This window comes from Pseudomonas sp. MWU13-3659, from assembly GCF_023757525.1.
Taxonomy (GTDB): Bacteria; Pseudomonadota; Gammaproteobacteria; order Pseudomonadales; family Pseudomonadaceae; genus Aquipseudomonas; species Aquipseudomonas entomophila_E.
This window is the reverse complement of record NZ_JAMSHW010000001.1, coordinates 111,618-167,741: the sequence shown is the minus strand read 5'-3', so window position 1 is coordinate 167,741 and position 56,124 is coordinate 111,618. Positions and strand designations below refer to the sequence as shown.

Annotated in this window: 48 protein-coding genes (2 of these 48 running past the window's edge); 15 read left to right on the top strand and 33 right to left on the bottom strand. The window is 65.6% G+C overall.

The features are described from left to right. From cycA to cbiE, 12 genes are all read right to left on the bottom strand, one after another. Positions 1-1,347, bottom strand: partial view of a D-serine/D-alanine/glycine transporter gene (gene cycA, locus NGM28_RS00765; protein ID WP_252088410.1) — the 5' portion only. Its footprint begins 69 nt before the window's first position; 1,347 of the gene's 1,416 nt are visible here — the first part of the coding sequence; the start codon lies at positions 1,345-1,347; the stop codon falls past the left edge of the window. Positions 1,348-1,564: 217 nt separating this feature from the next. Beyond that, a complete protein-coding gene (locus NGM28_RS00760) occupies positions 1,565-2,929 on the bottom strand; it encodes a PepSY-associated TM helix domain-containing protein (protein WP_252088409.1) in 1,365 nt (454 codons plus the stop codon). Positions 2,930-2,987: 58 nt separating this feature from the next. Continuing rightward, positions 2,988-5,054, bottom strand: a complete 2,067-nt coding sequence (locus NGM28_RS00755; RefSeq protein WP_252088408.1) for a TonB-dependent copper receptor — start codon at positions 5,052-5,054, stop codon at positions 2,988-2,990. A 69-nt stretch (positions 5,055-5,123) separates the two neighbouring features. Further along, positions 5,124-5,555, bottom strand: coding sequence for a DUF2946 domain-containing protein (locus NGM28_RS00750; RefSeq protein WP_252088407.1), 432 nt, complete (start codon positions 5,553-5,555; stop codon positions 5,124-5,126). Positions 5,556-5,580: 25 nt separating this feature from the next. Continuing rightward, positions 5,581-6,063, bottom strand: coding sequence for a copper chaperone PCu(A)C (locus tag NGM28_RS00745; protein ID WP_252088406.1), 483 nt, complete (start codon positions 6,061-6,063; stop codon positions 5,581-5,583). Between the two features lie 47 nt (positions 6,064-6,110). Further along, a complete protein-coding gene (locus NGM28_RS00740; RefSeq protein WP_240066336.1) occupies positions 6,111-6,500 on the bottom strand; it encodes a DUF2946 domain-containing protein in 390 nt (129 codons plus the stop codon). 163 nt (positions 6,501-6,663) lie between these two features. Next, on the bottom strand, positions 6,664-7,518 hold the full coding sequence (locus NGM28_RS00735) for an SPFH domain-containing protein (protein WP_240066335.1): 855 nt from the start codon (positions 7,516-7,518) through the stop codon (positions 6,664-6,666). A gap of 26 nt (positions 7,519-7,544) precedes the next feature. Continuing rightward, positions 7,545-7,982, bottom strand: coding sequence for an NfeD family protein (locus NGM28_RS00730; RefSeq protein ID WP_240066334.1), 438 nt, complete (start codon positions 7,980-7,982; stop codon positions 7,545-7,547). 62 nt (positions 7,983-8,044) lie between these two features. Next, positions 8,045-8,227, bottom strand: coding sequence for an AbrB/MazE/SpoVT family DNA-binding domain-containing protein (locus NGM28_RS00725; RefSeq protein ID WP_240066333.1), 183 nt, complete (start codon positions 8,225-8,227; stop codon positions 8,045-8,047). Between the two features lie 93 nt (positions 8,228-8,320). After that, the gene (locus NGM28_RS00720; RefSeq protein WP_240066332.1) at positions 8,321-9,049 is read right to left on the bottom strand and encodes a cobalt-precorrin-6A reductase; all 729 of its coding nucleotides are present in this window, start codon (positions 9,047-9,049) and stop codon (positions 8,321-8,323) included. After that, a complete protein-coding gene (locus tag NGM28_RS00715) occupies positions 9,046-10,140 on the bottom strand; it encodes a cobalt-precorrin-5B (C(1))-methyltransferase (protein ID WP_252088405.1) in 1,095 nt (364 codons plus the stop codon). The genes NGM28_RS00720 and NGM28_RS00715 overlap by 4 nt, the downstream gene beginning before the upstream one ends. Continuing rightward, positions 10,133-11,344, bottom strand: coding sequence for a precorrin-6y C5,15-methyltransferase (decarboxylating) subunit CbiE (gene cbiE, locus NGM28_RS00710; protein WP_252088404.1), 1,212 nt, complete (start codon positions 11,342-11,344; stop codon positions 10,133-10,135). The genes NGM28_RS00715 and cbiE overlap by 8 nt, the downstream gene beginning before the upstream one ends. A gap of 214 nt (positions 11,345-11,558) precedes the next feature. Here cbiE and cobG point away from each other — a divergent pair, with 214 nt between their 5' ends. The 5 genes from cobG (at position 11,559) to NGM28_RS00685 (ending at position 16,164) form a co-directional block, all read left to right on the top strand. Beyond that, positions 11,559-12,884: a precorrin-3B synthase gene (gene cobG / locus NGM28_RS00705; protein WP_252088403.1), complete on the top strand. Its 1,326-nt coding sequence runs from the start codon at positions 11,559-11,561 to the stop codon at positions 12,882-12,884. Beyond that, entirely contained in the window at positions 12,877-13,503 is a 627-nt protein-coding gene (locus tag NGM28_RS00700) for a precorrin-8X methylmutase (RefSeq protein WP_011535884.1), read from the top strand. Before cobG ends, NGM28_RS00700 begins: the two co-directional genes overlap by 8 nt. Further along, positions 13,503-14,234, top strand: a complete 732-nt coding sequence (locus NGM28_RS00695) for a precorrin-2 C(20)-methyltransferase (protein WP_252088555.1) — start codon at positions 13,503-13,505, stop codon at positions 14,232-14,234. Before NGM28_RS00700 ends, NGM28_RS00695 begins: the two co-directional genes overlap by 1 nt. Next, positions 14,231-15,922 (top strand): precorrin-3B C(17)-methyltransferase, encoded by a 1,692-nt coding sequence (gene cobJ, locus NGM28_RS00690; protein ID WP_252088402.1) that lies wholly within the window; start codon positions 14,231-14,233, stop codon positions 15,920-15,922. The genes NGM28_RS00695 and cobJ overlap by 4 nt, the downstream gene beginning before the upstream one ends. A 98-nt stretch (positions 15,923-16,020) precedes the next feature. Continuing rightward, complete coding sequence (locus NGM28_RS00685; protein ID WP_252088401.1) at positions 16,021-16,164, top strand: hypothetical protein; 144 nt, start codon at positions 16,021-16,023, stop codon at positions 16,162-16,164. A gap of 10 nt (positions 16,165-16,174) precedes the next feature. Here the strand turns inward: NGM28_RS00685 and tspR are convergent, their stop codons facing one another. The 14 genes from tspR to NGM28_RS00615 form a co-directional block, all read right to left on the bottom strand. Then, positions 16,175-16,771 carry a type III secretion system genes modulator TspR gene (tspR, locus tag NGM28_RS00680; protein ID WP_011535880.1) on the bottom strand — a complete coding sequence of 199 codons (597 nt, stop codon included), beginning with the start codon at positions 16,769-16,771 and terminating at the stop codon, positions 16,175-16,177. A 129-nt stretch (positions 16,772-16,900) separates the two neighbouring features. After that, positions 16,901-19,675, bottom strand: a complete 2,775-nt coding sequence (locus NGM28_RS00675) for a hybrid sensor histidine kinase/response regulator (protein WP_252088400.1) — start codon at positions 19,673-19,675, stop codon at positions 16,901-16,903. A gap of 135 nt (positions 19,676-19,810) precedes the next feature. Then, positions 19,811-21,106 (bottom strand): phosphoribosylamine--glycine ligase, encoded by a 1,296-nt coding sequence (gene purD, locus NGM28_RS00670; RefSeq protein WP_252088399.1) that lies wholly within the window; start codon positions 21,104-21,106, stop codon positions 19,811-19,813. A 183-nt stretch (positions 21,107-21,289) separates the two neighbouring features. Further along, a complete protein-coding gene (purH, locus tag NGM28_RS00665; protein WP_252088398.1) occupies positions 21,290-22,897 on the bottom strand; it encodes a bifunctional phosphoribosylaminoimidazolecarboxamide formyltransferase/IMP cyclohydrolase in 1,608 nt (535 codons plus the stop codon). A gap of 79 nt (positions 22,898-22,976) precedes the next feature. Continuing rightward, entirely contained in the window at positions 22,977-23,297 is a 321-nt protein-coding gene (gene fis / locus NGM28_RS00660) for a DNA-binding transcriptional regulator Fis (protein WP_011535876.1), read from the bottom strand. Then, positions 23,294-24,307 (bottom strand): tRNA dihydrouridine synthase DusB, encoded by a 1,014-nt coding sequence (dusB, locus tag NGM28_RS00655; RefSeq protein WP_011535875.1) that lies wholly within the window; start codon positions 24,305-24,307, stop codon positions 23,294-23,296. Before dusB ends, fis begins: the two co-directional genes overlap by 4 nt. A gap of 205 nt (positions 24,308-24,512) precedes the next feature. After that, positions 24,513-25,841, bottom strand: a complete 1,329-nt coding sequence (locus NGM28_RS00650; protein WP_252088397.1) for a DUF3426 domain-containing protein — start codon at positions 25,839-25,841, stop codon at positions 24,513-24,515. A gap of 43 nt (positions 25,842-25,884) precedes the next feature. Beyond that, the gene (prmA, locus tag NGM28_RS00645; protein ID WP_240064893.1) at positions 25,885-26,763 is read right to left on the bottom strand and encodes a 50S ribosomal protein L11 methyltransferase; all 879 of its coding nucleotides are present in this window, start codon (positions 26,761-26,763) and stop codon (positions 25,885-25,887) included. 298 nt (positions 26,764-27,061) lie between these two features. Next, entirely contained in the window at positions 27,062-28,417 is a 1,356-nt protein-coding gene (gene accC / locus NGM28_RS00640; RefSeq protein WP_046854114.1) for an acetyl-CoA carboxylase biotin carboxylase subunit, read from the bottom strand. A gap of 17 nt (positions 28,418-28,434) precedes the next feature. Then, the gene (gene accB, locus NGM28_RS00635; protein ID WP_240064892.1) at positions 28,435-28,908 is read right to left on the bottom strand and encodes an acetyl-CoA carboxylase biotin carboxyl carrier protein; all 474 of its coding nucleotides are present in this window, start codon (positions 28,906-28,908) and stop codon (positions 28,435-28,437) included. Positions 28,909-29,009: 101 nt separating this feature from the next. Continuing rightward, complete coding sequence (gene aroQ, locus NGM28_RS00630; RefSeq protein ID WP_011535870.1) at positions 29,010-29,462, bottom strand: type II 3-dehydroquinate dehydratase; 453 nt, start codon at positions 29,460-29,462, stop codon at positions 29,010-29,012. Between the two features lie 177 nt (positions 29,463-29,639). Next, positions 29,640-31,397: a protein-disulfide reductase DsbD gene (locus NGM28_RS00625; protein ID WP_252088396.1), complete on the bottom strand. Its 1,758-nt coding sequence runs from the start codon at positions 31,395-31,397 to the stop codon at positions 29,640-29,642. A gap of 226 nt (positions 31,398-31,623) precedes the next feature. Beyond that, positions 31,624-33,369, bottom strand: coding sequence for a methyl-accepting chemotaxis protein (locus NGM28_RS00620; RefSeq protein ID WP_502943815.1), 1,746 nt, complete (start codon positions 33,367-33,369; stop codon positions 31,624-31,626). Positions 33,370-33,802: 433 nt separating this feature from the next. Beyond that, positions 33,803-35,419 (bottom strand): response regulator, encoded by a 1,617-nt coding sequence (locus NGM28_RS00615; RefSeq protein ID WP_240064889.1) that lies wholly within the window; start codon positions 35,417-35,419, stop codon positions 33,803-33,805. A 248-nt stretch (positions 35,420-35,667) separates the two neighbouring features. On the opposite strand from NGM28_RS00615, the gene NGM28_RS00610 reads away from it, so the two are divergent. Further along, on the top strand, positions 35,668-36,735 hold the full coding sequence (locus tag NGM28_RS00610) for a DUF2333 family protein (RefSeq protein ID WP_252088394.1): 1,068 nt from the start codon (positions 35,668-35,670) through the stop codon (positions 36,733-36,735). A gap of 1 nt (position 36,736) precedes the next feature. Then, the gene (locus tag NGM28_RS00605) at positions 36,737-37,276 is read left to right on the top strand and encodes an NUDIX hydrolase (RefSeq protein WP_252088393.1); all 540 of its coding nucleotides are present in this window, start codon (positions 36,737-36,739) and stop codon (positions 37,274-37,276) included. Here NGM28_RS00605 and NGM28_RS00600 read toward each other — a convergent pair. Further along, positions 37,267-37,878, bottom strand: a complete 612-nt coding sequence (locus tag NGM28_RS00600) for an LbetaH domain-containing protein (RefSeq protein WP_240064886.1) — start codon at positions 37,876-37,878, stop codon at positions 37,267-37,269. The genes NGM28_RS00605 and NGM28_RS00600 overlap by 10 nt on opposite strands. Positions 37,879-38,204: 326 nt before the next feature. On the opposite strand from NGM28_RS00600, the gene NGM28_RS00595 reads away from it, so the two are divergent. The 3 genes from NGM28_RS00595 to NGM28_RS00585 all read left to right on the top strand — a co-directional run bounded on the left by NGM28_RS00595 (position 38,205) and on the right by NGM28_RS00585 (position 41,282). Further along, complete coding sequence (locus tag NGM28_RS00595) at positions 38,205-38,576, top strand: translation initiation factor Sui1 (protein ID WP_011535863.1); 372 nt, start codon at positions 38,205-38,207, stop codon at positions 38,574-38,576. Between the two features lie 152 nt (positions 38,577-38,728). Beyond that, positions 38,729-40,642 (top strand): arginine decarboxylase, encoded by a 1,914-nt coding sequence (gene speA / locus NGM28_RS00590; RefSeq protein WP_252088392.1) that lies wholly within the window; start codon positions 38,729-38,731, stop codon positions 40,640-40,642. Positions 40,643-40,826: 184 nt separating this feature from the next. Continuing rightward, positions 40,827-41,282, top strand: coding sequence for an REP-associated tyrosine transposase (locus tag NGM28_RS00585; RefSeq protein WP_252088391.1), 456 nt, complete (start codon positions 40,827-40,829; stop codon positions 41,280-41,282). Positions 41,283-41,401: 119 nt separating this feature from the next. Here NGM28_RS00585 and NGM28_RS00580 read toward each other — a convergent pair whose 3' ends face one another. After that, positions 41,402-42,736 (bottom strand): MATE family efflux transporter, encoded by a 1,335-nt coding sequence (locus NGM28_RS00580; RefSeq protein WP_252088390.1) that lies wholly within the window; start codon positions 42,734-42,736, stop codon positions 41,402-41,404. Between the two features lie 265 nt (positions 42,737-43,001). On the opposite strand from NGM28_RS00580, the gene NGM28_RS00575 reads away from it, so the two are divergent. After that, complete coding sequence (locus NGM28_RS00575) at positions 43,002-47,906, top strand: alpha-2-macroglobulin (RefSeq protein WP_252088389.1); 4,905 nt, start codon at positions 43,002-43,004, stop codon at positions 47,904-47,906. A 150-nt stretch (positions 47,907-48,056) separates the two neighbouring features. Here the strand turns inward: NGM28_RS00575 and NGM28_RS00570 are convergent, their stop codons facing one another. Next, positions 48,057-48,350: a hypothetical protein gene (locus tag NGM28_RS00570; RefSeq protein WP_240064882.1), complete on the bottom strand. Its 294-nt coding sequence runs from the start codon at positions 48,348-48,350 to the stop codon at positions 48,057-48,059. A 68-nt stretch (positions 48,351-48,418) separates the two neighbouring features. On the opposite strand from NGM28_RS00570, the gene pbpC reads away from it, so the two are divergent. Continuing rightward, entirely contained in the window at positions 48,419-50,767 is a 2,349-nt protein-coding gene (gene pbpC / locus NGM28_RS00565; RefSeq protein ID WP_240064881.1) for a peptidoglycan glycosyltransferase PbpC, read from the top strand. A gap of 122 nt (positions 50,768-50,889) precedes the next feature. Here the strand turns inward: pbpC and NGM28_RS00560 are convergent, their stop codons facing one another. The 3 genes from NGM28_RS00560 to NGM28_RS00550 all read right to left on the bottom strand — a co-directional run bounded on the left by NGM28_RS00560 (position 50,890) and on the right by NGM28_RS00550 (position 53,926). Then, positions 50,890-51,534, bottom strand: a complete 645-nt coding sequence (locus NGM28_RS00560) for an oxidoreductase (protein ID WP_240064880.1) — start codon at positions 51,532-51,534, stop codon at positions 50,890-50,892. Between the two features lie 27 nt (positions 51,535-51,561). Continuing rightward, a complete protein-coding gene (locus NGM28_RS00555) occupies positions 51,562-53,295 on the bottom strand; it encodes a C13 family peptidase (protein WP_240064879.1) in 1,734 nt (577 codons plus the stop codon). Positions 53,296-53,470: 175 nt separating this feature from the next. Further along, positions 53,471-53,926, bottom strand: coding sequence for a MaoC family dehydratase (locus NGM28_RS00550; RefSeq protein ID WP_240064878.1), 456 nt, complete (start codon positions 53,924-53,926; stop codon positions 53,471-53,473). 149 nt (positions 53,927-54,075) lie between these two features. On the opposite strand from NGM28_RS00550, the gene NGM28_RS00545 reads away from it, so the two are divergent. The 3 genes from NGM28_RS00545 to NGM28_RS00535 are packed head-to-tail and all read left to right on the top strand — an operon-like array spanning position 54,076 to position 55,751. Then, positions 54,076-54,438 carry a CidA/LrgA family protein gene (locus NGM28_RS00545; protein ID WP_240064877.1) on the top strand — a complete coding sequence of 121 codons (363 nt, stop codon included), beginning with the start codon at positions 54,076-54,078 and terminating at the stop codon, positions 54,436-54,438. Further along, positions 54,435-55,151, top strand: coding sequence for an LrgB family protein (locus NGM28_RS00540; RefSeq protein WP_252088388.1), 717 nt, complete (start codon positions 54,435-54,437; stop codon positions 55,149-55,151). Before NGM28_RS00545 ends, NGM28_RS00540 begins: the two co-directional genes overlap by 4 nt. Positions 55,152-55,160: 9 nt before the next feature. Then, positions 55,161-55,751: an LON peptidase substrate-binding domain-containing protein gene (locus NGM28_RS00535; RefSeq protein ID WP_240064875.1), complete on the top strand. Its 591-nt coding sequence runs from the start codon at positions 55,161-55,163 to the stop codon at positions 55,749-55,751. A gap of 82 nt (positions 55,752-55,833) precedes the next feature. Here the strand turns inward: NGM28_RS00535 and NGM28_RS00530 are convergent, their stop codons facing one another. Continuing rightward, positions 55,834-56,124, bottom strand: partial view of a bifunctional DedA family/phosphatase PAP2 family protein gene (locus tag NGM28_RS00530; RefSeq protein WP_252088387.1) — the 3' end only. It continues 1,026 nt past the right edge of the window; only the last 291 of its 1,317 coding nucleotides appear in the window; the start codon falls outside the window, past its right edge; it ends in the stop codon at positions 55,834-55,836.

Here is a 56,124-nt window from a genome sequence, read left to right as displayed (position 1 = left end):
CGCCAGGATCACAAACCAGATCGGCGTCACCACCAGCGCCGAGCGGGTGTCGGCCTCCAGGCTCAACAGCACCAGAATGCCGGCAAAGAACACCAGGCACACGTAGCACATGAAGCGCCCTCCGGGCATCTTGTAGGTGGACTGCTCATGCAGCGCCGCGCGCTGTTTGCGGTAGCTCAGGTACGACAGCAGGATCAGCGTCCACACAAACATGAACAGCACCGCCGACACCGTCGTCACCAGGGTGAAGGCTTCGATCACATTGGGTACCAGGTAGATCAGCACCGCGCCCAGCAGCAGGCAGGTGCAGGAGAAGTACAGGCCGTTGGCCGGCACCGCGCGGCGCGAGAGTTTCTCGAACGCCTTGGGCGCATCGCCCTCCTGGGCCAGGCCGAACAGCATGCGGCTGGTGGAGAACACGCCGCTGTTGGCCGACGAGGCCGCCGAGGTGAGCACCACGAAGTTGATGATGCTCGCCGCCGCCGGCAGGCCGGCCAGCACGAACAGCTCGACGAACGGGCTCTTGCCCGGCACCACGTCACGCCAGGGGGTCACGGCCATGATGGCGATCAGCGCCAGCACGTAGAACACGATGATGCGGACCGGGATCGAGTTGATCGCCCGCGGCAGGGTGCGCTCGGGGTTCTTCGCCTCGGCGGCGGTGGTGCCCACCAGCTCGATGCCGACGAAGGCGAACACGGCGATCTGGAAGCCGGCGAAGAAGCCGAGCAGGCCGTTGGGGAACATGCCGCCGTCATTCCACAGGTTGGCCAGGGTGGCGGTGTGGCCGCTCGGTGACTGGAAGCCGGTGATGACCATGTACAGGCCGGTGGCGACCAGGCCCATGATGGCGATGATCTTGATCAGGGCGAACCAGAATTCCATCTCGCCGAACATCTTCACGGTCACCAGGTTCAGCGACAGCAGCAGGGCCACGCAGCTCAGCGCCGGTATCCACTGTGGCAGATCGGGGAACCAGAACTGTGTATAGGCGGCGATCGCCACCACGTCGGCGATGCCGGTGACCACCCAGCAGAACCAGTAGGTCCAGCCGGTGAAATAACCGGCCCAGGGGCCGAGCAGGTCGGCGGAGAAATCGATGAACGACTTGTAGTTGAGGTTCGACAGCAGCAGCTCGCCCATGGCGCGCATGACGAAGAACAGCATGAAGCCGATGATCATGTAGACGAAGATGATCGACGGGCCGGCCAGGCTGATGGTCTTGCCCGAGCCCATGAACAGGCCGGTGCCGATGGCGCCGCCGATGGCGATGAGCTGGATGTGGCGGTTGGTCAGGTTGCGTTGCAGGTGTTGCTCTTCGGAGGGTGTCTGGGAGGTCCGGGTCATAGGCTGCATTCCATTGAGGGTCAGTCTTTTTGTGAGCGAAAGCCGTGTAGGCTATCACGTCGTGTTCCGATCACGGGCGTGGCAGATCGACACGATCTTGGCGGTGCAGCGCGGTGCTCGACATGACGGGAATCAATGGTTGATTTCGCCGGCCCTTTCGCCGGCAAGCCGGCTCCTACGACGATCCTGTAGGAGCCGGCTTGCCGGCGAACAGATCTCAAGCCCGAACCATGGCCCGGCGTCTCACCACCAGGCTATCCACCCCCCACATCACCACCATGGACAACCCTACCAGCGGGAAGGCGACGCCCAGCACCAGCATCACCCCCACTGCTGTCTTCCAGCGCGGCAGGTCATGGCGCAGCGGCGGCACCCCCAGTCCACCATCTGGCTTGCGCTTCCACCACATCACCACCCCGCTCACCGACCCCAGCAGGATCATCAGGCACACCAGCAGGATGACGATCTGGTTCAGCGGCCCGAACATCTTGCCCTCATGCAGCATCACCCCCAGCTCCGTGGCACGGGCTACCGGGCTGTAGTCCTGCCAGCGCACATCGGCCAGCACCTGCCCGGTGTACTGGTCCACATGCAGGGTGGCGTCGTTGCGCGGGTCGTCGGCGAACACCGCAATGGTGAACACGCCGTCAGCAGTGGTTGGCAGAGTGGTGCTGTAGCCCGGCTCGACCTTGCGCAGGGTGGCGACATCCTCGACCTGCTGCAGGCTGACCTGCGGCGCCGCAGGTGCGTGATCCATCCTGTGATGCCCGGCATGCTCGGCGTGAGCACCGGACACCGGCATCGGGGTGTTCTCCATCGCCCACGGCACGGTCTGGCGATGGGCGCTGTTGAGGTCGCGCGCTTCTTTATCGGACTTCGGCACGTCATTCCACATGGCCGCCGGGAAGCGGTTCCACAGGTCGGCGTACTGCTTGCCCCACAGCCCGGTCCAGGTCATGCCGCTGATCAGCATCAACAGCAGCAAGGCCGAGCCCCAGAAGCCGGTGACGGCATGCAGGTCGCGCCACAGCACCCGGCCGCGAGCGCTTAAACGTGGCCACAACACACCAGCGCTGTTGCGCCCGCGTGGCCACCACAAATAGAGGCCGGACACGACCAGGACGATGCCCCAGCCGGCCGCCAGTTCCACCAGCCGGTCACCGACCGTGCCGACCATCAGTTCGCCATGCAGGGCGCGGGCGATGGCTTGCAGGTTCTGCTTGCCGTCCTGCGCGCCCAGCACCTTGCCGCTGTACGGGTCGATGAACACGTTCAGCTCGCGCCCGCCGTCATGCACGACGAATTGCGCGCTACGTTCGGCATTCAGCGGCGGCAGGTACTGGCCGACATGGCCCTGTGGATAAGCCTCGCGCACGTTGGCCAGCAGGGTATCGGCGCTTTGCCGGTGATGGCCGGCCTCGACCACCATCAGCTCGCGGTACATCAGCGGGTCGAGCTGTGGCTTGAACAAGTAGATGATCCCGGTGATCGCCAGCAGGATCATGAACGGCGCCACGAACAGCCCGGCATAGAAATGCCAGCGCCACGCAAGGTTGTAGAAGGAAACGTTTGGTTTGCTCATGAGAGCCTCCCCTAGACCTTAAGTGGGCGCGGTCAGGTCCCGCGCCCGTTTGTTGTTGTCAGAAGCTGAAGTCGACCTTGGTCCAGAAGGTCCTGCCTGGCTCGTTCACCGGGTCCGTGGCGCTGGCCGGGTAGCCGAACCCGGCGTTCCCGGCCAGGTTCAGGTGCTCGGCGTAGGCCTTGTCGAACAGGTTGTCGACGCCCGCGCTGAGCTTGAGGTTGTTGTTGATCTTGTAGGCGCCGTTGAGCGAGAACACGCCGAAGCCTGAACTTGTGTCGTAGTCCTTGCCGACCACGTTGCCCTGGTTCTGGGCAATGCGGTTCTGCTCGGCGACCAGGCGCCACAAGGCACCGACGCTCCAGGTGTCGCGGCTGTAGGTCAGGCCCAGGCGGCTTTCCAGCGGTGGCATCTGTGGCAGGGCCTTGCCGTCGCTGCTGTTCTTGCCCCAGGCGTAGGCCAGGGTGGCGTCGGCCTTCCAGTTTTCGGTCAGCTTGTAGGCCGCGCCCAGCTCGCCGCCCATGATTCGGGCATCGATGTTCTGCGCCTGGGAAGTGAGCGAGCCCATCATGTTGCGCTGGTAGTCGAACAGGATGTAGTCGCGGACCTGCCCGACATAACCCGAGGCCCAGGCTTCCAGGCGCTCGTCGCGGTACTGGATGCCAAAGTCGAGCTGGGTGGTCTTCTCCGGCTTGAGGCCGTCGAAGGCGTTGACCGAGCCGGCCGGGGCGCGCTTGGGCGAGAACAGCTCCCAGTAGTCGGGGAAGCGCTGGGTGTGGCCCAGGCCGATGTAGGTGGTGGCCGGGATTGCCGCCAGGTCGTGCTCGTAGCGCACGAAGCCGCTGGGCAGGGTGTCGGCGCGGGTATCGCCTTCGGTGGCGCTGCCCTTGCGGAAGTCGCGGGCCGAAGCGCGGTCCAGGCGGGCGCCGGTGACCAGGCGGTCTTCGCCGGTTGCATACCAGGTGAGTTCGCCGAAGGCGCCGTAGTTGTGGAAATCGGCATCCTTGGTCCAGGGCTGGCCCTTGTGCGCGTTGACGCCCATGCCGCCACGTTGGCGGTGCTCGTTGGTCTGCGCGTCGATGCCGCTGATCAACTGCACGTCGGCCCAGCGCCAGGTGGCCTTGATCCGCGCCCCCATTGTGCGGCGGTCGACGTTGCTGACCATGGGCATGCCCATCATGCCGGTGCCTGATGGAGTGCGCAGGGTGTAGTTGTCCATCACGTGGTCGGCGTAGTTGTAGTAGACCTGCGCCTCGACCTTGTCGAGCACGTCACCGATATTGGACTTCTCGAAACGCAGCCCCAGGCTTTCGCGCTTGAACTGCGAGCCGTCCATGCCGCGCCCGGCGGAGCGGGCCTCGCCGTCGCCCTTGCCTGCGGTCAGTTCGAGCAGGGTGTCGGCGTCCGGAGTCCAGCCGAGGCTGACGTCGCCGTTCCACTTGTCCCAGCGCGAAGGCACGGTGTTGCCGTTGCCGTCCTCGAAGTCGTCCGAGTGCGACTGGTTGCCGATGAAGCGCACGTAGCCGAGCTGATTGCCGGCCGCAGCGTCGAGCACCTTGTCGAAGCGGCCGTTGGAGCCGGCCAGCACGCTGCCGTTGACCCGGCTGCCCAGCTCGCCGAACTTCTCCGGCTCTCGCTCGAACAGGATGGTCCCGGCCGAGCCGCCTGGGCCCCAGATCACGCTTTGCGGGCCCTTGATCACAGTGAGGCGGTCGTAGGTTTCCGGCGAGATGTACGAGGTCGGGGCGTCCATGCGGCCAGGGCAGGCGCCGAGCATCATGCCGCCGTTGGTGAGGATGTTCAGGCGCGAGCCGAACATGCCGCGCAGCACCGGGTCGCCGTTGGTGCCACCGGCACGGATCACCGAGAAGCCGGGGATGGTCTTGAGGTAGTCGCCGCCGTCGCTGGCCGGCACGGGTTGGCGCGGGTCCTTGGGATTGGTGACCACGGTCAGCGGCGAGCTTGGCGCGATGGCGGTGATCACCGTCGGGCTTAGTTCGGCCGGGTCAAGAGCATGGCCTTCATGGCCGGTTTCGGCGGCAAAGGCCAGTGGTGCGAGCAGCGAGCCGCAGAGCACGGCGACGGTGCCACGCAGGGAAAGGGCAAAAACAGGGGTGCAGCCGGACATAATGATTCCAGTCGATCAGTCGTGAGTCAGCGCGAAGCCTCCTGGCTTCGGGCATTTAGCGTGTTGTGTTCAGACGACGATCGAACGGGGCGGCGCGCGGCTGCGGGCGCCGGGGAATACAGCCTGCCGGGCATGGCCCTGGCGCGTGGCGACGGTGAGGTGGGTGGGTGGGGTGACGCTGCCCGCGCTGAGCGGGCTGAGGGTCTGGGGCAGGGCGGGGCAGTTGAACAGCAGGCTGCAGTAGCCGCACTTCTCCCACATCACATGCAGCTGGCCATCGTTGCCGTGGCCGTGGTGCTCGTCGTGACCGTGCGCCATGGGCATGCTCATCGACATGTCCATGGGCATGGACATGCCGGCGTGGTGCTCCATCGGCATCGACTGGGAAACCAGCGGGCCGATGAAGATCATCCACATGGCGAACAGGCTCAGCCAGCCGCCACCGACGCGCCTGCGATCAGGGCGGGTGGTATGGGCGCAGCTGTAGCGCGGCAGGCTCATGGCGAGCGCCAGTCAGTCGATCAGATCAGTGCGCGTGCTCGTGTGCGGCCTGCTCGGCCGGTGGCTGCTTCTGCACGGCGACCTCGACGGTGATGTCACCGGCCTTCTCGAAGTGCAGGGTCAGCGGGAAGCGCTTGCCGTCGGTCAGCAGGCTGCGGTCCTTGGGCTGCATGATCATCACGTGGTAGGCGCTGGGGGCGAAGGTCAGGTCCTTGCCGGCAGGCACCACCACGCTTTGCACCTGCTGCATCTTCATGGCGCCGGCGGCGCTCATCGTATGTTCGTGCAGTTGGGCGTCGGTGCTGATTGGCGTGTCTGCCGAGAGCAGGCGGTCATCGGCCTTGCCGTTGTTGTGCACGACGAAATAGGCCGCGACGTTGGGTGCGTTCGGCGGCAGTTCCAGCGACCAGGGGTGGGCGATATGCAGGTCGCCCTTGGTGTATTCGTGGGCGTTGGCATAGGCGCCGGGCAGCAGCAGGGCGGCCAGGACGAGGGCTTGCTTGAGCATGGATGAGTCTCCGATCTGTTGAGGTTCAGGCAGGCAGCGTAGTGAACTCAGGCCAGGGGAGAGGCACGGGGATTGAGCGCGGGCCATAACTGGCGCGGCGTGGGCTGGTAGTCGGTGAGTTGCGGCGAGTGCCCCGCAGGCAGCACGGGAGGGTTGTGCAACTGCGGCGGGTAGCCGGGCAGGGCCAGCAAGGGCGCGGCACCCAGGCAGCACCAGCAGTTCATCATGCTGGCGCTGTCGTCGCTTTGCGTACCGAGGTCGATCTTGGCCAGGGCCTGGACATCGACCTTGGCCTTGTTGGCCATGCTGGAACAGAACGCCCCCCACAGCAGCTGTTCTGCAGGGCCTTTCGGCGCGGCAGAAGACAGCGGCATGGCCAGCAGGTTGAACAGCACTGCAAGGCAGGCTATCCAGGCGATGTGCCGACGTGGGGGCATGGAGAGATCCGGTCAGGAATCGTGATGGCTATTGTACGGCGGAGTATAGGAAAAAATGCCGGGGTGCGGTGAAGTGCCGCACCTGGGGGGGTGAGCGGTTCGCCGGCAAGCCGGCTCCTACAGAGAACCCCGTAGGAGCCGGCTTGCCGGCGAACCCGCGCTATCAGGCCTTGCCGCGGCCCAGCAGCCCGCGCACGGTCTCTTGCAGGTCGGCCGGCAGCACCACCACCTTGGCGTTGTCGCTACCCGCCAGGTTCTCCATTGCCCCGATATACCGCTCACCCAGCAGGTACATGGCCGGCACGGTCTCGCTGCCCACCGCGTCCTTGACCAGGGTGATCGCCCGCGCCGACGCCTCGGCCAGGTTGACCTGGGCTTCGGCATCCAGCTTGGCCGCCTGCAGGCGCGCTTCCGCTTCGAGGATGGCTGCCTGTTTGTTGCCTTCGGCGCGGGTCACGTCGGCTTTACGCTCACGTTCTGCGGCAGCCTGGCGCTCCATGGCCGTCTGCATGCTCGGCGAGGGCTTGATGTCCTGGATCTCCACCGAGCGCACGGTCACGCCCCAGTCTTCGGTCTGCTCGGACATCGCCTCGCGCAGGCGCGCCTTGATCTGCTCGCGGCTGGACAGCGCCTCGTCCAGGTCCATGGCGCCGACGATGGCGCGCAGCGAGGTCATGGTCAGGCTGGTCACGGCAAACGAGAAGTTCTGCACGCCGTACGAAGCCTTCTGCGGGTCGACCACCTTGGCGAAGCACAGGGCGTTGGCGACGATCACCGCGTTGTCTTTGGTGATGATCTCCTGCTGCTGCACGTCGAGGATGATGTCCTTGGTGGGCAGGCGGTAGGCGACCACGTCCATGTACGGGATGACGATGTTCAGGCCCGGCTTGAGGGTGCTGTGGTAGCGGCCCAGGCGCTCGACGATCCATTCCTCGCCCTGGGGCACGATGCGCACGCCCTTGAACACGGTGATCAGGACGAATGCGGCGAGGGTGGCGACGACGATGAGGCTGGTCATGGTGCGAACTTCCTTTTAGTGCGGATTCAGGCCCGGGTGACCCGGGCGGTGTTGCCTTCGATGGCGGCCAGGCGCACGCGCTCGCCGGCGGGGATGTCGTTGTCCGAGACGCAGGTCCACTCCTCGTTGCCGAGGATGGGTTTCTGGAAGCGCACCCGGCCTTTCTGGAACTGCGACACGTTGGCGGTCAGCAGGCCGACCTCGCCGATGACGCTGTCGGCGGTCCAGCGCACGTCCGGCTTCTTGCGGCGGAACACCTTGAACCAGAGCACGGTGGTGATCGATGAGAACACCACCCACAGCAGGCCCTGCATATCGAGTTGCAGGCTGGGGGCGAGCAGCGAGACGAGCGACACCAGCACGGCACCGATGCCGAACCAGAGGATGAAGAAGGTGGGGAGCACCAGTTCCAGCAGGATCAGGGCCACGCCGAAGACGAGCCAGATCCACCATTGCATTTCCATATGGGTGGAGCCTTCCAGAAGAGGGAAGGTGATTGTACGGCAGGATCAAGGCCCAGGGCCATTTACCTGCCCTGTTGAACTCCGCTTATGAGAGTGTCGCGATGCTTATCGACCGGCTGTTCGCGCTGAATCACGAAGTCGCTGGTTACACCGTCATTTGCAAACCAGGTGTCCCAATCGCTTTTGAAGACAGGGGGCGCATCTTCATAAGCTGTATTTTGGGGACGTTTGGGCGTATCTGGCATGAGGTGGCTCCATTCGAAGTACCTAGGAAGGGCTACACCTTGCTGAATCTTGTAGGGCGATGAAAGCATCAATGTGTTTCGGAAGATGCCGGGTCATTCAGGCGGCAAGCTCAGAGCCTCAAGTAACCGTTTCGGGTCAGGGAAAGTTTGATCCACCTCCGGCAGCTCCGGCCGCTTGAGCACCAGCACTGGAACCCCGCGCTCCCGCGCCACTTCCAACTTCGGCTCGGTGGCCGTGCTGCCGCTGTTTTTGCTCACCAGCACATCGATCCGCCGACGTTCGAACAGGGCACGTTCGTCGTCGATGAGGAACGGCCCGCGAGCACCGATCACCTCGCAGCGTTCATTGCCGGGACACGCCTCGAGCGCGCGCAGGGTCCAGAACTGGTGTGGTGGAATTTCGTCCAGATGTTGCAAGGGTTCACGACCCAGCGTGAACAAGGGGCGCTCGAACGGGGTCAGCGCCTCGATCAGCCCGGCCCAGTCCTCGACTTCGCGCCAGTCGTCCCCAGGCTGCGCCTGCCATGCCGGGCGGCGCAGGGCCCAGCAGGGAATGCCTGCGCTGTTTGCGGCGAGAGCCGCATTGCGGCTGATCTGCGCGGCGTAGGGGTGGGTGGCGTCGATCAGCAGGTCGATGCCTGCTTCGCGCAGGTAGTCGGCCAGGCCTTCGGCACCGCCATAACCACCGACCCGCACCTGGCAGGTCAGGTCCTGGGGCACACGGCCGATGCCGGCGAGGCTGTAGACATGCTGCGGACCCAGCTGGCGAGCAATGGCCAGGGCTTCGGTGACGCCGCCGAGCAGCAGGATGCGCCCCTTCATGCCACACCCGCCTTGCCGACGATGCCGCCCTGGCGGTCGATGGCGAACACTTCCACCTGCACCTGGGCCGGCACCACGCTGCGGGCGAAGACCAGGGCGTGGCGGCACACCTCGTCACCGAGGGCGATGCCGGCAGCATGGGCAAGTGCGAGGGCCTGCTGGCTGGTGTTGGCGGCGACGATCGCCTGTTGCAGCGCCGCGTCTGCGCCAATGGCCGCCGCCCAGCCCGCCAGTTGCGGCAGGTCAATGCTGGAGTGGCGGCTGTGCAGGTCCATGTGCCCGGCCGCCAGCTTGCTGATCTTGCCGAAGCCACCGCACAGCGTGAGGCGTGGTACGGGCACCTTGCGCAGGTGCTTGAGCACGGCGCCGACAAAGTCGCCCATCTCGATCAGGGCGATCTCCGGCAGGTTGTAGACCCGGCGCATGGTGTCTTCGCTGGCGTTGCCGGTACAGGCGGCGATATGGGTGTAGCCGTTGGTGTGGGCGACATCGATGCCCTGGTGGATCGAGGCAATGTAAGCCGAGCAGGAAAATGGCCGGACAATGCCGCTGGTGCCCAGGATCGACAGCCCGCCGAGGATGCCCAGGCGTGGGTTCATGGTCTTCAGGGCCAGCTGTTCGCCGCCCTGGACATTGACCGTGACCTCAAAGCCTCCACCGTAGCCGCAATCGCTGGCCAGTTGCAGGAGATGGTCGCTGATCATCTTGCGCGGTACCGGGTTGATGGCCGGTTCACCGACTGCCAGCACCAGCCCTGGGCGGGTCACGGTGCCAACGCCCGCGCCGGCTACGAAGCGAACACCAGGCTCGGCGAGCAGGCGCACCTGACTGTAGAGCAGGGCGCCATGGGTCACGTCGGGATCGTCGCCGGCATCCTTCAAGGTGCCGGCTTCGGCCAAGTCGCCCTTGAGGTGGCAGAACTCCAGGCGCATCTGCACCACCTTGCCCTTGGGCAGGGTGATTTCCACCGCATCGTGTTGCTGGCCAGTCAGCAGCAGGCGCGCTGCGGCCAGGCTGGTGGCGGTGGCGCAACTGCCGGTGGTCAGGCCGCTGCGCAGGGGGGCGGGCTGTTCACGAGTCTCTTCACGCATCGAGGGGTTTCACCACGTCGAGCAGGGTGATCGGCAGGGCTTGGCGCCAGGTGTCGAAGCTGCCCAGTGGTTGAGTGTGGGCGATGTGGATGCGGGTCAGTTCGCCGCCATGCTGCTCGCGGAACTGCGCGAGGGTGACCTCGCTTTGCAGCGTGACGGCGTTGGCCACCAGGCGCCCGCCCGGCAACAGGCGCTCCCAGCACAGGTCCAGCACGCCTTCGCGAGTGACGCCGCCGCCGATGAAAATTGCATCCGGGCGCTCCAGCCCAGCCAGCGCGTCGGGTGCTTTACCACGGACCAGTTGCAGACCGGGTACGCCAAGGGTGTCGCGGTTGTGTTCGATGAAACCCTGGCGGCCTTCGTCGGCCTCGATGGCCAGGGCGCGGCAGCTGGGGTGGGCACGCATCCACTCGATGCCGATGGAACCGCAGCCGGCGCCCACGTCCCACAGCAGCTCCCCGGGTTGCGGTGCCAGGCGGGCCAGGGTGATTGCTCGCACGTCGCGCTTGGTCAGCTGGCCGTCATGACGGAAGGCGCTGTCGGGCAGGCCGGCTACCCGGGGCAGACGTGGGGTGTCAGGTGAGGCCTGGCAGTCGATGGCGACCAGGTTGAGCGTGGCGATGTCGGTGTGTGGCCAGTCGTCGGCGGTGCCGCTCAGTTGCCGTTCCTGAGGACCACCGAGGTGTTCGAACACCTGAAGGCGGCTGGGGCCGAAGCCACGCTCGCGCAGTTGCCCGGCGATGGCGGCAGGAGTGCTTTCGTCGTTGCTCAACACCAGCAGGCGCATGCCGTTATGCAGATGAGTGTTGAGCGCGGCCAGCGGGCGGGCCACCACCGAGACCACCTGCACGTCCTGCAACGGCCAACCCAGGCGGGCGGCGGCGAGGGCGCAGGAGGAGGGCATCGACAGTACCTGCAGTTCTTCGGCAGGCAGTTGGCGCGCCAGGCTGGCGCCGACGCCGTAGAACATCGGGTCGCCGCTGGCCAGTACGCACACTGGCTCGCCGCGCAGGGCCAGGACCGGGGCCAGGGAGAAGGGGCTGGGCCAATGCAGCTGTTCAGCGGTCACGCAGCGGGGCAGCAGGGCCAGCTGGCGTGGCGCGCCGATGATTCTTGTGGCGGACAGCAGCGCGCGACGGGCCTGTTTGCCCAGGCCGCTGAAGCCGTCTTCGCCGATGCCTATTACTGTCAGCCAGGGGGCCATCGTGTCCTCTTCAACACCGCATGGGGCACGGCATGCCTCTTTCGCGGCGCAAGGCCGCTCCTACAGGTACCGCGCAAACCCTGTAGGAGCGGCCTTGCGCCGCGAAAGGGCTGCGCAGCAGCCCCGAAATTGAACGTTCGACCACCGGTTTTTCATGCCGTCGGACAAAGCAGGCATAATACCGCGCCTTCTACACTGAAGCGCACTTCCACGATTGCCGGATACCCCCTTGACGCAGCCCCTGCCCCCCGAAGTTTCGCCCCGTCCCTCGGCCTGCCCGGGGTTGTGGCGCATCGTCGCCGCGCGTGACGGTGGCATCTGCCGGATCAAGCTGCCCGGCGGCCTGCTGCTGGCCGACCAGGCCGATGCCGTGGCCGACGCGGCCGAGCGCTTCGCCGGTGGGGTGATCGAGGCCACCAACCGGGCCAACTTGCAGATCCGTGGTATCGGTGACGACCATCATGGCCTGGTCGAGCATCTGCTGGCCGCAGGGCTCGGCCCGCGTGACGCGGCCGGTGACGATGTACGCAACCTCATGCTCAGCCCATTGGCCGGGCTCGACCCTGCCATGCTGTTCGATACACGACCACTGGCCGCACAGATCCTCGACCTGCTGGAGAGCACGCCCAGGTTTCACAAGCTGTCGGCCAAATTCGCCGTGCAACTCGATGGCGGCGAAGCTCTGGCGATGCTCGATCACGCCCATGACCTGTGGCTGTCCGCCGTGACGCACGAAGGGCGTACCTGGTTGCGGTTCGGGCTCGCGAGCAGCCTGTCGAATGGCCAGGCGGTGGGCGCGGTGCCGGTGGAGCAGGGGTTGGCGCTGGTACGCGCGGTGCTGGAGCGCTTCCTCGACCTGGCGACGCCCGAGCAGTCGCGCATGCGTCAATTGCTGCAGGCGTGCCCGGTGGAACACTTCCTCGAAGGGCTGGCGATCCAGATCGACACCACGTCGATGGCCTGGCCGCGTCCAGCGGCGACAAGCCCGTGGCTGGGCGTGTTGCCCCAGCGCCAGGGCTTGGCCCTGGGCGTCGCCCCCCCCCTCGGGCGCCTGACCCCTGCCATGCTGCGTGCTGCCGCGCGCATTGCCCGGCAATGGGGCGATGGCAGCCTGCGGCTGAGCCCTTGGCAGAGCCTGGTGCTGACCTCCCTCGAGCCAGCCGAACTGGACAATGCTCAGGTGCAACTGTCGACACTGGGCATGCTCTGTCACAACGAGCATCCGCTGGCGCGGGTTGTCGCCTGCACCGGATCCAGCGGTTGCGCCAAGGCCCAGGCCGGCACCAAGGCCGACGCCGTCACCCTGGCCAACGTGCTGCATCGCGGAGCCCCAGGCAGCGTGCACCTGTCCGCCTGCCCACGTTCCTGTGCCATGGCCCACGTCGCCCAGGCCACCCTGCTGGCCCGTGCCCCGGGCCGCTATGACCTTTACTTGCGCGACGCGCGCCTGCCGGGCTTCGGCAGGCTGCGCGCAGCCGACCTCACCCCAGAAGAAGCAGGCGCCATGCTCGACCTGCCGACGGAGCACCTTGATGATTGACTACATCCGCGATGGTCAGGAGATCTATCGCAATTCCTTCCGGATCATCCGCGAGGAAGCCCGGCTCGAGCGGATCCCCGCCGATCTTGAAAAGCTCGCCGTGCGCGTGATCCATGCCTGTGGCATGGTCGAGGCCATCGACGGCCTGCAATTTTCCGAAGGCGCCGGCACTGCTGGCCGTGAAGCCCTGGCCAAGGGCGCGCCGATCCTCTGCGACGCGCACATGGTCGCCGAAGGCATTACCCGTGCCCGGCTGCCGGCGAACAACCCGGTGATCTGCACCCTGCGTGACCCGAGCGTGCCGGACCTGGCCAAGGCCGAGGGCAACACCCGCTCGGCAGTGGCGCTGGAGCTGTGGCGTCCGCATCTGGAAGGTAGCGTGGTGGTGATTGGCAACGCGCCGACCGCGCTGTTCTACCTGCTGGAAATGCTCGATGCCGGCGCGCCGAAGCCGGCGCTGATCCTCGGTTTCCCGGTCGGCTTCGTGGGTGCCGCCGAATCCAAGGCGATGCTCGCGGCCGACAGCCGTGGCGTGCCGTTCGTGATCATGCAAGGCCGCCTGGGTGGCAGCGCGATGGCCGCAGCGGCGGTCAACGCCCTGGCAACGGAGGTGGAATGATGCACGCGCGCGGACGACTGCTGGGCCTGGGTGTCGGCCCAGGCGACCCCGAACTGATCACGCTCAAGGCCCTGCGCCTGCTGCGCGAGGCGCCTGTGGTGGCGTACTTCGTGGCCAAGGGCAAGCGCGGCAATGCCTTCGGCATCATCGAGGCGCACCTGCAAGCCGAACAGGCCCTGCTACCGCTGGTGTACCCGGTGACCACCGAGGCGTTGCCGGCGCCGCTCTCCTATGAACAGGTGATCAGCGACTTCTACGACGAAGCCAGCTTGCAAGTGGCCGCGCACCTGGATGCCGGCCGCGATGTGGCGGTGATCTGCGAAGGCGATCCCTTCTTCTACGGCTCCTACATGTATCTGCATGACCGCCTGGCGTCGCGCTATGAAGCGCAGGTAATCCCAGGTGTCTGTTCGATGCTCGGTGGCGCCTCGGTGCTTGGTGCGCCGCTGGTGTATCGCAACCAGACCCTCACCGTGCTCTCCGGCGTGCTGCCCCATGAGGAGCTCAAGCGCCGCCTGGCCGATGCCGACGCCGCCGTGATCATGAAGCTGGGGCGCAACTTCCCCAAGGTGCGCCAGGTGCTGGCGGAGCTGGGGCTGGACGCTCGCGCGCTGTACGTGGAGCGGGCGACCATGGCCAACCAGAAGATCGTCGCGCTGGATGAAGTCGATCCGCAATCCTCGCCGTACTTCTCGCTGATCATTGTGCCGGGTGAGAAATGGCAGGGATGAACAAGGCACCGGCAATCGTCATTCTTGGCCCGGGCAGCCTGGCCACCGCGCAGCGCATCCAGCAGCGTTATCCACTGGCCGTGATCCATGGCCTGCAAGGGCGCGTGGAGGGGGCCGACCGTGATTACGCGGCCTTTGGCGAAACCCTGCGCACGCTGTACCAGCAGGACACGCCGATCATCGCCCTGTGCGCCGCAGGTATCGTCATTCGCACCCTTGCACCGCTGTTGAGTGAAAAAGGCGTCGAGCCACCGGTGCTGGCTGTGGCCGAAGACGGTAGCGCCGTGGTGCCGCTGCTCGGTGGCCTGGGTGGCGTCAACGTGATGGCCCGCGAAATCGGCGAGGCGCTGGGCGTGAGCGCAGCGATCACGACCAGTGGCGAGTTGCGCTTCGGTACTTGCCTGCTCAACCCGCCTGAGGGTTATGCACTGGCCGACCTGGAGCAGGGCAAGCGCTTCGTCTCCGACCTGCTGGCGGGCGAGGCGGTGCGAATCGAAGGCGATGCGCCATGGCTCGAGCACGCACAGTTGCCCGCCAGCGATGACGCGCAACGCACCATCCATGTGGGGAGTGCGCTTCGCCCGGCCAGCCGTGACGAACTGCTGATCCATGCGCGTTGCGTGGTGGTGGCGGTCACGGCCGGTCGTGCTGGCCTGGTGCAACAGGTACGGGAGGAATTGCAGCGGGCGAACATCGCCGAGGCTGCTTTGGCCTGCCTGCTGGCGAGCGAAACCGAGATGGCGGAGCCGGGCCTGCACGAGGCTGCCCAGGCACTGAATGTCGCCCTGCGCTTCGCCCCGGCCACCGATAGCCTGGAACGGATGCTGGCTGAGGCCTTGCCGCAGGCGCGTGTAGGCTCGTCCGTGGGGCTCGCCCACGCCGTAGCCGACGCACCGCTCGACATCGAACGCATCGGCCGTCGCCGCGGCCGCCTGGCCGTGATCGGCCTGGGCCCAGGCGCCGCCGAACTGATGGTGCCGGCGGTCAAGGCGGAGCTGGCGCGCGCCCAGGACGTACTTGGCTACGAGACCTACGTGCGCATGGCCGGCCCGTTCCGCGCTGACCAGGTACTGCACTGCACCGACAACCGCGAAGAAATGCAGCGTGCCCGCCATGCCTTCGAGCTGGCGGCCCAGGGGCGTTCGGTAGTGGTGGTGTCGTCGGGCGACCCGGGCGTGTTCGCCATGGCCGCTGCGGTGCTCGAAGCCTTGCATGAGTCCAGCGACCCGGCCTGGCGGCGTGTCGACCTGGAGATCCTGCCTGGCGTTTCGGCCTCGCTGGCCACCGCCGCGCAAGCGGGTGCGCCGCTGGGGCATGACTTCTGCGTGATGTCGCTGTCGGACAACCTCAAGCCTTGGTCGATCATCGAAAAGCGTCTCGACCTGGCTGCCGAGGCGGACCTGGTGCTGGCTTTCTACAACCCGATCTCCAAGTCCAGGCCTCACCAGCTGGGCCAGGCGCTGGAAGTCGTGCGCCGGCATCGCGCTGCTGAAACACCGGTGGTCCTGGGCCGTGACATCGGGCGGCCGGGGCAGACGCTGCGTGTGGTCACCCTGGGCGAGCTGGAGCCGGCGATGGTCGACATGCGCACCATGGTGCTGGTCGGCTCGTCGACCACCTGCACCTTCCCTCGCGGCGATGGAACGCCCTGGGTGTACACACCCCGCTGGTACCCGGTGAAAACCTGACCGCAGGGGAAAAGCGGCCTGCTTATACCTATTGCTCGGCTGTATAGCTTTAAGTCTCACCCGGCGCTGGTGCCGGGGCCGACTTAAGGGAATTCAACATGAGCAGTAGCCTGGTGACCGACACCAACTCCGCTGCGGTGCTGTTGAGCTTCAACACCGAACATTACGCCCGTGTACGCGAGGATGTGGCCAACCGGCTGGGTGACCTGACACGCAGGAAGGTCAGCGAGTACGAAATCTGAAGCGCGGGTCTCAAGGCACCAGGTAACCCTTGATGCCCGTGAAGATGATCTGCGCCGCCAGGGCACAGACGAACAGCCCCATCAGACGGCTGACGATCTGCAGGCCCTGGTCCCCCAGCAGCCGCTCGATACGGTGCGAGAGGTACAGCACCAGCCCGACGGTGAAGCTGGCCAGGGCGATGCTGACGATGGCCAGCAGCTTGTCGTCCCAATGCGGCTGGCCCACCCCCATTACCAGCAGCGCACCGATGGTGCCGGGGCCGACCGTCAGCGGGATGGTCAACGGCACGATGGTCACGTCCTGCTGCACGTTGTCGGTCTGCACCGCCGACTTGCCCTGGGCCATGCCCAGCGCCGAGATGAACAGCACCGAGCCGGCACCGATGCGGAACGCGTCGGCGGTGATGCCGAACACGCCGAAGATCACTCGCCCGAACAGATAGAGCAGCACGCTGGCGACCAATGTGGCGATCGCGACGCGCCAGGCCAGTTGCTTGCGTTCCTTGCTGGAGTGGCCGCGGGTGAGGCCGATGAAACACGACAGCACGAAGAATGGGCTGTAGAGCACGAGCATCTTCAGGTAGACGCTGAACAACTCATGGAGCATGGCACTGAGTCCGCGGCGGGAATGGGTGGCACCTGTATAGCACGGAACCTGAAGGAGCGGCTTCAGCCGCGATGCAGCCACCTCGGTGCGTGGCATCCGCATTGCGGGTGATCGCGGCTGAAGCCGCTCCTACAGGATGTGCGTGGTGTCGTCGGAGACCACTTGCCGCTGCCCCGCCCAGAACTGGATCAGTTCGCGCAACTGCGACAACTCCACCGGCTTGGCCATGTGCCCGTCCATGCCAGCAAGGCGCGCGCGCTCCTTGTGCTCGCTGAGAATATGCGCGGTGAGCGCCACCACCGGGGTGCGCAGGCGGCCGTTGGTGGATTCCCAGGCGCGCAGCTGCTGTGTGGCCGAGAACCCGTCGAGCACCGGCATCTCGCAGTCCATCAGCACCAGGTCGTAGCGCCTGGCCTTCATCGCCTGCAGGGCTTCCTCGCCATTGCTGGCGGTGTCCGGCTCGAGGTTGAGCTTGCCGAGCATGCCGCGGATGACTTTGGTCGAGATGCTGTTGTCCTCTGCCACCAGGATGCGGAAGTCGCTGGGCAGGTCCAGTGGCTGCGCGATGCTGCCCGGCAATACCGGAGGCGCTTGCTCGCGACCGCGCAGGGCCAGTTCTTCGGCGAGGGTGGTCTTGAGCGTATAGCCGGCCACCGGCTTGGCGAGGATGCGCTTGACCCCGGCGTTGCGTGCGATGACCTTGCTGGGCGCGTTGCTGATGCCGGTGAGCATGACCACCAGGATGTCGTGGTTCAGGCTTGGGTCTTCCTTGATCTTGGCCGCCAGTTGCATGCCGGTCATGCCGGGCATGTTCTGGTCCAGCAGCACGGCATCGAAGTAGTCGCGCAGGTGCGCCTTGGTACGCAGCAGCGCCAACGCCTCCTTGCCCGATGGCACCGCGCTGACGTTCATGCCCCAGGCACTGCATTGCTGCACCAGTACCTTGCGGCAGGTGTCGTTGTCGTCGACCACCAGCACCCGCGCGTCGCGCAGCGGGCCATCGAGGTCGGTGGGCGGCTGCTCCAGGCGCAGCGGGTCGAGCGGCAGCGTCAGCCACAGGGTGTTACCCATGCTGGTGCTGGTCTTGATGCCGAACTCGCCCTGCATCAGGCCGATCAGTTGCTTGGCGATCACCAGCCCAAGGTGGCCGCCGAGCTTGTTGCTGGAGAGGAAGTGGCGGCTGTGCAGTTCGGCTTGCAGCAGGGCGTCACGTTCGGCCGGTGGCATGGGCTCGCCGCTGTCCTGCACGGCGATGCGCAGGCGCGGGGCGTCGCCGCGCTGGTCGAGGGCGACCACCAGCAGGATTTCGCCCTGGTCGGTGTTCTTCAAGGCGTTGTCGAGCAGGCTCGACAGGGCCTGGCGCAGGCGCGTCGGGTCGCCGCTGACCACCCGTGGCACCTGTGGCTGGGTGAAGCTGATCAGCTCGATGTTCTGCTGCTCGGCCTTGGCCCGGAAGATGTTAAGGCAGTCTTCGATCAGGGCGTTGAGGTCGAACTGCACGTCATCCAGTTCGATCTGTCGCGACTCGAGCTTGGAGATGTCGAGGATCTCGTTGATCAGGGTGAGCAGTTCGTTGCCGGCGCTGTGGATGGTCTGCACATAGTCGCGCTGCTTGACCGACAGCGGCGTGCCCAGCAGCAGCTCGGTCATGCCCAGCACGCCGTTCATGGGGGTGCGGATCTCGTGGCTGATCTTGGCCAGGAACTCGGCCTTGGCGTTGATTTCGGCATCGCTGGCGGCCAGGGCGCGGCTGGCACGGAAGCGTTCTTCGCTGATGCGCCGCAGGCGTTCACTGACGGCCAGGTTGAGCAGCAGGCCGCTGGCCACGGTCAAGGCCATGAGGATGCACAGCAGCCAGGGCGTCGGGGTGCGGGTCAGGCCCAGCAGTGCCGGCAGCAGCACCAGCCCGCCGAGGTTGTAGACCAGCATGGCCACGGCGAACAGGCGCGCTGGCGTGTAGCCCCGATGCCAGTGATAGCAGCTGACCAGCAACATGCTCAGGCTGCCGATGGCGAGCAGGGCATAGGTCATCAGGTTCAGCGGCAATGTATCGACGAACAGCAGCACCAGGCCGCTGACAGCCGCCACGAGCATTTCCAGGTGCAGCAGGCGGGTGAGCCGTGCCGAGCCGCAGGGCGAGAAGAAATGCACGGTGAAGTACAGGCCGGCCAGGCCCGCCAGCACCAGCGTGAGGTAGGCAGCTGGGGTCTGGGCGCTGTACCACAGGTGCCACCAGGGGCCGCTGAGGTTGAGCAGGATCAGCGCGCTGAGCAGCATCAGGGCGTGGTACAGCGCCAGCACCAGCGTGGTGTTGGAGCGGGTGTAGGCGAAGCGGATCAGGTTGTGCAGGATCAGCATCACCAGCCCGCCGAACAGCAGGCCGAACAGCAGCGACTGGCGCTGGTCGGCGGCGGCGTGGGCGGTGGATTCGACACTGATGGCCGGACGCAACTGGTGCTCGGAGACCAACCGCAGGTAGATATCCAGCGGTTGGCTGCTGTGCGGCAACGGCAGCACATGGTCCCGGCCGCGCTGGGTGGGGCTGACGCCATCACCTTGCCTGCCGTGGTGCAACTGGCGCAGCAGCTTGCCGTCTTCGAGGGCGTAGAGGTCCAGGCGGGACAAGTCGGGGGCGAAGATGCGGACCAGTTGCTCCTGGTCGTTCGGTTCCAGGCGGTAGTGCAGCCACAGGGCCTGGTCGGGGAGGGCGGCATCCAGTTCTTCGAGGGCCAGGGGGCTGAACTGGTTGCGATAACGCTCGGAGCGTACGTCGGAAAGCTGCAGGTTGGCCTGTTCATCGAGCAGCGCGGACCAGCCCCCGGCCTGTTCGGCTTGGGCCGGGAACAGGCAGAGCAGGGTCAGCAGGCTGACGATCAGGGCAGTGGCAATCCGAAGCCGACGCACGACGAAATCCCTTCTTAGCTAATGTGCCGGGTAACAACTATGCGCGGCGCGCCGAGGCGAAGGCAAGGCCCCGAAGGGCCTTGTCGACGAGCCGAAGGCCACGCGCACCGGGCGCGGCGGCCATTCGGCGCAGTATTACTGCTGGTGTTCACCGCGCTCGCGGGCGATGGCCCGGTAGCCGATGTCGGTACGGTGGAAGCTGCCGTTCCAGGTCACTTCCTTGGCCAGGCGGTAGGCCTGCTGCTGCGCTTGGGCAACGGTATCGCCCATCGCGGTGGCGCACAGTACGCGGCCACCGTGGGTCACGACCTGGCCATCCTTGAGCGAGGTACCGGCGTGGAACACCTTGCCTTCGAGCTTGGCGGCAGCGTCCAGGCCGCTGATCACGTCGCCTTTATTGTAGTCGCCCGGGTAGCCACCGGCGGCCAGCACCACGCCCAGGCTCGGACGCGGATCCCACTGTGCTTCGACCTTGTCCAGGGCCTTGGCGAACGCGGCTTCCACCAGCAGTACCAGGCTCGACTCCAGGCGCAGCATGACCGGTTGCGTCTCCGGGTCGCCGAAGCGGCAGTTGAACTCGATGACCTTGGGGTTGCCCGCCTTGTCGATCATCAGGCCTGCGTAAAGGAAGCCGGTGTAGACGTTGCCTTCCTCGGCCATGCCACGCACGGTCGGCCAGATCACCTGGTCCATCACGCGCTGGTGAACCTCTGCGGTGACCACCGGTGCGGGTGAGTAGGCGCCCATGCCGCCGGTGTTCGGGCCGGTGTCTTGATCGCCGACGCGCTTGTGGTCCTGGCTGGTGGCCATGGGCAGCACGTTGTGGCCGTCGACCATGACGATGAAGCTGGCTTCCTCGCCGTCGAGGAATTCTTCGATCACCACACGCGAGCCGGCTTCACCGAAGGCGTTGCCGGCGAGCATGTCGCGCACGGCGTCTTCGGCTTCCTGCAGGGTCATGGCGACGATCACGCCTTTGCCGGCGGCCAGGCCGTCGGCCTTGATCACGATCGGCGCGCCTTTTTCACGCAGGTAGGCCAGGGCCGGCTCGATCTCGGTGAAGTTCTGGTAGTCGGCGGTGGGGATCTTGTGGCGAGCCAGGAAATCCTTGGTGAAGGCTTTCGAGCCTTCCAGCTGGGCCGCGCCCTTGGTCGGGCCGAAGCAGTCCAGGCCACGGCTGCGGAACAGGTCGACCACGCCAAGGACCAGCGGTGCCTCAGGGCCGACGATGGTCAGGTCGACGTTCTTTTCGGCGAAGTCGGCCAGTTGCTCCAGGGCGGTGACGTCGATGGCGACGTTCTCGCACTTGGCTTCAATGGCGGTGCCGGCGTTGCCCGGGGCGACGAAGACTTTCTCGACGCGTGGGTCCTGGGCGACTTTCCAGGCCAGGGCGTGCTCGCGGCCGCCGCTGCCGATGATCAAAACTTTCATGTCAAAACCTCGAATTCTGTAGAACGGCGATCCCGCTTCCTGTAGGAGCGGCCTTGTGCCGCGAAAGGGCCGCAGAGCGGCCCCTGGATTTCCGGGCTATCCCTAAACCCTGGGGGCTGCTTTGCAGCCCTTTCGCGGCACAAGGCCGCTCCTACAGGGGCCGGGGACCGGACTGGTATCTGATTAGTGGCGGAAGTGGCGCATGCCGGTGAACACCATGGCGATGCCGGCTTCATCAGCGGCAGCGATCACCTCGGCATCACGCATCGAACCACCCGGCTGGATCACGGCGCTGATACCCACTTTAGCCGCATTGTCGATGCCGTCGCGGAACGGGAAGAACGCGTCCGAGGCCATGACCGCACCCTGCACCTGCAGGCCGGCGTGCTCGGCCTTGATGGCGGCGATGCGCGCGGAGTTGACGCGGCTCATCTGGCCGGCGCCGACGCCGATGGTCTGACGGTTCTTGGCGTAGACGATGGCGTTGGACTTGACGAACTTGGCCACTTTCCAGGCGAACACCAGGTCGTGGATTTCCTGCTCGGTCGGGGCGCGCTGGGTGACGATCTTCAGGTCGTCGGCGCTGATCATGCCGATGTCGCGGCTCTGCACCAGCAGGCCACCGTTGACGCGCTTGAAGTCCCAACCGGCGGCGCGCTCGGCTGGCCACTCGCCGCACTCCAACAGACGCACGTTCTGTTTGGCGGCCACGACTTCGCGGGCGGCCTGGGAGATTTTCGGGGCGATGATCACTTCGACGAACTGGCGCTCGACGATGGCTTTCGCGGTTTCGCCGTCCAGTTCGCGGTTGAAGGCGATGATGCCGCCGAACGCCGATTCGGTATCGGTGGCGTAGGCCAGGTCGTAGGCCTTGCGGATGCCGCCTTCGTCTTCAGGGACGACCGCGACGCCGCACGGGTTGGCGTGCTTGACGATGACGCAGGCCGGCTTGACGAAGCTCTTCACGCACTCCAGCGCGGCGTCGGTGTCGGCCACGTTGTTGAACGACAGCTCCTTGCCTTGCAGCTGGATGGCGGTGGAGATGCTGGCTTCGCCCTTCTTCGCCTCGACATAGAACGCCGCGCTCTGGTGCGGGTTCTCGCCGTAGCGCATTTCCTGGGCCTTGACGAACTGGCTGTTGAAGGTGCGCGGGAACTCGCTGCGGTCTTCGGTCGACAGGGTCTGCTTAGACTGGTCGATGGTGCCCATGTAGTTGGCGATCATGCCGTCGTAGGCGGCGGTGTGCTCGAAGGCCTTGAGCATCAGGTCGAAGCGCTGGGCGTAGGTGAGGCCGCCCGCTTTCAGGCTGTCGACGACGCCGGCGTAGTCGCTGGCGTTGACCACGATGGCGACGTCCTTGTGGTTCTTCGCCGCCGAACGGACCATGGTCGGGCCGCCGATGTCGATGTTCTCGATGGCGGTGGGCAGGTCGCAGCCCGGCTTGCTGATGGTGGCTTCGAACGGATACAGGTTGACCGCGACCAGGTCGATCGGCTTGATGCCGTGCTCGTTCATGATGGCGTCGTCGGTGCCGCGACGGCCGAGGATGCCGCCGTGGATCTTCGGATGCAGGGTCTTGACCCGGCCGTCCATCATTTCGGCGAAGCCGGTGTAGTCGGCCACTTCCACCGCGTTCACGCCGTTATCCTTGAGCAGCTTGTAGGTGCCGCCGGTGGACAGGATCTCGACACCGAGCTGCTGCAGCTCACGGGCGAATTCGAGGATACCGGTCTTGTCGGAGACGCTGATCAGGGCGCGGCGGATCGGCAGGCGGGTAGTCTGGTCGGTCATTTCAGATTCCATAACGCGGTGGAGTCAGCAAAAAAGGCGCCTTTTTGCATGAGCGCCTTTTCTGGTTGGGGTTCTGGCCTTACAACAGATCGTACTGCTTGAGCTTCTTGCGCAGCGTGCCTCGGTTGAGCCCGAGCATCTCGCTGGCCTTGGTCTGGTTGCCCTTGACGTAGTTCATCACGCATTCGAGCAAGGGCGCCTCGACTTCCGAGAGCACCAGGTTGTACACGTCCGTGACGGTGGCGCCTTCCAGATGGGCGAAGTAGTTGTGCAGCGCCTTCTCGACGCTGTCGCGGAGCGTCTGGCCCTCCTCGCTCGGCGTGTTCAGGTGCTGCTTGAGGTTGGCGTTGTCGCTCACGGGCGTTGTTCCACTCACTAATGTCTCGGTCATCATCGTCATGCGGCCACCCCTTGTTCGTCCTCTGTCCCAAGGCTCTGTCGACGCTCGGCGAAAAAGGCCTGAACGTTGGCGCACTGCGCTTGTGTGTCTTCCAAGGCGTTGAACCGGCTGCGGAACTCCTTGCCGCCGGGTCGGGTCGCCAGGTACCAGCCAACGTGCTTGCGGGCGATACGCACGCCCATCACATCGCCATAGAAGGCATGCAACGCGGCCAGGTGTTCCAGCAGAATGCGTTCTACTTCGTCCAGCGCCGGTGCGGGCAGGTGCTCGCCCGTGCGCAGGTAATGCTCGACCTCGCGGAAGATCCACGGCCGCCCCTGGGCGGCGCGGCCGATCAGCAGGCCGTCGGCGCCGGTGGCGTCCAGCACCGCCCGGGCCTTTTGTGGCGAGGTGATGTCGCCGTTGGCGAACACCGGGATCGACACCGCCTGCTTGATCGCGGCGATGGTGTCGTACTCGGCGTCACCGGTGTACAGGTCGGCGCGTGTGCGGCCATGCACCGCCAGCGCCTGGATACCGGCCTGTTCGGCGATCTTCGCCACGTTCAGGCCGTTCTTGTTCGCCCGGTCCCAGCCGGTGCGGATCTTCAGCGTCACCGGGACCTCCACTGCGCCGACCACGGCGTGGAGGATCTCGCTGACCAAGGCTTCATCTCTCAATAAAGCAGAGCCTGCGGCTTTGTTGCAGACTTTTTTTGCCGGGCAGCCCATGTTGATGTCGATGATCTGTGCGCCGGCTTCGACATTCGCCCGGGCCGCCGCCGCCATCATTTGCGCGTCGCCACCGGCGATCTGCACCGAACGCGGCTCCGCGTCGCCTTCGTGGATGCGGCGCAGGCTCGACTTGCGGCTGTTCCACAGGCTCATGTCGCTGGTGACCATCTCCGATACCACCATGCCCGCCCCGAGGCGTTTGCAAAGTGTGCGGAAAGGCTGGTCCGTGACCCCGGCCATGGGCGCGAGGATCAGGTTGTTCTGCAGTGTGTAAGGGCCGATGCGTACCGCCGACATAGGTGTTCCCTGTTGTGGGGCCGAATCATTGGAGTTCGAAAAAGGGATGGCATGATACCCGCTCTCGATGACCGGATAAAGATGAATCTGGATAAAATCTGAACAGTTGCGGCGTTATGACACCCGGCGCCAAGCGACAAGCTTCAAGCTGCAAGAGGCCTACAGGTAGGCTTTTACTTGCGGCTTGAAGCTTGCCGCTTGTCGCTTACTCCGGCGAACGGAAGCTCAGGCTGTAGTTCACCGCCTTCGGCCCCGGGTCGAGGATGTCCAGGGCGATGTGGATCGGGGTCTGGCTGGGCATCTCGCCACGACCGGCCAGCTCACCCGACAGGTATTCACTGGGTTTGAAGCGCCGGCTGGCGATCAGCTGGCCGTTGAGGTCGGCGAAGCGCAGCTCCAGCAAAGGGAAGGGCTGGGCGAAGGGCGCGCGGTTGTAGATGATCGCGTCGACGATCAGCGCGCCCTTGAAGTCCGGATGGCTGCGCACTACCAGGTTGCTGCTCTTGATGCGCGAGATGTCGACACGGGTCGGTACCTGGCAGCCGACCATCGGGCACAGCTGCTGGAACCAGGGGCGGTACTGGTCCTGGCGGGCCATCTCGTCGAAATGGAACCAGACGTACTGGAACGCCAGCAGGCCGGCGGCCAGCAGGGTCAGGAAGCCCCACAGCAGGCGCTTGCCCCAGTTGGGCGCGGGTTTTTCCCAGGCCAGTTGCAGCGGATCGTCGACCACATCGACCAAGGGTTCCTTGTTCGGGCGCTCGGGCTTACCCAGCAGGCTGGGTTCCAGGCGCTCGACGGGGTGATCGTCCAGCACGTCTTCGTCATGGGCCGACAGGCGCTCGCCACGTACCTCATCGTCCAGTGCGGACAAGCCCTTTTCAGGTAGCGGCTCATCGTGAGTGGCGAGCGGCGTGCTCGGTGTGTCGAGGTCGTCATCCAGCGCCTGGTGGCGTACCGGTAGCTCGTCGTCCAGGTCGAGATCTGTCGTGCCCAGGGTGGGTTCGGTGCGTTCGTCGACGTCCAGATCCGGCTCTAGCGGCGCCTGTTCCAGCAGCACTGGGGCCGTTTCGCGCTCCGGTGGCGGGGCGAGGTCGTCATCGGTAGCGGTGCCGAACAGCTCGTCTGTCGGCTCCTCGCTGCCTTGGTCGTCACGTCGGGCATGTAGCGTGCCAGCGGTGATGGCCGCCTGGCGCTCGGCGGGGCTGCGGCGTTCCAGGCGTGCGAGCTCCGAGTCCAGGTCGAGGGCGTCCAGCTCCTCGGCAGTCACGGCCCAATCGTCTTCGTCCGCGGCGGGCGGTTCGGCGACCGGTGGTGCCACGGGCAACGGTGGCGCTGCGGGCGCCGGCTCGGCTGGCACTGCGGCGCCCCGGTCGCTGGCGGCACGGTTCTGTTCCAGCAACTGCTTCGCCGCATTGAACACCTGCAGGCAGTTGCCGCAGCGCACCACGCCGCGGGCCACGCTCAACTGATGATGGGTGACGCGAAAGCTGGTCTGGCAATGCGGGCACTGGGTGACGAAACTGTCGGTCATGCGGCGATCCGGGGAGCTGTGCAGGAGTTGAGTCTAGGCGCGCTTAGCGGCGGCGGCCACTGATGCGTACCCAGCCATCGCGAACGACGATCGGGTCCAGCTCGAAGTCGGCGGCATAGGCGGCGGCCACCTCCTCACCTTGTTCGGCGAGGATGCCCGACAATGCCAGCAGGCCACCGGGGCGGACCAGACCGGACAATTGCGGTGCCAGCGACACCAGCGGGCCGGCCAGGATGTTGGCGACCAGCACGTCGGCCTGCATGGCCGGCATCTGCTCGGGCAGGTACAGGGCGAACAGATTGTCGGCGATGCCGTTGCGCTGGGCATTGTCGCGGGAGGCTTCCAGGGCCTGCACGTCGATGTCGGTGCCGACCGCTTCGCGGGCGCCGAGCAGCAGCGCGGCGATGGCGAGGATGCCCGAGCCGCAGCCGAAGTCCAGCACTTGCGTACCGTCGAGTTGCTGGCCGTCGAGCCATTCCAGGCACAGCGCGGTGGTCGGGTGGGTGCCGGTGCCGAAGGCCAGGCCCGGGTCGAGCAGCAGGTTGACCGCGTCCTTCTCCGGCGCCTCGTGCCAGCTCGGCACGATCCACAGGCGCTGGCCGAAGCGCATGGGCTGGAAGTTGTCCATCCAGCTGCGCTCCCAGTCCTGGTCCTCGATGACTTCGGCCTGGTGCTCGGGCAGGTCGTTGCCGGTCAGCAATTGCAGGTGGGCGAATACCGCGTCAGGCTCAGCGTCGGCCTCGAACAGGGCCAGCAGGTGCGTGTGCGACCACAGCGGGGTGGTGTTGAGGTCGGGTTCGAAGATCGGCTGGTCTTCGGCGTCCATGAACGTCACCGAGACGGCGCCTACTTCGAGCAGGGCGTCTTCGTAGGTTTCGGCTTGTTCCGGGCTGATGGCCAGGCGTACTTGCAGCCAGGGCATGGCGGGCACCTTTGGTAAATCGACAGGGGCAGCCCGAGGCTGCGCGAAAGACAGGGAGTTTACGCGAGTGTCGGGGGTTTGTAGAGAAGTCAGAAGGAGGCATGGCCCCTGTAGGAGCGGCCTTGTGCCGCGAAAGGGCTGCACGGCAGCCCCAGCGATCCATGCACCACATTGAAACCTTGGGACTGCTACGCAGTCCTTTCGCGGCACAAGGCCGCTCCTACACGGGGTCGTGCAAGCCGGGGGGCAATAAAAAACCCCGGCGCGGGGCCGGGGTTTTTTCATCACGCTAACGCGATCACTCCTGGTTGGCCAGTTTGTGCTCGAGGTAGTGGATGTTGACGCCGCCTTTGCAGAAACCTTCATCACGCACCAGGTCGCGGTGCAGCGGGATGTTGGTCTTGATGCCATCGACGACGATCTCGTCCAGGGCATTGCGCATGCGCGCCATGGCTTCGTCGCGGTCCTTGCCGTAGGTGATCAGCTTGCCGATCAACGAATCGTAGTTCGGCGGAACCGAGTAGCCGCTGTACAGGTGCGAATCGACGCGAACGCCGTTGCCGCCCGGGGCGTGGAAGTGCTTCACCTTGCCTGGGCTCGGGATGAACTTCTTCGGGTCTTCGGCGTTGATCCGGCACTCCAGCGAGTGGCCGCGGATGACCACGTCTTCCTGGCGGAACGACAGCTTGTTGCCAGCGGCGATGCTGAGCATCTCCTTGACGATGTCGATGCCGGTGACCATTTCCGAGACCGGGTGCTCGACCTGGACGCGGGTGTTCATCTCGATGAAATAGAAGCGGCCGTTCTCGTACAGGAACTCGAAGGTACCGGCACCGCGGTAGCCGATCTCGATGCACGCGTCGACGCAACGCTTGAAGACTTCCTGGCGGGCCTTCTCGTCGATGCCTGGGGCCGGGGCTTCTTCCAGTACTTTCTGGTGACGGCGCTGCAGCGAGCAGTCACGGTCGCCCAGGTGCACGGCGTTGCCCTGGCCATCGGACAGTACCTGCACTTCCACGTGGCGTGGGTTGGTCAGGAACTTCTCGAGGTAGACCATCGGGTTGCCGAAGGCGGCACCGGCTTCGGTGCGGGTCAGCTTGGCCGACTCGATCAGGTCTTCTTCCTTGTGCACCACGCGCATGCCGCGACCACCACCGCCACCGGCGGCCTTGATGATCACCGGGTAACCCACCTCGCGGGCGATCGCCAGTGCGGTTTCCGGGTCTTCCGGCAGCGGGCCGTCGGAGCCCGGCACGGTCGGCACGCCCGACTTGATCATCGCGTCCTTGGCCGACACCTTGTCACCCATCAGGCGGATGGTGTCGGCTTTCGGGCCGATGAAGATGTAGCCGGAGTTTTCCACCTGCTCGGCGAAATCGGCGTTTTCCGCGAGGAAGCCGTAACCCGGGTGGATAGCGGTGGCACCTGTCACTTCGGCGGCGGCGATGATCGCCGGGATGTGCAGGTAGGAATCCTTGGACGATGCAGGGCCGATGCAGACCGACTCGTCTGCCAGGCCCAGGTGCATCAGTTCACGGTCTGCCGTGGAGTGCACGGCGACGGTCTTGATGCCCAGCTCTTTGCAGGCACGCAGGATCCGCAGGGCAATTTCCCCACGGTTGGCGATCAGGACTTTTTCAAGTTTCCCAGACATCGTTGGTTCTCCGCGAATCAAACGATGGTGAACAGCGGCTGGTCGAATTCAACCGGCTGGCCGTCTTCCACCAGGATGGCGTCGATCACACCGCCGATATCGGATTCGATGTGGTTCATCATCTTCATGGCTTCGACGATGCACAGGGTGTCGCCTTTCTTCACGGCCTGGCCGACTTCGGCGTAGTTTGGCGAAGTTGGCGAAGGCTTGCGATAGAAGGTACCGACCATTGGCGAACGAACCACGGTGCCTTTCAGGGCTGGAGCCGCGGCAGCGGCTTCAGCGGCCGGGGCGGCAGCGGCAGCGGCAACCGGTGCGGCGGCGGCGACCGGAGCGGCCATCGGGGCCGGGGCGGCAAAGTACTGGGCGCCGGCCGGAGTCTTGCTGTGACGGCTGATGCGAACGGACTCTTCGCCTTCCTTGATCTCCAGTTCGTCGATGCCAGACTCTTCCAGCAGTTCGATCAGCTTCTTGACTTTACGGATATCCATTAATCATCAACTCCCAAGGTTCGGTCGGGGACGTAATTTGAAAACGTGTCGAAAACGTTTCTTCTGAGCCTCGGCCCGCAAGGGGCCAAGGCCTTGTGTCATCAGGGCTGTGCGTTGGCAGCCAGGTGTTCCAGCGCGGACTCCAGGGCCAGCCGGTAACCGGTGGCACCGAGGCCGCAAATCACGCCTACGGCTACATCTGAAAAGTAGGAGTGGTGGCGGAACGGTTCACGCTTGTGCACGTTCGAGAGGTGCACTTCGATGAATGGGATGCTCACCGCGAGCAATGCGTCACGTAATGCGACGCTGGTGTGGGTGAAAGCAGCCGGATTGATCAGGATGAAGTCCACGCCTTCGTTGCGCGCGGCATGGATACGGTCGATCAATTCGTACTCGGCATTGCTCTGCAGGTATTGCAGATGGTGGCCGGCGGCGCGGGCGCGCTGCTCCAGGTCCTGATTGATCTGCGCCAGTGTGGCGGCGCCGTAGTGGCCCGGTTCGCGGGTCCCGAGCAGGTTCAGGTTGGGGCCGTGCAGCACCAGTAGGGTTGCCATCTGCGATTCCTTGGTTTTGTAGGGCAATTCGACATAGCGCGGCGACTATGCCGGAACCGGCGATGGGTGTCCAGTTCCCGGCAATAGCCGGCACGATGTCCGAGGTTCGCGCAAAGTATGTGACCAGATGATTAACTCTGGTCACTTGTGGCGAGATTTTTCACAGGTCGCAGGGAGTTATAGACCGAGTTGGCCGTGCACACGCGCCAGAACCTGGGCGAAATCGCCGGCGTTTATCTCGCCAATGACCCGATCAGCGGTCAGTTCGCTGCCGTTCGCTGCAAAGAACATCAGCGCGGGCGGGCCGAACAGGCGGTAGCGGTCGAGCAGGGCGCGCTGCTCGGCGTTGCTCTCGGTGATGTCGAAGCGCAGCAGGCGGAAGGCGCCCAGTTGCGCCCGTACCTGCTCGGCGTTGAGCACTTCGTGCTCGATCACCTTGCAACTGATGCACCAGTCGGCGTACCAGTCCAGCAGTACCGGCTGGCCCGCGGCCTTGGCGTCGGCCAGGGCTGCATCGAGGGCGGCCGGGGTGGTGATGGTTTGCCAGGTATCGGCCTTCACCGCCGTCGCGGTACCGGCAATGACCGGTGGGGGCAGCGGACGCAGCGGGTCGCCCTGACCGCTCAGGGCGCCGTACCCGCAGGCCAGGGCGTACACCAGCAGGGCCAGGCCGAGCAGTTGCGCCAGGCGCTGGCGCGGCGTCTTGACCACGAACTCCAGGGCGCCGAGGAACAGCGCCACACCGCCCGCGAGCAGGGCTACCAGCAGCAGTGTCACCGGCCCAGGCAGCACGCGGCTCAGCAGGCCGATGGCCAGGCCCAGCAGCAGTACGCCAATGGCGTTCTTCACCGTGTTCATCCACGGCCCGCTCTTGGGCAGCCAGGCGGCGCCACCGGTGGCTACCAGCAATAGCGGAGCGCCCATGCCCAGGCCCAGGGCGAACAGCTTGAGCGCACCGCCCAGGGCATCGCCACTGGCACTGATATACAGCAGCGCGCCGGCCAGTGGGGCCGAGACGCAAGGGGAGACCAACAGGCTGGACAGTACACCCAGCACTGCCGCGCCCAGCAGCGAGCCACCCTTGGTGCGATGGGCCAGCGTATCCAGGCGGCTGCTCAGGGCGTGCGGCAGCTTGAGGTCGAACAACCCGAACATGGCCAGGGCAAACAGCACGAAGAACGCCGCGAACGGCACCAGCACCCAGGCCGATTGCAGGCGCGCCTGCAAGTTAAGCCCGGCGCCGAACAGGCCCATCAGCGCGCCCAGCACAGCAAAGCTGGCCGCCATCGGCAGCACGTAGGCCAGCGACAGCGACAGCCCGCGCAGGCCGCCGACCTGGCCGCGCAACACCACGCCGGAGAGGATCGGCAGCATGGGCAGCACGCACGGGGTGAAGGTCAGGCCGACCCCGGCGAGGAAGAACAGCAGCAGGGATTTCCAGGTCCAGCCTTGCTCGCCGGCCACCGGCAGCGGGGCGCCTTCGCCGTCGATGCTCAGCCGTTCGGTTTCCGGTGGGTAGCACAGGCCCTTGTCGGCGCAGCCCTGGTAGCCCACCAACAGTGTGAAGGCGCGTGGGTCGTTGCGCGGCACCTCGATGTCGAGCACGCCGTGGTACACCTCGACGTCACCGAAGAACTCGTCGTGCTTGGCCTCGCCTTTGGGGATGTCCGGCGTGCCCAGCGTGATGTCCGCGGGTTCGGTGCGGAACTGGAAGCGGTGGCGGTAGAGGTAGTAGCCGTCGGTGGCGACGAAGCGCAGCTTGATGCTGTGCGCGTCGGCCTGGACCAGGCTGAGCTTGAAGGCCTCGTGCACCGGCAGGAAGTCGGTGTTGTTGGAGGCGGCGCCGAGGGTGGCGCTGGGGCGGTTGTCGAGCAGGCCCGTGGCGAAGACGGGGCTGGCCAGCAGCAGGAGCAGCAGGAAAAACAGGCGGCGCATGGCGGACTCGCGAGGTGGAACGTGGCGGGCATGATAGCGGAGTTGGCTGCAGTTGGGGCCACGTTGCCTGCGGGGGCGACACATGGCCGCTGGCCTGGTGGTGCCTGTGCAGGCCCTTTCGCCGGCAAAGCCGGCTCCTACAGGTATGGTGTCGATCCTGAAGCTGGCAGGGTACCTGTAGGAGCCGGCTTTGCCGGCGAAAGGGCCAGTACTGCTGGCATTTTTCTCAAAGGCGGAACGCCCGCACTGCCGTATTCAGCTCGCCCCCCAGCTTGAGCAACTGCTCCCCCTGTTCACGCCCTTCACCAATGCGCTGCAGGTTGTCCTCACCCAATTCATGAATCCGCTCGCTGTGATCGCGAATCTCGCTCACCGCTCCGGTTTGCTGCGCAGTCACATCGGCAATCCGCACCGCCGTGTCGGAAATGGTGCGAATAGCGCTGACGATCGCATCCAACGCGCCATCGGCCGACTGCGCCTGGCTGGCGGTGGCCTCCGCGTGCTCCAACTGCGCACGCATGCCGACCACGGACTCGCGGGCTGCCTGTTGCAGCCGGTCGATCAGCGCCTGGATCTCCCCGGTGGCACCCGTGGTGCGCTGGGCCAGCGAGCGCACCTCGTCGGCGACCACGGCGAAACCACGGCCCATCTCGCCAGCCCGGGCCGCTTCGATGGCCGCGTTGAGCGCCAGCAGGTTGGTCTGTTCGGCGATCGCGCGGATCACCGTGAGCACGCCACCGATGGTCGCCGACTCCTCGGCCAGTTGCTCGATCATGCGCGCGTTACCCTGCACCTCGTCCACCAGCGAGCGCAGGCCGGAGAGGCTCTGGCCGATCACCGCCTGGCCCTGTTCCACGGCGCGCCCGGCATCGCGGCTGGCATCGGCAGCCGAACTGGCATCCCCGGCCACCTGCTGGATGGTCGCCTCCAGCTCACCCAGGGCATCGCGGATCTGCGCGGTGTCGCCGGCCTGGCGTTCGGCGCCGTCGTGCAGGGCGCTGCTCATGCCTGCCAGGGCGTGGCTGCTGCCGGCGACCTGCTCGGCGTTGTGGCGAATGGTGCCGACCAGTTCCACCAGGTACTGGCGCAGGCGGTTGAGCGATGCCTGGATGTCGTGCAGTTCGCGGTTGGTCTTGCCCAGCGCGATGGCCTGGGCGAAATCGCCCTCGGCCCAGCGCGACAGGGCCGGGGCCAGGCCGGTCAGTGTGCTGGCCAGGCGACGTTGCAGGGTGTCGATCAACAGGGCGATCAGCAGGATCAGGCCGATCATCAAGCCCTGGATCAGACGCACCTCGCCGGCGATCATGGCGTGCAAGCCGCGCACCTCGGGCTCGAGGCCGGCGATGGCCTGCTGCACCGCCTCCAGGCGCTCGCCGGTGCTGGCGGCCAGGGCGGCGCGGCGCTCGATCTGCTCGCGGGTGCGTTGCAGCTCGGCGGGGTAGCGGCCAAGCAAACTGTGCAGCTCGCGCTTCAGGCCCACGGCGATGTCCTCCTGCTGGGTGCTGGCCTGGGCCTCCAGGCCCATCATCGCGGCGAAGTCGTCGGCATTGGATTCGGCAGTGCGGGTGACACCGAGCAGTGGCAGGCTGTCGATGGCCTGGGCCTGGCTGGCGATCAGTTGCAGCTCGCGCTCCACCTCGTCGGCCAGCTCGGCGCGGCCACTGCTGACCAGCTTGTCACGGGCCAGGGACAGGCGGCCGAGGTGCAGCGAAGCCTCGAACAGGGGCGCCAGGTAGCGACCGGCGTCAGGGCTGTCGCTGTTGCGGGCGTAGCCGGACAGTTGCTCGAGACTCGCCCCCAGCTCCCGCTCGGCCTGCAGCAACAGGGCTTGTGGATCGCCGGCCAGCTTGCCGGCGGCGAGCAGCTCGTTGGCGGTGAAGGCTTGCAGGCTGTCCAGGCTTGGCTGCAGCTTGGCCGACAGGTTTTCTGGCCAGTCCGCCAGGGCCGCCTGCAACTGCTTGTTTGCTTCCATGGCCGAGGCATGGCGCAGCGCGTCGCCGCTGGCCAGATAGGCTTGGGTGTTGCGCGCGGCGTCGTTCTGGAACTGCTGTGACAGGCCCAGATAACGCTCCATCATCTGATAGGGGCGCTCCAGGGCGCGTTGCGACCACCACAGGGTCGCGCCCAGGGCGATACACACGGTCACCAGCAACAGGGTGTTGAAATTGGTCAGCCACTTCAGGCGCATAGCCGCGAACTTCCTGCGGGGGGAGGCGCCTGAAGTTATTGCTGTTTTGTGACGGGGTGATGACGACGGCGGGTTGGCGCCATAAAAAAAGTGGCACAGTGCCGCCATCCCTGTAGGAGCGGCTTCAGCCGCGATCCAGGCGCCGCAGCGAGTGGCACCAGCTTTGCTGGTGATCGCGGCTGAAGCCGCTCCTACAAGGTCGGTGTGGATTCCGAGGTTATGGGTCGACTCTTACGACGCAGTTGCGGCCCGCATGCTTGGCCCGGTACAGCGCCTCGTCAGCGGCACTGGCCATGGTCAGCGCGTCGAGGTTTTCCTCCAACTGCACCACACCAGCGCTGAACGTGCACTGCAGGTCGTGGGGCTGCGCGGGGTAGTGGATCTCGGCGAAACGCCGGCGGATCTCGTCCAGCACCTTGTGCGCAGCCTCAAGCGCGGTGTTGGGCATGACGATGGCGAACTCTTCGCCACCGTAGCGGCCGATGTAGTCGGTCTTGCGCAGGCGCTGTTTGAGGAATAGCGCCAGGCTTTTGATCACCCGGTCGCCCATGGGGTGGCCATGGCGGTCGTTGATCTTCTTGAAATGGTCAATGTCGAGCATGGCGAAGCTCAACGGCTGTTCCTCGCGGCGTGCGCGGAAGCTGCAATCTTCGAGCAGTTGCAGGATATGGGTGTGGTTGTACAGCCCGGTCAGGCTGTCGCGCACCATCCGCGCCTTCAGGTGGCGGGCGCGGGCAGCGCGGTTGCGCACGGTGGTGATCAGTTGGCGCGAGCGGATCGGCTTGGTGAGGAAATCGTCACCGCCTTCGCTCATGGCGTCGAGTTGCTTGTCCAGGTCGTCCTCGGCCGACAGGTAGATGATCGGCACGCTGACATAGCGGTCGTTGTGGCGGATCACCTTGGCCAGCTCCGTGCCGCTGCACTCGGGCATGTACATGTCGAGGATGATCAGGTCGGGCTGGAAGTCGGCCAGCTCGCTCATGGTGCGGATTGGCTCGGTGAGCGTGCGGGTGATGATCCCGGCGCTGTTGAGCAGGCGCTCGGTGTGCATGGCCTGGGCGCGGGAGTCGTCGATCACCAGCACGCGAAACGGGTCGTACTGGGTGGCGCTGGTCAGCAGCTCGACCTTTTCCAGCAGGCTCGAGGCCTCCAGGGTGCCGGTCAGGAACTCCTGGCCGCCAGCGCGCACGGCGGCCAGGCGGGTCGGGGTATCGGTCTCATGCAGGCTGAAGAACAGCAGCGGGATGTGCTGTTCCAGCCCCTGCTGGGCCTGGGCGGCCAGTTGCAGGCCGATACCTGGGCCGGTGAAGTCCACGTCCATGATGATCGCCGACGGCAGGCGCTCGCTCATCGACGCCTGGAACGCCTCGGCGCTGTACAGGGCCTGCACGGTCAGGCCGAAGAACTCCAGCTGCTGGGCCAGGCGCTCGGCACGGTCATGGTCCTGCAGGACGATATACACCGGCTTGCGCAGTGGTGGCAGGGGCACGTTGTCGAGCTGGTCGCCCTTGCGCAGGCCGGTGCGCGACAGGCGTTGCATCAGGCGGTTAAGCTCGCCGATCAGCTCGGAATTCAGCCGTGCGCTGTTGGCCTCGATGGCACGCAGGGTCTGGCCGATGGCCGCCGACAGGGTGCCGTGCTCGGGCTGTTCGAAGCGCTCGGCGTAGCGCTGCAGGCGCAGGTTGGCCTCGCACAGCTCGCCCAGGTCGCCGTTGGACCACTCGCCACGTTGCAGGCGTTGCCAGATCTCGAGGATCTGCCGGGCCTGGTGGATGACCCGTTGGGCGAAATGCTGCTTGAGGCGCTCGTGGCTGGGCTCGGCTGACTGGGTCATGTCCTGACTACTTATAAGGGGAGGGGTTCAGGTTCGATGATGGCTCTATGCTAGCACTGCTTTCCGACAAGCGAGTGCCCAAGGTCAACAAAGTGTTCACGGGCCGATAATTCAGTTGCTGACCCACTGGTCGCTTATACGAATGGCGGCGTCTGCTTTATAGTGCTGCGACGCGGGCTTGTCGTGGCACCCTGGCTGCGGCCTGTGGTCCAAGCCCTGAACTGTCGAGACTGATTAAGGACAATGCCATGCTGGATTGGAAAAACCGCGAGGCCAAGGCCGAGCCCCGCGAACGGGTCGATACCCGTCGCGCCGCCACCCGTAGCTACCTGGGCGGCCTCTGGAGCCGGGCCCTGGGGACCCTGATCGGCCTGTACCTGCTGGTGTGCATCGGCCTGGGCTGGTACTGGAGCCAGGAGCCGGCGCTGTTCCCGGTGCAGCAGAACGCCCAGGCCGCCGCCGAGCGCAACGGCCAGCAGATGGTGGTCGGCTATACCACCGTCGAAACCCTCAAGACCGTCGCCGGCACCCTGCTCGACAAGCCGGGCGGCTACATCTCCAACGACCGCTTCCCGCCCGGGCTGTGGATGGACAACATGCCGAGCTGGGAATATGGCGTACTGGTCCAGGTTCGCGACCTGTCCCGTGCCCTGCGCAAGGACTTTGCCCGTTCCCAGTCGCAGTCGACCGAAGACGCCGACCTGGCCAAGGCCGAGCCGCGTTTCAACTTCGACAACAAGAGCTGGATCCTGCCGTCGAGCGAGTCGGAGTTCGAAGAGGGCATCAAGTCGCTGAACCGCTACCAGGTCCGCCTGGCCAAGGGCGACCAGGGTGCGATCTTCTACACCCGCGCCGACAACCTGAACAACTGGCTGGGCGACGTGGCCACCCGCCTGGGCTCGCTGTCGCAACGGTTGTCGGCCAGCGTTGGCCGGGTCAAGCTCAACAACACCCTGAAGACCGAGTCCGTGGCCCCAGGCCAGGCACCGCAGGTCGACGAGGAAGTGGTCGAGACGCCGTGGCTGCAGATCGACAACGTGTTCTACGAGGCCCGTGGCCAGGCCTGGGCCCTGTCGCACCTGTTGCGCGCCATCGAGGTGGATTTCGCCGACGTGCTGGCGAAGAAGAACGCCACGGTCAGCGTGCGGCAGATCATCCGCGAGCTGGAAGCCTCGCAGGAAGCGTTGTGGAGCCCGATGGTGCTCAATGGCAGCGGCTTCGGCATGTGGGCCAATCACTCGTTGGTGATGGCCAACTATATCTCCCGAGCCAACGCCGCGGTCATCGACCTGCGCCAGTTGTTGTCGCAGGGCTGAGATGCCTATCAATCCTGCCGAGGTCGCGCACCGCGCGGCCTCCGACGCCGAACTGGTGGCCTGGGTCGACGAGCATGACCAACTGCTCGGCGCCCTGCCTCGGGCCGAACTGCGCGAGCGCGGCCAGATCGGGCGCTGCACCTTCATTCTGCTGTTCAACAGCCGCGGTGAGCTGTGCGTGCATCGTCGCACCTTGAGCAAGGCGCTGTACCCGGGGTACTGGGATGTGGCGGCGGGCGGCATGGTCGCCTGCCAGGAAAGCTATGACCAGTCGGCGGCCCGGGAGTTGGCCGAGGAGTTGGGTGTGAGTGGCGTCGAACTGCGCTTTCACGAGACGTTCTATTTCGAGCAGCCGGGCAATCGCCTGTGGTGTGCGGTGTACTCGGCGGTCTGGGATGGGCCGTTGCGCCTGCAACCGGAGGAGGTGAGCGAGGCGCGTTTTTTGAGCCTCGGGCAAATCGAGGCCGAGTGTGGGAAATTGTCGTATTGCCCCGACTCTCTGGTTGCGCTGGAGCGTTACAAGGCCCGCCGTCAACCGTAGGCGAACTGGTCGATCAAGCCTAGGCGCGGCACATGGGTGCGTGGCGCCAGCAGCGCGCCGGGGGCGATGACGGCGTTCGCGCCGATCTTGCAGGCGTCACCAACCAGGGCGCCGAACTTCCTGGCCCGTGTCTGGATCACCGCGCCGTCGTGGCGGATGACGATAGCCGCCCCATCCAGCTCATTGCGGTAGTTGGCAATGATTGCGCCCGCTTCGATGTTGACGTTTTCACCGATCAGCGAGTCGCCGACAAAATTGAAATGTGCCAGCTTGCTGCCGTCGAGCATGAAGCTGCTTTTCACCTCGCAGGCGGGGCCCACGATGCAGTTGCTGCCGAGGTAGACCCCGCCACGCAGGTAGGCTCCTGCGGCCACCAGGCAGCCTGGCCCGACGATGATCGCGCCTTTCAATACCGCGCCCGGTTCGACGACCGCGGTTGTGTGAATCGCGCAATCGCCCTGGACGCGATAGCCTGCCGGGAGCCGCCTGTGCATCGCCAGGATCCGGTCATGGCTGCCCTGGGTGACCTGCCATGGGAGGGAGGGCGACAGGCGCAGCTCGGGCCAGCGGGCGATGAATGCGCTGATCTCTGGTATTGGCATTGGGCGACCCCTTCGTGAGTATCTGAAGAGATCGGACTATGGCTGTCGCCGCGGTATTTGCCAGTCTCGTTTGGTAACCGGGTGTTTGGTCGTGGGCTCTGGCATGGGCATCCTGGCCGGGGAGGCGGCCCGCCCGCCGGGCAGGTCGCAAAACTTTTGTAAAATGGCGCAATCCTGTACTTAGCAACCGCCGGATTTATCGTTACACTGCGCGCCCTTTTCGGGCTGTCGCAGGACCTTGCGGCAGTAGCGCCGCCCCTGCCAGAGTGGGGCTTCGCGGTCGGCTCCCGTCGACCAGTTTTTGTCCTCAGCACAGAGGAACAAAAGTGGCCAAGAAAGCTTCTTCCTTCGCCGCCCTAGGCGGTCTCGTATATTCCACCGATGCCGGTCGGCACTGCCCCGACTGTGGCAAACCGGTGGACGCCTGCATTTGCAGCCAATTGGTCATCCCCGAAGGGGATGGCATCGCCCGTGTGCGCCGTGAAAGCAAAGGGCGTGGCGGCAAGACCGTGACCACGATCACCGGCGTGCCCTTGCCCCTCGACCAGCTCAAGGAGCTCGCCAGCACGCTCAAGCGTCGCTGCGGCACCGGCGGCGCGCTCAAGGACGGGGTCATCGAGATTCAGGGCGACCACGTCGAACTGTTGCTCGGCGAGCTGATCAAACAGGGCTTCAAGGCGAAGAAATCCGGCGGCTGAGGCCGTCGCGCGACTTTTCGCCCAGCGCTTTCTAAACTCGATGCCGTGGCCAGGGTCTATCCGGGGGCACGGACGATTCGTCATTTTCAGCTTCTACACTGCGCCCGCCACCTGACGGGGCAGTGTCTTGGACTTATCTATAGGGGACTTGAATGTCCGTACGACGCACACGCAAAGACGATGGTAGCCAGTGGACCGTGGCCGACAGCCGCAGTGTTTATGGCATCCGCCATTGGGGCGCTGGTTATTTCGCCATCAATGAAGCCGGGCGCGTCGAAGTGCGCCCCAACGGCCCGGACAGCGCACCGATCGACTTGTTCGAGCAGGTCCAGGAGCTGCGCCAGAGCGGCTTGTCGCTGCCGCTGCTGGTCCGTTTCCCCGACATCCTTCAGGATCGCGTGCGCCAGCTGACCGGTGCCTTTGACGCCAACATCGCGCGCCTCGAATACCAGAGCCAGTACACCGCGCTGTACCCGATCAAGGTCAACCAGCAGGAAGCGGTGGTCGAGAACATCATCGCCACCCAGGACGTCTCCATCGGCCTGGAAGCCGGCTCCAAGCCCGAACTGCTGGCTGTGCTGGCGTTGGCCCCGAAAGGCGGCACCATCGTCTGCAACGGCTACAAGGACCGTGAGTTCATTCGCCTGGCGCTGATGGGCCAGAAGCTCGGCCACAACGTGTTCATCGTGATCGAGAAGGAATCCGAGGTCGCCCTGGTGATCGAGGAAGCCGCGGAGCTGAAGGTCAAGCCGCAGGTCGGCCTGCGTGTGCGCCTGTCGTCGCTGGCGTCGAGCAAGTGGGCCGACACCGGGGGCGAGAAGTCCAAGTTCGGCCTGTCCGCCGCCCAGCTGATCTCGGTGGTGCAGCGCTTCCGTGACGCCGGGCTCGACCAGGGCATCCGCCTGCTGCACTTCCACATGGGTTCGCAGATCGCCAACCTGGCCGACTACCAGCACGGTTTCAAGGAAGCCATCCGTTACTACGGCGAGCTGCGTGCCCTGGGCCTGCCGGTCGACCACATCGACGTCGGTGGTGGCCTGGGTGTCGACTACGACGGTACCCACTCGCGCAACGCCAGCTCCATCAACTACGACATGGACGACTACGCCGGCGTGGTGGTCGGGATGCTCAAGGAGTTCTGCGACGCGCAGGGCCTGCCGCACCCGCACATCTTCTCCGAGAGTGGCCGCTCGCTGACCGCGCACCACGCCATGCTGGTGATCCAGGTGACCGACGTCGAGAGCCACAACGACGAAATGCCGGTGATCGAGAACAAGGAAAGCCTGCCCGAAACCGTGCAGTGGCTGGCCGACCTGCTGGGCCCGACCGATATCGAGATGGTCACCGAGACGTACTGGCGCGCCACCCACTACATGGGTGACGTGGCTGCGCAGTACGCCGACGGCAAGCTGACCCTGGCCGAGAAAGCGCTGGCCGAACAGTGCTACTTCGCCGTGTGCCGTCGCCTGCACAACTCGCTCAAGGCCCGCCAGCGCTCGCACCGCCAGGTGCTGGACGAGCTGAACGACAAGCTGGCCGACAAGTACATCTGCAACTTCTCGGTGTTCCAGAGCCTGCCGGACACCTGGGCCATCGGCCAGGTGCTGCCGATCATCCCGCTGCACCGCCTGGACGAAGAGCCGCTGCGTCGCGCGGTGCTGCAGGACCTGACCTGCGACTCCGACGGCAAGATCAACCAGTACGTCGACGAGCAGAGCATCGAGACCAGCATGCCGGTGCATGCGGTCAAAGTGGGCGAGGACTACCTGCTGGGCGTGTTCCTGGTGGGCGCGTACCAGGAAATCCTGGGCGACATGCACAACCTGTTCGGTGACACCGACTCGGTGAACATCTACCAGAACGCCGACGGCAGTGTGTACCACGCCGGTATCGAGACCCACGACACCATCGAGGACATGCTGCGCTATGTGCACCTGTCGCCGGAGGAGTTGATGACCCACTACCGCGACAAGGTGGCCAGCGCACGGATCAGTGCGCGGGAGCGGACGCAGTTCCTCGATGCGTTGCGTCTTGGGTTGACTCGCTCGTCGTACCTGTCTTCGTAATCGCCGGGGCCGCTTTGCGGCCCTTTCGCGGCACAAGGCCGCTCCTACAGGTAATCGCGATCTCCTGTAGGAGCGGCCTTGTGCCGCGAACGGGCATCACCGAAAGCACAATCTGAAATGCTTTCTCCTAAAGCGGTTCGGCCCATGCGGCTAACTTTGAATGCAATGTTCAAAGGAGTGTCGCATGGAGCATCAAGGCAACCACCGCCTGCGTAGAGGGCGCTATTCAGAGACAGGTCGTCCATACCTGCTTACAACCATTACCCGAAATCGCATACCGCTCTTCACTGACCTGCTTCTTGCCAGGACAGTCATCCAACAACTTCGTTCGAGTGAGCAGGAGGGCGCTTGCCAGTCCTTGGCTTGGGTACTCATGCCTGATCACCTGCACTGGCTGGTCGAACTCAGGAAAGGCAGTTTGAGCAGTCTGATGCGTGCATTCAAATCCAGAAGCAGTTGCGTGCTCTTTCGAGCCGGAGCAGTTCGTCAACGTATCTGGCAGCCCGGCTTTCACGATCGGGCTTTGCGTAAAGATGATGACATCAAGGCCGCTGCCCGCTACATCATTGGCAATCCCATTCGTGCAGGGCTGGTCAAACGTGTTGGCGAGTATTCACATTGGGATTGTGTGTGGCTGTAGCTTCGTAGGTGAGGGCTGCACCCTCATTTCGCGGCGCAAGGCCGCTCCTACAGGTAATCGCAATCTCCTGTAGGAGCGGCCTTGTGCCGCGAATGGGCCGCAAAGCGGCCCCAACTTCATCAAACCCATAACCCCCGTTGCTGCAGTTTCCATCCCATCCACGCCAGCGTCCCCCCCCGCAACGCCATGAACAGCAGGAACGCCATCCATAGCCCATGGTTGCCGAACCCGCGCAGGGCAAACGCCACAGGCAACGCGACCACCACCGACACCAACATCCCATTGCGCATCTCCCGCGCCCGTGTTGCGCCGATGAACAGCCCATCGAGCAGATAACTCCACACCGCAATCAACGGCAGCACCGCCAGGTAGGGCAGGTACGGATACGCCGCCTCGCGCACGCTGGCGATATCGGTCTGCAGATCGACGAACAAGTGCCCGCCCAGGATGAACAGCACCGCGAAGCCCAGGCTGGCAATCAACGACCAGCCACCTGCGACCACCAGCGTGTGCTGCAAGGCTGCACGGTCGCGGGCGCCGATGGCGTGGCCGCACAGGGCTTCGACCGCGTGGGCCAGGCCATCGAGGGCATAGGCGGTCAGCAGCAGGCCGTTGAGCAACAGCGCGTTGGCGGCCACGGTGGCCTCGCCCAGGCGCGCGCCCTGCACGGTCAGCAGCAGGAACACCAGCTGCAGCGCCAGGCTGCGCAGGAAGATGTCGCGGTTTACCGCCAGCAGGGGGCGCCAGGCCTGCCAACGTCTCAAGGCGGCCCAGACGATGCGCCCGGGATGAGCACGCAGCGCCGGGCGGGTGAGTGCCAGGCCAAGCAGGGCGGCGCTCCACTCGGCAATCACCGAGGCCCGCGCCGAGCCGAGCACGCCCCAGTCCAGACCGAGCACGAACCACAGGTTCAGGGCGATGTTGAGCACGGTGGTGGTGAGCATGATCGCCAAGGGCGCCCGGGCATTCTGTGTGCCCAGGAACCAACCCACCAGGGCATAGCAGGCCAGTGCTGCCGGCAGGCCGAGCAGGCGGGTGTGGAAGAAGGTTTCGGTGGAGGCGAGCAGGGCTTCGCTGGGTTGCATGCTCTTCAGTGCCAACTGACTGAAGGGCAGGGCCAGTAAACCGATCAATAGGGCGAAGCCAAGCGCGAGCAACAGCCCCTGCACCAGCACCTGGCGCAGCGCGGCACCGTCGGCGCGGCCGGCGGCCTGGGCGGCGAAACCGGTGGAACCCATGCGCAGGAAGCCCATCGGCCCGACGATGAAGGCAAACAGGGTGGCGCCGACCGCCACCGCGCCCAGCTGGTGGGCGTGTGGCAAGTGGCCGATCACCGCGGTGTCGACCAGGGCCACCAGGGACAACGAGATGTTGGACAGGATCATCGGCACGGCCAGGCCCCAGACCTTGCGGTGGGTGGGCTGGTCGCGCCAGGCGGTGGACAGTGAGGGCATCTGGGGTCCTGGAGAATGGTGGGCCGCTGCGCGGCCTTTCGCCGGCAAGCCGGCTCCTACAGGTTCTGCGCAATCCCTATAGGAGCCGGCTTGCCGGCGAAAGGCTGCACAGCAGCCTCTCTGCATGATGTGGCCGCATTGTAGCGGCCGGGCACCCCATCTGCGCGAACCGCGTCGCACTTGCCACGCTTCGTCAGGTAAGCGAGCCGCCGTTACGCTATAGTTGCTGCCCTCACGTACACGCTGCCGAAGAGTTCTCTCTCAAATGCTCAACAAAGGATTGTTGCTGGCCTGCGCGCTGGCCCTGCTCAGTGCCTGTGATTCCTCCACGCCGGACAAGCCACCAGCGCCTGCCGACGCCGCCACCGCCGTCGCGCCCGTCGAGACCAAAGCGGCCACGCGCGAAGACCCGGCCGCGCTCGCCAAGCGCTACGCCGGCCGCGAGCTGACCGTGCTGGACGTCTCGGAAGTCCAGCTCGACGGCGCCAGTACCCTGTCGGTCAGCGTCTCCGCGCCGCTGGATGCCAACCAGGACTTCGCCGCCAAGCTGCACCTGGTGGACACCGTCAAGGGCAAGGTCGACGGCGCCTGGGAACTCTCCGACAACCAGATGGAACTGCGCCTGCGCCACCTGGAGCCGCAGCGCAAGATGGTCCTGACCATCGACAAGGGCCTGCTGTCGGTCAACGGCAACGCGTTGGAAGCCGAATCGGTCAGCCGCTTCGAAACCCGCGACATGCAACCCACCGTGGGCTTCGCCAGCCGTGGCTCGCTGCTGCCCACGCGCCTGGCCGAAGGCCTGCCGGTGATCGCCCTGAACGTCGACAAGGTCGATGTCGAGTTCTTCCGCATCAAGCCGGACATGCTCTCGACCTTCCTGGTCAACTGGGGCCGCAACTCCAGCCTGTACTACTACCAGTCCAAGGAAACCCTGGACATGGCCGAACTGGTCTACAGCGGCCGCTTCGACCTCAACCCCGCGCGCAACACCCGCGAGACCGTGCTGCTGCCGATCGCCGGGATCAAGCCGCTGCAGGAGCCGGGCGTGTACCTGGCGGTGATGCGCGCCTCGGGCACCTACGACTACTCGCAGCCGGCGACCCTGTTCACCTTGAGTGATATCGGCGTATCCGCCCACCGCTACCGCGATCGCCTGGACGTGTTCACCCAGGCCTTGGAAGGCGGCAAGGCGCTCAAGGACGTCACCCTCGAACTGCACGACGACAAGGGCAAGCTGCTGGCCCAGGCCAAGACCGATGGCGATGGCCACGCCCAACTGCCGATTACCGCGAAAGCTGACACCCTGATCGCCACCCAGGGCGTGCACACCACTTTGCTGCGCCTGAACACTGCCGCGCTGGACCTGGCCGAGTTCGACATCACCGGCCCCCAGGCCAACCCGCTGCAGTTTTTCATCTTCGGCCCGCGTGACCTCTATCGCCCGGGCGAAACCGTATTGCTCAACGGTCTGCTGCGCGACCAGGACGGCAAGCCGGTCAAGGCCCAGCCGGTGAGCGTCGAAGTGCGCCGTCCCGACGAACAGGTCAGCCGCAAGTTCGTCTGGGAGGCTGACCAGAACGGCCTGTTCCAGTACCAGCTGCAACTGGCCACCGAGGCACCGACCGGCCGCTGGCAACTGCTGCTGGACCTGGGTGGTGGCCGCAAGCAGGTCTATGAATTCCTCGTCGAGGACTTCCTTCCCGAGCGCCTGGCGCTGGAACTCAAGGGCAGCAGCGCGCCGCTGTCGCCGGACGAGACCGCGTCGATCCAGGTCAACGGCCGCTACCTCTACGGTGCGCCCGCCGCCGGCAACCGCCTGAGCGGCCAGGCTTACGTGCGCCCGCTGCGCGAAGCGGTGAAGGCACTGCCGGGCTACCAGTTCGGCGCGATCACCGAGACCGACCTGAACCAGGACCTGGAGCTGGACGAGGTCACCCTCGACCAGAACGGCAAGGCCCGCATCGAAATCGAAAGCCGCTGGGCCGAGGCCCGTTCGCCGCTGCAACTGACCGTGCAGGCCAGCCTGCAGGAGTCCGGTGGCCGGCCGATCACCCGCCGCCTTGAGCAACCGATCTGGCCCGCCGAGCGCCTGCCGGGCCTGCGTGGCCTGTTCGATGGCGAGGAGACCGATGGCGATGGCCCGGTGGAGTTCGAGTTCCTGGTCGCCGACCGCGACGGCAAGAAACTTGCCGCCAACAATCTGAAGGTGCGCCTGATCCGTGAGCGCCGCGACTACTACTGGAACTATTCGCAGAGCGACGGCTGGAGCTACAACTACAACGAGAAATTCCTCACCCAGGCCGAGGAAACCGTCAGCGTGAAGGCCGGTTCCACCGCCAAGCTGAACTTCCAGGTGGAGTGGGGCCCGTACCGTGTCGAAGTGGAAGACCCACAGACCGGCCTGGTCTCCAGCGAGCGCTTCTGGGCCGGCTACCGTGCCCAGGACAACGCCGAAGGCGGTGCCGTGCGCCCCGACCAGGTGAAGATCGCCCTGGACAAGCCGGCCTATAAAGAAGGCAGCACCGCCAAGGTCACTGTCACCCCGCCGGCCGCTGGCAGTGGCTACCTGATGATCGAGTCCGCCGATGGCCCGCTGTGGTGGCAGGAAATCGATGTACCGGCCGAGGGCAAGACCTTCGACGTCGAGTTGGACAAGAAGTGGGCACGCCATGACCTGTACATCAGCGCCCTGGTGATTCGCCCCGGCGAGCGCAAGGCCAACGCCACTCCCAAACGCGCCGTGGGCGTGCTGCACCTGCCGCTGGACCGTGCCGAGCGCAAGCTCGCGGTCAGCTTGCAGGCACCGGAGAAGATGCGGCCCAAACAGCCGTTGACGGTGAAGTTCAAGGCCGCCAATGCCGACGGCAGCGTGCCAAAGCAGATCCATGTGCTGCTGTCTGCGGTAGACGTAGGTATCCTCAACATCACCGACTTCAAGACCCCCGATCCGTTTGCCAGCCTGTTTGGGCGCAAGGCCTATGGCGCCGACCAACTGGACATCTACGGCCAACTGATCGAAGCCGGCCAGGGCCGCCTGGCCAGCCTCGCCTTCGGTGGCGACGCCGCCATGGCCAAGGGCGGCAAGCGCCCGAACACCACGGTGACCATCGTCGCCCAGCAGAGCGTGCCGGTGACGCTTGATGACAAGGGTGAGGGTCAGGTCACGGTCGATATCCCCGACTTCAACGGCGAACTGCGCCTGATGGCCCAGGCCTGGACCGAAGAGCATTTCGGTGTGGCCGAAGGCAAGACCGTGGTCGCCGCGCCGCTGATCGCCGAGCTGTCGGCGCCGCGCTTCCTCGCCGGCGGCGACCGCACCAGCCTGGCGCTGGACCTGGCCAACCTGTCCGGCCGCGCCCAGCAGTTGACCGTGCAACTGGTCACCGAAGGCCAACTGAGCCTGGTCGGTGGCGCCCAGCAGAACGTCGTCCTCGGCGAAGGCCAGCGCACCACGCTGATGATCCCGGTACAGGCCCAGGGCGGCCTGGGCCAGGGCAAGGTACGCGTGCAGGTCAATGGCCTGCAGCTGCCGGGCGAGCAGGCCAACACCTTCGAGCGCGAGTGGACCTTGGGTGTTCGCCCAGCCTACCCGGCGATGCTCAAGCACTACCGCGTGGCGCTGAAGGATCAACCCTGGAATCTACCTGAGAGCGACCTGGCCGAGTTCGAGCCAGCCGGCCTGGAAGCCACCCTGGCGCTGTCGAGCCGCCCACCGCTGAACCTGGCCGAGCAGATCCGCGCCCTCGAGGCCTACCCCTACGGTTGCCTGGAACAGACCACCAGCGGTCTGTACCCGTCGCTGTATGCCGACGCCGACAGCCTCAAGCGCCTGGGCATCAAGGGCGAGCCGGCCGATGTGCGCAAGCGCAAGATCGAGATGGGCATCGAGCACCTGCTGGGGATGCAGCGCTACAACGGCAGCTTCGGCCTGTGGAGCTCCGACAGCGAGGAAGAGTACTGGCTGACCGCCTATGTCACCGACTTCCTGTTGCGGGCTCGCGAGCAGGGCTACGGCGTGCCGGCCGAAGTGCTGAAGAAGGCCACCGAGCGCCTGCTGCGTTATGTGCAGGAGCGCAACCTGATCGAAGTCGATTACAGCCAGGACGCTGACCACACCCGCTTCGCCGTACAGGCCTACGCCGGCCTGGTGCTGGCGCGCAGCCAGCAGGCGCCGCTGGGCGCCCTGCGCAGCCTGTACGATCGCCGCGCCGATGCCCGTTCCGGCCTGCCGCTGGTGCAACTGGCGGTGGCGCTGGACAAGATGGGCGACAAGCAGCGTTCGCAGGACGTGCTCAAGGCCGGTCTGGCGATTAGCCGAGGCAAAGGCTGGATGGCTGACTACGGCAGCGCCGTGCGTGACCAGGCGCTGATCCTGGCGCTGTTGCAGGAGAACAGCCTGGCGGGCAACCAGGTCGACCAGCGCCTGTTCGCACTGTCCGACGAACTGGCCGCCAACCGCTGGCTGTCCACTCAGGAGCGCAACGCGCTGTTCCTCGCTGGCCGCGGCCTGCTGGGCAAGCCAGAAGGTAACTGGAAAGCTCGCCTGGACAGCGCTGGAGAGATCCGCGAGTTCAGCAACAACGACTCGGGCATGAAGCTCGAAGGCCCGCTGCTGGCCTCGCCGCTGACCGTGCAGAACGAGGGTGGCGACACGCTGTACCAGCAACTGACCTTGTCCGGCTACCCGCGCCAGGCCCCGGCTGCCAGTGGCAACGGCCTGGAGATCCGTCGCGAGTACCTGGGCATGAATGGCCAGGCGCTGGATGTGCGTAGCCTGCGCAGTGGTGACCTGGTGCTGGTGCACCTGGCGCTCAAGGCGCAAAGCCAGGTACCGGACGCGCTGGTGGTAGACCTGCTGCCGGCAGGCCTGGAACTGGAGAACCAGAACCTCGCCCAGAGCGCCGCCAGCCTGGACAACGCCAGCAGCGCGGTGAAGCAGTGGCGCGAGTCGATGCAGAACGCCAGCGTGGTACACCAGGAGTACCGTGACGATCGCTACGTGGCGGCGCTCAAGCTGGACAGCTACGGCACCACCCACCTGCTGTACCTGGCCCGTGCGGTAACGCCGGGCAGCTACCGCATCCCGCCGCCGCAGGTGGAGTCGATGTACCGGCCGAACCTGCAGGCGGTTGGCGAGAGCCAAGGCGAAATGGTAGTGCGCGCCCGCTGAGTCAACGCGCCCCCTGTAGGAGCGGCCTTGAGCCGCGAAAGGGCCGCAGAGCGGCCCCAGGGTCCAGACGCTTCGGCAAAGATCGCAGGGGCTGCTACGCAGCCCTTTCGCGGCTCAAGGCCGCTCCTGCAAGAGGATGGCCGCAGGGCTTCAATGCACCACCCAACTCAACACCCACAACCCCAGCAACGCCCAGATGATCCCGAGGACGATCGACGCCCGCAGGAACGCGCGGATTGCCGAGTACAGCAGCATCAGGCCGACGATGAGTGCCAGGATGCTGACCAGCGAGGTGTCCATCCCCAGCGTGCGCGCCAGGCCGTCGATGAAATTGCCGCCGGCGTTGGCCAGCAGGTTGAACAACCCGCCCAGGCCGTCGACGATGAAACGGATCACCGAACCCAGTACCTGGCCCAGCCACTCGAAAAAACCTTCTACATGCATAGTCGCTTCCTGATGAACGAATCGGCGGTTCCCCGCCTTTGGCCATCCTCCGGCCCGGTCGGTTCCCGATGCCAAGCTTAGCGCGCCCGCGCCTTGTGAGGGTGCTGCGTCGTGCCTGCGTGGCGATCCTGTCGACCTTTGCCTTGCTATGGCTGGCCGATCGAATCTGGCCATTGCCGATGCCGGGCGACGATCTGGCGCGGGTGGTGCTGGCCGAGGACGGCACGCCGTTGTGGCGCTTCGCCGACGCCGATGGCGTATGGCGTTACCCGGTCAGCCCGGACGAGGTGTCGCCGCTGTACCTCGAGGCGTTGCTGGCCTACGAGGACCGCTGGTTCTATCAGCACCCTGGGGTCAACCCCATGGCCCTGGCCCGGGCGGCCTGGCTCAACCTGCGGGGCGGGCGAGTGGTATCGGGGGGCAGCACCCTGTCGATGCAGGTGGCGCGCCTGCTCGATCCGCACGACCGCACCCTTGCGGGCAAGCTGCGCCAGCTGTGGCGCACGGCGCAGCTGGAGTGGCATCTGTCGAAACCGGAGATCCTGCAGCTCTACCTGAACCGCGCGCCCTTCGGCGGCACCCTCCAAGGGGTGGCGGCGGCCAGCTGGGCGTACCTGGGCAAGTCGCCGAAACACCTGACGCCCGCCGAGGCGGCGTTACTCGCCGTATTGCCCCAGGCCCCCAGCCGCTTGCGCCCCGACCGCCACCCCGAGCGCGCCCAGCGCGCCCGTGACAAGGTCCTGCAGCGCCTGGCCGAGTACCAGGTGTGGCCGGCCCAGCGCATCGACGAAGCACGCGAGGAGCCATTGCTGCTCGCTCCTCGCCAGGAGCCGGCGCTGGCGCCTTTGCTGGCACGGCGCCTGAACAGTCCGAACAGCCCGCCACTGATCCGCACCACGATCGACGCCGCCCTGCAGCGGCGTCTGGAAGACCTGCTGCTGGGCTGGCGCGCACGACTACCTGAACGCACCTCGGCGGCGCTGCTGGTGGTGGAGACGCAAAGCATGGCGGTGCGCGCCTATCTGGGGTCGATCGACCTGGCCGATGAGCGTCGATTCGGCCATGTCGACATGATCCACGCCCTGCGTTCGCCCGGCTCGACGCTCAAACCCTTCCTCTATGCCATGGCCATGGACGAGGGCCTGATTCATTCCGAGTCGCTGCTGCAGGATGTACCGCGGCGTTACGGGGACTATCGCCCGGGTAATTTCTCCATGGGCTTCAGTGGCCCGGTGTCGGCCAGCTCCGCGTTGGCGCTGTCGCTCAACCTGCCAGCGGTGCAGTTGCTCGAGGCCTATGGCCCGAAGCGTTTCGCCGCGCAGATGCGCATGGGCGGCGTGCCGTTGACTCTGCCGCCGCTGGCCGAGCCGAACCTGTCGTTGATTCTCGGTGGCGCAGGCAGTCGCCTGGAGGACCTTGTCGGCGGTTACGCGGCGTTCGCCCGCGAGGGGCGTAGCGCGCAGATCCGCTTGCAACCCCAGGACCCGCTGCTCGAGCGTCGGCTGTTGTCGCCGGGTTCGGCCTGGATCACTCGGCGCATTCTCAGCGGCCTGGCCCGCCCGGACCGCGACCCGCATGCCGAGTTGGTACAGCGCCCGCAGTTGGCGTGGAAGACCGGCACCAGCTATGGCTTTCGCGATGCCTGGTCAGTCGGCGTCGGCCCACGCTACCTGATCGGTGTATGGATCGGCCGCCCCGACGGCACCCCGGTACCGGGGCAGTTCGGCCTGGCCTCGGCGGCGCCGTTGATGCTCCAGGTGCATGACCTGCTGAGCAACCGCGATGCCCAGCGTGGCATCAACGTGCCGGTGGAGCCGGTGCCGGGTTCGGTAGGGGTTGCGGCGATCTGCTGGCCGTTGGGCCAGCCGATGAACCGCCAGGACCCCAACTGCCGCCGCCAACGCTTTGCCTGGACCCTCGACGGCACCACGCCGCCGACCTTGCAGGCGGCCGACCAGCCGTTGGGGCTTGGGTTGCGTGAGTCCGTCTGGGTCAATGAGCAGGGTTTGCGCGTGGACAGCGGTTGCCCAGGCGCCATGGCCCGCGAAGTCGCCTTGTGGCCTGCGCCCCTGGAGCCTTGGCTGCCACGGGCCGAACGACGGGCTGCACGGCTGCCCGCCGAGGATTCGGCTTGCCCACCGCAGGTGGGGGCAAGCGCGCCGCCCCTGTCGATCGTCGGCGTGCGCCCGGGTGACAACTTGCGCAGGCCGGCCACCAGCGACGAGGCGCTGCAATTGCGAGTGTCGGCGTTGGGCGGGGGCGGGCAGCGCTGGTGGTTCCTCAATGGCCAGCCGTTGGGTGAGACCCGTGGGCAGGACAGCCTGCTGGTGCGTTTCGAGCAAGTCGGTCGCACCGAGCTGAGTGCGCTGGATGAGAGTGGCGAAACGGCGCGGGTGGAGTTCCAGGTCAGCGAGTGAAGCTGCTCAATGCTCTGTAGGAGCGGCTTCAGCCGCGATCATCCGCGAAGCGGATGGCGGTCACCGCGTTGCCGGCATCGCGGCTGAAGCCGCTCCTACAGAGGTTGCGTCCGGTCAAACGATCAGCGCTTGCCCAACTTGCGCAATTCGTCGGACTCGACGACGCGTATGCCGTCCTCTTCTTCCAATGCCAGGCGCCACAGCGCTCGGGCCAGGACACAGACTTCGATGCCCCGGTACTTGCCCGGCACCAGTCGCGAGAACGGTGCGGCCAGGCGTTCGCCGAGCCGTGGCTGGGTGCGCTCACCCAGCAGCAGCGACGGTCGTACGATGGTCAGCTGCGGCCAGTCCTGTTGCTTGAGCGCCTCTTCCATTTCACCCTTGACCCGGTTGTAGAACACCGAGGATTTCGGGTCGGCGCCCAGGGCGCTGATCACCAGCAGGTGGCGCGCGCCCATCTCCCGGGCGCGTTTGCTGAAGGCCACGACCATGTCCAGGTCGACGGCGCGGAAGGCGGATTCGGAGCCAGCCTGCTTGAGCGTGGTACCCAGGCAGCAGAAGGCGATATCGACGCGGCCAGCCAGTTGCGGGAGAAACACGGCCGGGTCACCCACCGGGTTTTCCAGGTGCGGGTGCTCGGCCAGCGGCCGCCGGGTGGGCGCCAGCACACGGCTGATGGTGGGTTCGTTGAGCAGGCGGTCGAGCAGGTGTTCACCCGTCAGACCCGTGGCACCGGCAAGCAGGACATGCTGAGGCGTCAAGTACATGATGTCTCTCCCTTGTTACTACAAAGCTTAGTGGGTGCCCGGTGTTTTTGCCCGTTCACCCGCCGCGGGGCGGGCGTCGTTGCCCAAGGCTTGCTCGGCCTGTTGCCGGCGCAGGCGCTGCCAGCGCGAGATCACCGCTGGCGGGGCCCACAGCTGCGGCTCGGAGGCTTCGAAACCGTCCCGTCGTTCTCTTTCGGCAACGGTCTTGCGCGCCAGTTCAAACGCCTGTTTCAGGTCGTCGGTCTGGTTCAGTGCCTGGGCGAACAGGGCATCGCCGAAGTAGGTGAAGTCGGCCTCTTCCGAGCAACCGAAGGACACCCGGTCGGGGCGCGCGGCGGTCATGATCAGGGTCCGGTCGTCCTTGAGCGGGGCGATGTAGCCCCCGGAATAGCAGGCCGAGATGACAATCACCTTGTCGCGCTGCTTGAGCGGCGCCAGGGCGCTTGCCAGTTCGTCGGCGCTCAGGTCGGCCAGTTGCAGGCGCGGCTGGTCCAGCACCAACTGGTGATCGTGGCTGCCGTGGCTGGTCAGGTAGATGAACACCAGGTCTTCCGGGCCGCTGCGTTCGGCCAGGGTGCGGGCGGCGCGGGTGAGGTTCTCGCGGGTGGCCATGGGACGGTCGGCCAGGTGGTCGCGGTGGTTGACCAGGGTGACCTGGCCCTGGGCGCCGAAGCGCACCTTGAGCATGTTGCTGACGTAGTCGGCCTCGCGCAGGAACACGCTCTGCTGGCCGTCCCCGGCCACCACCAGGCTGTATAGCTGCAGCGGCGTGGCCGAGCGTGGAACCTTGGCCAGCGCATCGTCCAGTAGCTTGCCCTGGTTGAGCAGGGCAAGGTCGAGGGGGTCGGGGAGCAGCTTGCCCTTTTCGTCGCGCACACGCACACCATTGACCCATGTGCCGCCCTCGACCTTGCCGTCGGCGCGGGTCAACTGGCCGTGGCCCTGGTAGGCGTCATCGGCAAAGCCGCCGGCATACTGGCTGCCATCAGCCAGTTGCAGGGTGCCCATGCCGTTGAAGCGCCAGTCGCGGAAGCCGCCCTTGTAGCGGCTGCCATCGCTGCCCAGCAGCTCGCCTTCGCCGACCAGCACGCCGTCCTTGAAGTCGCCGATCCACACGTCGCCATCGGCGTTCTCGTAGCGGCCGCGCCCCTCCAGGTGATTGTCCTTGAACTCACCGATGTACTGCTCGCCGTCGGCGCTGTCGTAGGTGCCGGCGCCCTGTAGCTGGCCGTCGATGAAGTGGCCGCTGAACTGGTTGCCGCTGGCGTCGCTACGAACACCCGCGCCATTGGGCTTGCCCTTGGCGAACAGGCCTTGGTAGCGGCTGCCGTCGGCCAGTTCGAGCTGGCCGGCACCTTCGTACTGGTCGTCCTTGAACTGGCCACGGTAGGTCTGGTCGTGCTGCTTGAGCGCGCCCTCGCCATCGCGTCGGCCATGCTTGAAGGTGCCGGCATAGTGGCTGCCAGGGGTAGTGAGGTCGCCCAGGCCCTGGAACAGGCCTTCGCTGAACTGGCCGCGGTACACCTCGCCGTTGCTGCCGTGCCATTCGCCCTGGCCGTGCCACTGCCCGTCCTTGAACGTGCCGGCGTACCAGCTGCCGTTGGGGTAGTCGATGCGCCCTTCACCCTGTAGCAGGCCATTGACCACCTGGCCACGGTAGCGACCGCCATCGGGCAGGCGTGCGTCCGGTGGCGACAACGGTTCGCCTTCGCCGCAGGCGGTGAGCAGCAGGATCAAAGTGAGGGGGAGCAGTGGGCGCATGGTGGAGTCCGGACGAACGATGCGCCGAGTATGCCGCAGAATGCGAAGGGGATGTGGCCGGTATCAGCACCTTGCCTGTAGGAGCCGGCCTTGCCGGCGAATGGGCCATTGCAGTCAGCGCGAGGCAGTGGCTCCCACAGGGCTGGGGGATTCCCAACAAGTTGTGTCAGGAATCTCAGACGAAGCAGAGCGACAGCGGTTCGGCGATATAGGCCGGTTTCTCCTCACCCTCGATCTCGAGGGTGACGGTTGCCTTGAGCAGCCACTGCCCCGGCTTTTTCTCGGTGGCGTCAACCAGCTCGACCTTCAATCGCACATTGCTGTCGACCTTCACCGGCTGGATGAAGCGCACGCTGTCGAGCCCGTAGTTGACCACCATCTTCAGCCCTTCGGGCAGCACCAGGATGTCTTCCATCAGCTTGGGGATCAGCGACAGGGTGAGGAAACCATGGGCGATGGTGGTGCCGAAGGGGGTCTTGGCCGCTTTCGCCGGGTCCACATGGATGAACTGGAAATCGCCGGTAGCCTCGGCGAACAGGTTGATGCGTTGCTGATCGATCTTCAGCCAGGCGGAACGTCCCAGTTCCTTTCCAACGTACTGCGAAAGCTCTGTAACGGGTACATAGGGCATCGCGACTCTCCAGATTGTCATTTGGTACGAGTGTGCAAGATCAGCACGACGAACCGTTTCAGTCAAGTTGCCCGCTTTTCGCCGAATATCGCCTTATAGACACTTGCTTAGCGTGCTTATAATGGCCGCCATGCTCTCGGGAGGTCCTTATGCTGTTGCGTGGTTTGACCTGGCTGGTGCTGTTCCAGTTGCTGGGGACGGCGATCAATCACCTGTTCCTGGCGATCCTGCCCGGGCCGATCATCGGCCTGCTGCTGTTGTTGGCCTTCCTGATGATCCGTGGCGAGGTGGGCAAGCCGCTCAACGACGCCGCCAGCAGCCTGTTGCGCTACCTGCCGTTGCTGTTGGTGCCGCCGGCGGTGGGGGTGATGGTCTACGCCAAGGATATCGCCGCGGACTTTTGGGCCATCGTCGGCGCGCTGCTGATCTCCTGCCTGCTGACCCTGGTGTTCGTCGGCGTGCTGATGCAGAAACTCATCCATCGCCAGGGCAAGCGCGAGGAGCAGCCATGACCCTCGACTGGCACGGCGCACTCGATGCGGTCATCCACCACCCGCTGTTTGGTATCGGCATCACGCTGGCCGCCTACCAGTTGGTGCTGGCGGCCTATGAAAAGACTCGCTGGATCTTCCTGCAGCCGGTGCTGGTGTCGATGCTGGTGGTGATCGGCGTACTGTTGCTGTGCGGTATCGACTACAGCGAATACCGCAAGAGCACCGAGATCATGAACATTCTCCTCGGCCCGGCCACCGTGGCCCTGGCGGTACCGCTTTACCTCAACCTGCGGCGCATCCGCCAACTGTTCTGGCCGACATTTACTACGCTGGTAGTCGGGGGGCTGTTCGCCACCATGGCGTGCCTGGCGCTGGGGCGGTGGTTCGGCGCCGAGCACATGATCCTGATGACCATGGCGCCGAAGTCGGTGACGTCGCCCATCGCCATGCTGGTGGCCGAGCAGATTGGCGGCGTGGCGGCCCTGGCGGCGGTGTTCGTGTTGATTACCGGGGTGATCGGGGCGATCTTCGGCCCGGCGCTGCTGACGCGCTGTGGTGTGCTCAGCCCCGAGGCGCGGGGCATGGCGCTGGGGGTGACCGCCCATGCGGTCGGCACCTCGGTGGCCTTGCAGGAAAGTGATGAATGCGGCGCCTTCGCCGCGCTGGCGATGAGCCTGATGGGCGTGGCCACGGCAGTGTTCCTGCCGTTGGCGGTCAGCCTGGTGGCTTGAGGAAAATACATGACGCTACCGCTTTTTCCCCTCAATACCGTGTTGTTCCCCGGTTGCCTGCTCGACCTGCAGATTTTCGAGGCGCGCTACCTGGACATGATCGGCCGCTGCATGAAACAGGGCGCGGGCTTTGGCGTGGTGTGCATCCTCGAAGGCGAACAGGTGGGCAAGGCCCCGCCGGTGGTGGCCTCGATTGGTTGCGAGGCGCTGATCCGCGATTTCGTGCAGCAGGACAATGGCTTGCTGGGTATCCGCGTCGAAGGTGTCCGGCGGTTCACTGTCGAGCAGACAGAAGTGCAGAAGGACCAGCTCATGCTCGCCGAGGTGCAGTGGTTGCCTGACCAGGCGGACAGCCCGTTGGTGGAGCAGGACGATGACCTGCTGGCGTTGCTGCTGGCCCTGGGCGAGCACCCGATGGTGGAGGCGCTGGACATGCCCCGGGATGTCGATGGGCGCCAGTCGCTGGGCAACCAGCTGGCGTACCTGCTGCCGTTCGTGGAGGAGGACAAGCTGGACCTGTTGGCGATCGACTCGCCGCAGCGGCGGCTGGAGGCGATCCAGGCGCTGCTTGAGCGGATCCAGGGTGAGTTGTTCGCCTGACGTTCTGTTCGCCGGCAAGCCGGCTCCTACGGGTTTGGCGCTGGCCGCTTTTCTGTAGGAGCCGGCGTGCCGGCGAAGCTTTTCAATACTGATAACGCAGCAGTGCCTTGGGCAGGGCATGCAGCATGAAGAACGCCAGCAACGCGACACAGGCCGGCAGCACCAGCCACCATACCCGTTGCGACAACGCCGTGAGCGGCTGGCGATGCTGCACCAGCGTCAGGCTCGCCGCGCACACGCAGCACGCCAGCAGTGCCCCGGCCAGGATATCCGTCGGCCAGTGCGCCCCCAGGTACACCCGCGACAGAGCGATGGCCAGCGCCGGCAGGCAGCCCAGCAACACCCAGGTCAGGCGCATGCGCGGTGGCTGTCC

What these genes read in the sequence shown, in the direction of transcription:
- NGM28_RS00760 (WP_252088409.1), bottom strand. Translation starts at nt 2,929, where the DNA reads ATGAGCAAACCAAACGTTTCCTTCTACAACCTTGCGTGGCGCTGGCAT.
- NGM28_RS00755 (WP_252088408.1), bottom strand. Translation starts at nt 5,054, where the DNA reads ATGTCCGGCTGCACCCCTGTTTTTGCCCTTTCCCTGCGTGGCACCGTC.
- NGM28_RS00750 (WP_252088407.1), bottom strand. Translation starts at nt 5,555, where the DNA reads ATGAGCCTGCCGCGCTACAGCTGCGCCCATACCACCCGCCCTGATCGC.
- NGM28_RS00745 (WP_252088406.1), bottom strand. Translation starts at nt 6,063, where the DNA reads ATGCTCAAGCAAGCCCTCGTCCTGGCCGCCCTGCTGCTGCCCGGCGCC.
- NGM28_RS00740 (WP_240066336.1), bottom strand. Translation starts at nt 6,500, where the DNA reads ATGCCCCCACGTCGGCACATCGCCTGGATAGCCTGCCTTGCAGTGCTG.
- NGM28_RS00735 (WP_240066335.1), bottom strand. Translation starts at nt 7,518, where the DNA reads ATGACCAGCCTCATCGTCGTCGCCACCCTCGCCGCATTCGTCCTGATC.
- NGM28_RS00730 (WP_240066334.1), bottom strand. Translation starts at nt 7,982, where the DNA reads ATGGAAATGCAATGGTGGATCTGGCTCGTCTTCGGCGTGGCCCTGATC.
- NGM28_RS00725 (WP_240066333.1), bottom strand. Translation starts at nt 8,227, where the DNA reads ATGCCAGATACGCCCAAACGTCCCCAAAATACAGCTTATGAAGATGCG.
- NGM28_RS00720 (WP_240066332.1), bottom strand. Translation starts at nt 9,049, where the DNA reads ATGAAGGGGCGCATCCTGCTGCTCGGCGGCGTCACCGAAGCCCTGGCC.
- NGM28_RS00715 (WP_252088405.1), bottom strand. Translation starts at nt 10,140, where the DNA reads ATGCGTGAAGAGACTCGTGAACAGCCCGCCCCCCTGCGCAGCGGCCTG.
- cbiE (WP_252088404.1), bottom strand. Translation starts at nt 11,344, where the DNA reads ATGGCCCCCTGGCTGACAGTAATAGGCATCGGCGAAGACGGCTTCAGC.
- NGM28_RS00700 (WP_011535884.1), top strand. Translation starts at nt 12,877, where the DNA reads ATGATTGACTACATCCGCGATGGTCAGGAGATCTATCGCAATTCCTTC.
- NGM28_RS00695 (WP_252088555.1), top strand. Translation starts at nt 13,503, where the DNA reads ATGCACGCGCGCGGACGACTGCTGGGCCTGGGTGTCGGCCCAGGCGAC.
- cobJ (WP_252088402.1), top strand. Translation starts at nt 14,231, where the DNA reads ATGAACAAGGCACCGGCAATCGTCATTCTTGGCCCGGGCAGCCTGGCC.
- NGM28_RS00685 (WP_252088401.1), top strand. Translation starts at nt 16,021, where the DNA reads ATGAGCAGTAGCCTGGTGACCGACACCAACTCCGCTGCGGTGCTGTTG.
- tspR (WP_011535880.1), bottom strand. Translation starts at nt 16,771, where the DNA reads ATGCTCCATGAGTTGTTCAGCGTCTACCTGAAGATGCTCGTGCTCTAC.
- purD (WP_252088399.1), bottom strand. Translation starts at nt 21,106, where the DNA reads ATGAAAGTTTTGATCATCGGCAGCGGCGGCCGCGAGCACGCCCTGGCC.
- purH (WP_252088398.1), bottom strand. Translation starts at nt 22,897, where the DNA reads ATGACCGACCAGACTACCCGCCTGCCGATCCGCCGCGCCCTGATCAGC.
- fis (WP_011535876.1), bottom strand. Translation starts at nt 23,297, where the DNA reads ATGACGATGATGACCGAGACATTAGTGAGTGGAACAACGCCCGTGAGC.
- dusB (WP_011535875.1), bottom strand. Translation starts at nt 24,307, where the DNA reads ATGTCGGCGGTACGCATCGGCCCTTACACACTGCAGAACAACCTGATC.
- NGM28_RS00650 (WP_252088397.1), bottom strand. Translation starts at nt 25,841, where the DNA reads ATGACCGACAGTTTCGTCACCCAGTGCCCGCATTGCCAGACCAGCTTT.
- prmA (WP_240064893.1), bottom strand. Translation starts at nt 26,763, where the DNA reads ATGCCCTGGCTGCAAGTACGCCTGGCCATCAGCCCGGAACAAGCCGAA.
- accC (WP_046854114.1), bottom strand. Translation starts at nt 28,417, where the DNA reads ATGTCTGGGAAACTTGAAAAAGTCCTGATCGCCAACCGTGGGGAAATT.
- accB (WP_240064892.1), bottom strand. Translation starts at nt 28,908, where the DNA reads ATGGATATCCGTAAAGTCAAGAAGCTGATCGAACTGCTGGAAGAGTCT.
- aroQ (WP_011535870.1), bottom strand. Translation starts at nt 29,462, where the DNA reads ATGGCAACCCTACTGGTGCTGCACGGCCCCAACCTGAACCTGCTCGGG.
- NGM28_RS00625 (WP_252088396.1), bottom strand. Translation starts at nt 31,397, where the DNA reads ATGCGCCGCCTGTTTTTCCTGCTGCTCCTGCTGCTGGCCAGCCCCGTC.
- NGM28_RS00620 (WP_502943815.1), bottom strand. Translation starts at nt 33,369, where the DNA reads ATGGAAGCAAACAAGCAGTTGCAGGCGGCCCTGGCGGACTGGCCAGAA.
- NGM28_RS00615 (WP_240064889.1), bottom strand. Translation starts at nt 35,419, where the DNA reads ATGACCCAGTCAGCCGAGCCCAGCCACGAGCGCCTCAAGCAGCATTTC.
- NGM28_RS00610 (WP_252088394.1), top strand. Translation starts at nt 35,668, where the DNA reads ATGCTGGATTGGAAAAACCGCGAGGCCAAGGCCGAGCCCCGCGAACGG.
- NGM28_RS00605 (WP_252088393.1), top strand. Translation starts at nt 36,737, where the DNA reads ATGCCTATCAATCCTGCCGAGGTCGCGCACCGCGCGGCCTCCGACGCC.
- NGM28_RS00600 (WP_240064886.1), bottom strand. Translation starts at nt 37,878, where the DNA reads ATGCCAATACCAGAGATCAGCGCATTCATCGCCCGCTGGCCCGAGCTG.
- speA (WP_252088392.1), top strand. Translation starts at nt 38,729, where the DNA reads ATGTCCGTACGACGCACACGCAAAGACGATGGTAGCCAGTGGACCGTG.
- NGM28_RS00585 (WP_252088391.1), top strand. Translation starts at nt 40,827, where the DNA reads ATGGAGCATCAAGGCAACCACCGCCTGCGTAGAGGGCGCTATTCAGAG.
- NGM28_RS00580 (WP_252088390.1), bottom strand. Translation starts at nt 42,736, where the DNA reads ATGCCCTCACTGTCCACCGCCTGGCGCGACCAGCCCACCCACCGCAAG.
- NGM28_RS00575 (WP_252088389.1), top strand. Translation starts at nt 43,002, where the DNA reads ATGCTCAACAAAGGATTGTTGCTGGCCTGCGCGCTGGCCCTGCTCAGT.
- NGM28_RS00570 (WP_240064882.1), bottom strand. Translation starts at nt 48,350, where the DNA reads ATGCATGTAGAAGGTTTTTTCGAGTGGCTGGGCCAGGTACTGGGTTCG.
- pbpC (WP_240064881.1), top strand. Translation starts at nt 48,419, where the DNA reads ATGCCAAGCTTAGCGCGCCCGCGCCTTGTGAGGGTGCTGCGTCGTGCC.
- NGM28_RS00560 (WP_240064880.1), bottom strand. Translation starts at nt 51,534, where the DNA reads ATGTACTTGACGCCTCAGCATGTCCTGCTTGCCGGTGCCACGGGTCTG.
- NGM28_RS00555 (WP_240064879.1), bottom strand. Translation starts at nt 53,295, where the DNA reads ATGCGCCCACTGCTCCCCCTCACTTTGATCCTGCTGCTCACCGCCTGC.
- NGM28_RS00550 (WP_240064878.1), bottom strand. Translation starts at nt 53,926, where the DNA reads ATGCCCTATGTACCCGTTACAGAGCTTTCGCAGTACGTTGGAAAGGAA.
- NGM28_RS00545 (WP_240064877.1), top strand. Translation starts at nt 54,076, where the DNA reads ATGCTGTTGCGTGGTTTGACCTGGCTGGTGCTGTTCCAGTTGCTGGGG.
- NGM28_RS00540 (WP_252088388.1), top strand. Translation starts at nt 54,435, where the DNA reads ATGACCCTCGACTGGCACGGCGCACTCGATGCGGTCATCCACCACCCG.
- NGM28_RS00535 (WP_240064875.1), top strand. Translation starts at nt 55,161, where the DNA reads ATGACGCTACCGCTTTTTCCCCTCAATACCGTGTTGTTCCCCGGTTGC.